Genomic DNA, 51,098 nt, shown 5'->3' on the forward strand with positions numbered 1-51,098 from the left:
AAAAAATCGGCTCAAACATGAAGAAATGAAATGACTGAGTCAGCCGAGAAGAATTTCCCCGCTTATTCGCACCTTCCTTAGTTTGGCGTTTTCACCATACAACTCTAATGAACCTGAATCATAGTGATTTTCAATTGTTTGCTTTAAAATTAAAAAAGGCTGCATGAAACTAGATTTACCTGAACTATTCGCCCCAGATAAAACAGTCAGTCCATCAAATGTTAAAGTTTGTTTAGTAGCTATTGATTTATAGCCTTCCACCGATAGTTTCATTATGACTCCTTTTGAATTAAAAACGACCTAACAGTGATTAGATGGAAGGCGGCATTAATCCGTTAGCAGTGCATTCCATATAACTCCGTAACATTTTCACTGCCGCCAAGTAAAAAAATCATTAAATCATGATGTTATCTGCTTCCTTCTCGTGTTGGGCGTATTCGTTTGACTTCCTCTTTTTGCGCCACGGTTACAACTGTATGAAAAAAACAGTACATGGGTTGCGCATAGAAAACGCCGCCAAATCACGTTGGCTTGCACAGCTCAAAATGAACATGAGGCCGTTACCATGTTGGGTGGGTCATTGTGGGCAACGTTCGCTTATCCATTCCATCCGGCATGGCTACCGCCCCTGAATTTCAGCTTCCAGTCTGCTGCGTTTCACCAACGTAATGGGATTGGCATGGCTCATGGGGAGACTCCGACGAGGCGAGTGTTGCCAATTGGCAATATTAACCATGGCGCTGTGGAGAGAAAGCTCAATATTTAGAATTTCTGTGCAAGATCAATAAATTAATCAAATATCACCCACGATTGATGATGCGCCGAGATAGCGTGAGCAACCATTCTTGAACTATCACCATAGAATATTCATGGTCATATCTGGCTTGAACCAGCATAAAACTCGTTGTTATTGTCCGCATCCCCTGCTGAAATAGCTTATTTATCTATAAATCAACAAGATAGCATTATGCGGTGGCGTCGCGGGGGCATCTGCTATCGGGAAGGAGAGTTATGAAGTCGCAGTTCAAAGTGGCGCTGGCCATGTTGGCCCTGTTCGTCGTCCAAGGCTGCACAGCCCCGGATTCATCCGCCAAACGCAATGCACCCAGCCCGGTGCTGACAGTGCATTACGAAAGCGCCCCCCTGATCCCCGTCACCATAGCCGGTGAGCAGTACCAGTTTTTGCTGGATACCGGGGCCAGTATCACCTTTATCGATCGTCGTCTGGCCAGCCGCTTCAAGGCGCTGACCTTAAGTGAATTGCCCAGGGCCTATCAGGCTGATTTTGCCACTGTGAACAGCGTTTCGAGCCAACTGGGCAGCGAGCAGCTTGGCTTTGTTGAGCCGCAGCCCTTCTCGGTGGGGTCGGTCACCATTGATGACAGCGAGCTGTGGGCAACTATTGATTTCGATCTCTTCTCCCAGTCTCTTGGCAGCCGTATCGATGGCATCCTCGGGATCGACACCATCCGCCGTTTCAACTGGGTGTTTGATCGCGACAAGCATCAGCTAACAGCTTCGCTGACGGCACCGTCGGCAACCACGTTCGAGCGTTGCATCGGCTATGAAGATAGCTACAACCGTTCCCCGGCAGTGTATCTGACCCACGGCGAGAGCAGCGTGCGCATGTATCTGGATACCGGGGCCGATCAGAGCTATGCCGACCATGCCTTTATCGACTTTATGGCAAGCCAGAAGGCGATCTCTGGCGAAGATGCCACGCCACGCAAAGGGGTGGATGCCAGCGGTATGGTGGAGGGGCGTGAACATATCCTCACCGGCCTGCACTTTGATGAACGCCAGCTCGGTGAGCTGCGCGTGTCGGAAAACAGCAATGAGCAGTATGGTCTGGGGCTGGATTTTGTTAACCGCTTCAATCGCTTTGCGATCATGCCCGGGCGGATGATGCTCTGCTACGACGCCGACAGCCTGGCGCGAAAAGTGCCGCCAGTCCTGCGCAATATCGGGGTGCGTTTTGATGGCGCGCATCTGGAGGTCTTCTACAGCGACGAACGGGATCTTGCACCTTATGGTCTGGCCAACGGCGATATTCTGGAGCAGATCAACGGGGTGGCTTATCGTCCCCTCGAGATCGACAAGGTGCGTGAACTGCTCAGCACCAGCAAGCCGGGGTCGCTCAAGTTGCGGATTGTGCGGGAAGGAAAACCGCTGGATATCGCCATCTAGTCAAGGCGGGGCGGCAAGACGAGCCGCCCCTATGAGCCTCAGCCCTTGGTTGGATTTTCCATGCAGGTGAGGGGTGGTTGGCCGTAACGCTCCAGCGTGGCGTCGTCCCCCTTGGTGAAGAAGGTGAGATTTTGCCCTTCATAACGGGCGCCGCTGGCGCTGGGGGCTTCATAGGCGAGCACTTGCTGCTGCGTGTCGCCCTCGCTCAGGTTGATCACCACGGCGGGCAGCTTGGCATCGTTGTAGAAGTAGGTGGAGAGGGTGACGCTCTTGCCGCACTGGTAGTTGATCGGGGTTGGCACCATCAGCTGGCCGCCGCTGATCTGCAACTCGGTGATCCGCAGCAGGTAGTTATCCTCCACACATTGGCGCAGATCCTGCCCCTTCCAGCAGTCGTTGCGCCCCTTGATCCAGCCGCGCTGCATGGCGCGCTCGGTCTTGAGCTGTTCGGGAGAGAGCGCGGCAATCGCCTTGGGGTAGAGGGCCGCCAGTTCGTTATCAAGGGCTGCCAGTCCGGAATCCTTGCAGATTAGGGTTTCCACCGACCCGGCGGCTTTGGTGCAGTCAAAGGAGGGGGTTGCGGCGCTGGCCAGCAGAGGGGCAAACAGCAGGGTGGCAAGCAAGGTCTTGTTCATCGGATAGATACCAGCAATAAGAGGGAATATCTGCCTACTACAGCACACTCTACTGGGCAATGCAGTATCGGCGCCGAGCACTTTTTGCGGCGCGGTGCGTGCTGGCGAGCGGTTTTTTCGTTGCACTTCTGGGAGGGGAACCCTGGCAGGTTGAGGCTTTTATGTGTGCAAAAAAGTCAGGAACGGTCGCTATTTTAAGCATTCAGGCTGGGCTGCGGCATTGCGGTTTCGCGCTGGTCCAAGTGGCGTGCTAGATTGCCGGCTTTTGTTAATTACAAGCAGGCTAAAAATATGTTCAGGTTTTTGCTCGGGGCCCTGATGGCCATCACGCTGTCCGGTTGTGCGGCCATGTTCAACGGCGCAAGCCAGCAGGTTTCCATTCGCAGTCAGGATCCGGATGCGGAGATCTACGTCAACGATATGCTGCTGGGCCATGGCAATGTGATCACCTCGTTCAAGAAGAAAGAGAATTACACCATCACGGTCAAGCGTGCGGATTGCTACTCGGTGACAGTGCCGGTTTCCAAGTCGTTCGATGCCACCACCCTGCTCGGGATCTTTATCGATTTCGGCGTGGTCTCCATTCTGGTGGTCGATGGGGTCGGCACCGGCGCCTGGCAGAAGTTTGATCAGAGTGCCTATATCGTTGACCCACTCTGCAAGAAAGCCTGACAGGCGTTGGTGGGGCATCGGGTGATGCATCCAGATACAGATCTTTGCTGATGTGAAAAACCCGACACTCCTGGCCGGAATGTCGGGTTTTTTGTGGCCGCGATAAAGGGAGAGGCGGGTTGCCCGGTTGCTCAGGCCAGCGCCAGTTGCTGACTGCGGGCGCGCCACAGCCGCTCGTGGAAGAAGAACACCACGGTATTGATGGCCGGTTCGATCATCGCCATCACGCCGCCGGTGAGTAGCTCGCCGCTCAGCAGGAAGGCCACTCCGAAGGCCACCGAGAAGTGGACCACCGCGAAGCTGCTGGTCTTGGCCTGCAGGCTGTGATTTGGTTTGAGCTTGTGCCAGCCAAGGTCATGAAAGTAGAAGGCGACCGTGTTGACGGCGGGCTCGATCAGGGCGATCAGGCTGGCGGTCAGCAGCTCACCGGTCAGCAGGTAGGCCACGGTAAAGGCGACACCGAAGTGCAGGATGGCAAAGCTGATGGTCTTTTTCATGATGGCGGCTCCCTCTGTTGATGGTGAGAGTATCCGCCGAAATGAGATTAAGTGAAAACTATTCTCATCTATTGCCAGAATAGAGAGAACCTATCAACGGGCGAGTTGCTGGTGCGCTTCAGCGGTTGCCAATCGCAACCAAGGCGATAAAGTACAGGTTCTTCACACTTGCCCATGAAAAAGGATCTTTCATGAATATCAATGCCACCCTGCTTGGCCAGTTCATTGCGTTGCTGATGATCATCGTCGGCGTCATCGCCTGGCGACTGGCGCGCCGCAAGAGCGAACATCCGGCGCTGATCACCCTTATCTGCTCCCTGCTCTGCCTGTTTCCGCCCTTTGGCCTGCTGGCCCTGTTGCTGGTTGCGCTGAAACAGGATTTGCCTGCCCGCTCTTAGGGGGCGCAGGTTCAGGCTGCTGCACACTCCGGCCGCACCAATAGCAAAAGCCCCGTGATGGGGCTTTTGCTTTTGAACTCGGTGAGCGCCGCGGGGCGGGGGATTAATCCTCGGCTTTGTTGAGCCACTCTACCTTGTACTGGGCGCCGGCACCCTGCGCCAGCTTGGCACAGAGCGGTTTGAGGAAGGCTTCGATCTGCTCGTCCAGCATCCAGGGCGGGCTGATGATCAGCATGCCTGAGCCGTTCATGCCCCAGTCGGCGGTCTGACCGGCCACTTCCAGCTCGGCCACCAGCACGTTGCCGAAGTTCTCCCGCTTGATGGCGCGCAGCATGTCGCGGGATTTGTCCGCCTCCTGCCCAAGGATCGGATACCAGAGGGCGTAGATGCCGGTCGCCCAGCGTTTCTGCGCCTTTTTCAGTGTATCGACCACGGCGAAGTAATCTTCTTTGAGCTCATAGGGCGGATCGATCAGCACCAGTCCGCGGCGCGGGGTGGGCGGCAGCAGGGCGATCAGCCCTTCGAAGCCGTCACGGTGGTGCACGGCCACGCGAGGGTCGTAACCCATATTGGCGCGCAGATCATCCACTTCGTTGTTGTGCAGCTCCATCAGTGCCAGCTTGTCCTGTTCGCGGGAGAGCCGGCGGGAGAGCTCCGGCGAGCCGGGGTAGTAGTGCAGCTCGCCGTTCTGGTTCATCTCCTCGATGACGCCCAGATAGGGGGCCATGGCAGACCACTGGGCCCGCTCGTCCCACAGGCGGCCGATGCCGTCGGCATACTCGGCCTTCTTCTGGGACCAGTCGCCGCGCAGGTCGTAGAGACCGCCACCGGCATGGGTGTCCAGCACGATGAAGGGTTTCTCCTTCTTCTTGAGGGACTCGATGATCAGGGCCTGAACGGCGTGTTTCAGCACGTCGGCATGGTTGCCGGCGTGAAAGGCGTGGCGGTAGCTCAGCATATTAGATCTCTGAGGGGGCCCTGCTGGGCACCCAGTAACGATAGATAGTTCAACAAATTGCGGCTGTTGCCGCGAAACAGGGAGAGGCTGCGCAGGGTCTGCAACAGGACACCCTGTTGCAGCCGTTCCAGCTCCAGCTCGTGGGCCAGCATCGACTGATACTCCTGCTCGTCGAGCCGCGCCTTGGCGCTCTGGCGCAGGGCGCGCCACGGGGTCAGCACCGTTTCGGTCTGCACCAGCGCCGGTTGCAGGTCGGTCAGATCGACCACGATGCCGAGTTGATCGAGCCGGTGCAGCAGCAGCGCCAGATTGACGTTGCCCCCCTGCGTCTGCACGGTGAGCCAATCCTGACTGCGCTCACCATAGACCTTGCCGCTCCAGTGCCAGAAGCCGATCGGCGTCGGCAATTCGTGGACAGCGACCCGCTCGCTGGCCATCAGCTGTTCATCACGCAAAGAAGGCTTGCTCCATGGTTTCCAGCTCTTCGGAGAGGCTCATCCACTCCAGCTCCACCTCTTCCAGCTGCTCCTTGAGGGGGCCCTGGGATTTGAGCAGCTCGGAGAGCTTGTTCTTGGCGCTCTCTTCGTAGATGGCGGGGTCGGCCAGCTGGCTCTCGATGTCGCCAAGCTTGCCTTGCAGCTTCTCCATGCTCGCTTCGAGCTTTTCGAGCTTCTGGCGCAGCGGACGGGTTTGCTGGCGGAACTCCGCCTCGCGCCGTTTCTGATCCTTGCGCGCGACCGCCGAGTTGGCAGAGACGGGGCCATCAGCCGGTTTGGCGTTGGCCTCTTTTTCCTGCTCGCCGAGCCACTTGTGGTAGTCGTCCAGATCGCCGTCGAACGGCTCGACCCGGCCACCGTGTACCAGATAGAAGTCATCTGTGGTGGTTCGCAGCAGGTGACGGTCGTGTGACACCACCACCATGGCCCCTTCGAAACCTTGCAGCGCCATGGTCAGGGCGTGGCGCATCTCCAGATCCAGGTGGTTGGTCGGTTCATCCAGCAGCAGCAGGTTGGGTTTTTGCCAGGTGATCAGCGCCAGCACCAGCCGCGCTTTTTCGCCGCCGGAGAAGGGGGCGACCTTGTCGAGCGCCTTGTCACCGTGAAAGCCGAAGCTGCCCAGATAGTTGCGCAGCTCCTGCTCCGATTTGTCCGGCGCGAGGCGGGCCAGATGATCGAGCGGGGTATCGTCGAGACGCAGGGTCTCCAGCTGATGCTGGGCGAAGTAGCCGATACTGACCCCGGCGCTCACCTCCAGCTTGCCCGACAGCGGCGGGTTGGAGCCGGACAGCATCTTGATAAAGGTGGATTTACCGGCGCCGTTGCGACCGAGCAGACCGATGCGCGAACCCGGTACCAGATTGAGTTTGATCTTCTCCAGGATCACCTTGTCGCCGTAACCGGCAGAGAGGTTCTCCATGGCGATCAGCGGGGTCGGCAGGGCCGACGGCTCGCGAAACTCGAAGCTGAATTCGGAATCGGCGTGGGCGGGCAGGATCTTCTCCATCCGCTCCATCGCCTTGAGGCGGCTCTGGGCCTGACGGGCCTTGGAGGCCTTGTAGCGGAAGCGATCCACATACGCCTGCATGTGGGACATCTCCCGCTGCTGCTTCTCGTACATGGATTGCTGCTGGGCCAGCTGCTCGGCGCGCTGCAGTTCGAAGTCGGAGTAGCCGCCGGTGTATTCGTTGAGCTTGCCGTTCTCGATATGGATGATGCGGCTGATGACCGAATCGAGGAAGTCGCGGTCGTGCGAGATCAGCACGAGTGTGCCCTGATAGCCCTTGAGCCACTTCTCCAGCCAGATCACCGCGTCGAGATCCAGGTGGTTGGTCGGTTCATCGAGCAGCAGCAGATCGGAGCGGCACAGCAGCGCCTGGGCGAGGTTCAGACGCATGCGCCAGCCACCGGAGAAGCTGCGCACCGGCGAGCTCAGTTGCTCGTCGCTGAAACCGAGGCCGTGCAACAGCTCGGCGGCGCGGGCGCGAATGCTGTAGGCGCCGATGGTATCGAGGCGACCATGCAGCTCGGCCACCAGCAGGCCATTGTCATCCTGCTCGGCTTGCACCAGCTGGGCTTCCAGCGAGCGGAACTCCTTGTCGCCGTCGATCACGTACTCGAGCGCCGAGCAGTCGAGCGCCGGGGTCTCCTGCGCGACACCTGCGATCTGCCAGCCTGCGGGCAGGCTGAAGGTGCCGCTGTCGATGGCCAGCTCGCCCCGTACCAGTGCAAAAAAGGTGGACTTGCCACAGCCGTTTTTGCCCACCAGACCCACTTTGTGGCCGGGGTGAATGGTGGCGGAGGCGTTGTCCAGCAGCTTGCGGCCGCCGCGGATCAGTTCGATTTGACTGGCAACTATCATGGGTGGGATCTGCTTGCTCAAAATGGAGGAGAAAAACTGGCGCGGATCTTACGTGAAATGACGCAGATTTGCACTGTAGCGAAGGGCTGGCCACTGGCTGACGCTGCAAAAACATGCCATAACAGTGAAACCAGTTCGGATACCGGAGGTTAGCATGCATATCAGGGATATTATGACGACCCGAGTCGCCACCGTTTCAATGGATGATCGACTCAGTGTCATCAAGGATATCTTCGAGCAGGCGCACTTCCGCCACCTGCTGGTGCTGGAGGAGGGCGAGCTGGTGGGGGTGATTTCGGATCGGGATCTGTTTCGCGCCATCAGCCCTTACCTCGACTCCGAAGCCGAGATGAACCGCGATACCGAAACGCTCACCAAGCGGGCCCACCAGATCATGAGTCGTCAGCTCATCACCATCGCGTCTCACCTCACGGTGCGCGACGGCGTCAAACTGATGCTGGAGAAGGGGGTATCCTGCCTGCCAGTACTGGAGAATGGCGCCCTGGTCGGCATCATCAGCTGGAAAGATTTTCTCAAGGTGGCGCTGGAGAGTGACGCGCTGGATTGATCCTGCCGTTCATCGCCACCAGCTGACAGAGAACCAACATGCAGAGAGGGGAGCCAAGGCTCCCCTCTCTCTATTTGAGCGCAACGGATTGAACACAACTGATAGCGCGCCGCAGAGGGCTCCGGTCTGTGTGCAGCCCGGATCACGACGACTCGGGTCGCCCCTCGATAAGGCAAGAGGGGCCACTGGCGGAGAGGTGCGGCTGCAGGTGGCTGCGGATCTCGTGCAGGGTGCGGTGATACTGCTGGGCATGTTGATCGAGAAACGCGGGGCTGTGCTTGAGGCGCCGCTCCAGGGTGTCGACCAGCAGCGCCACTCGGGGGGCGGCCATGCCCGCTGGCCAGCAGTGTTGCAGCAGCTCCAGCAGTTGCCAGGCATCGCCGGGCAGGGCGGGGAACTCCTCCAGCAGCTGCAAGCCAGCTTGCAGGGCGGTCTGATACTGGCTGGCCTGCATCGCCTTGTGGCGCAGCTGGCGCAGTTCGCTCAGGCGCTGCTCTCTCTCCGTCAGGCGCTGGCCCAGCTCGGTGACCAGATGGTGGAACAGCTGATGGGTGAGCGGGTGGGGCGCCACTCTGGCGCGGTAGTGGGTCAGCTGGGTCAGGTAGCGCCGGGCGTGGTGCGGCAACCCGCAGAACTGGCTGACCGCAAAGCCGAGCAGCAGGGCGAGGTGGTTGTCGTTCCCCTCGTCCGGCTGGTGGTGGGCAATCAGGATCAGCGCCTCGTCGAAGCGGTAATCCAGCCCCAGCATCAACGCCTGCAGCAGCTCATATTCGTGGGGGGCCAGCGTGGCAGTGCGTTTGAGGTGCTCCCACTCCTGTTGCAGTGAGCGGATCCGGTTGCTGGAGGGGGCGTGCCACAACACCGCAAGACTGGCATTGAGCATAAAGCTGTCGATGGCGAGCCGGGTACGCTGTTCGCTGAAGTGGCGCAGAGTCAGGCTGTTGGCCTGCTCCAGCACCTTCTCCTCATCTTGCAGCACCAGCCCGAGCAGCATCGCCAGCTGATGCCAGCGTGGCTGATGGGGGCGAAGCTGTTGCAGCTCCCCCATGGTTTCCCACGCCGCCAGCCAATGCTGCTGGTGCAGTTGGCTGGCGAGTCGTAGCTCCAGCCGGGTGGCAGAGGGCAGCCTGGCCTGATGGCGCTGCAGGTCGGTCTGGGCGCTCTGCAACTTGCCGAGCCCCAGCATGGCGTAGAAGAACCCGGCCCTTGGCCAGCTCGCTTGATACTCGTTGGCACAGAGGGCGTAGTGCTGGGCGGTGGTGACCCGCTCGGCCGATTGCAGCAGCAGGTAGCCCTTGAGCCGATCCAGCCAGGGGGTCAGCTCGCGATGCTCCCGCTGAAACAGCAGGTCTTCGCACAGGGCGGTGGCCAATTGCCACTCCCGCAACAGAATGGGGGCGGCCAGGGTGCGGGTCAGGCTGCTTAATTTCACCAGCGGGCCGAGCACGGTGGCGAGCTGCCGGGTCATGAAGGGGAGTGGCAGATAGAGGGAGAAGTAGAGATCCGAGGGGAGAAACTCCTGCTCGCTCTGATCGGCATCGAGCAGCAGCAAAACGCAACCGGGTTGCAGCAGGCCGAGATAGTGTGCCTCGTGCAGCAGCCGGGCCCCTTCAAGACCCTGTTGTTTGTCCTGCTGACAGATGATGGCGTCGAAGGTTTGCTGTTGCAGCAGCGCCAGCAGGCCACTGCGCTCCTGGCCCGGATGGCTGTGATAGTGGATCCGGTCGGCGGGCACACCCTGTTCGGTCAGTTCCCGGGTGATGGCGCTACGGAGCAGGGCATCCTCTTCGAGCAGCAGTATCGTCATGCACGCACTTCCTTTGAGCAGACCATTGAATGGATCATGGTAGAGCCAAGGCGCACATAGGCCCAGTTTTGGGCGAGTGAAAAGTTGACAGTAGTCAGCAGGGTAATAGATGGCGCATGATGGACAGTTATTGTACAGGCGCGCCGCTGGCCGGGAAGCTGCATTCGGTCTGCCGGATCAGGCGAGATCCATCCCCTCTCGGACCCTGCCAGTTCAGATCGAGCTGTCCGAGGCGGCCCAGATGGCGCAGTTCAAATTCGTAGCGCTGGCAGAGGTTGTCCTGAGGCAGGGTCGCCATGCTCGCTGGTAGTCGGTATTGATAGTGAAGGATCGGCCCATCCTCCAGCTTGCTGCTGACCGGCACCAGCCCCTCGGTTGTGGGCTGCGGGGCACCCAGATAGCGGCGCAAACTGAGCGGGGCATCGATCGCCTTTTGATAGTGCAGGCCGTTCATCGCCGCCAGCTCCTCTTCCAGCCGTTGCAACTCCCCTTCCAGCCCATTGAGCGCCGCCCCCAACTGCTGGTGGGTCGTCGACGAGGCGCAGCCACCCAGCAACAGGGTGGCAAGCAGCAGGGCGGCTCTCATGGGGGGCATGGCTTCTCCTTGGCAATGACGATAAAGCGTGACGGTCAACTCGGCTGGCCCTGACTATAGCAGGGGGTTGCTGGGGGGCGTCCCCTGCAGCAGCTGCGCCAGTCGGGCGAGCCCTTCGCCGACCCGGGCGTCGGTGGCGGGTTGGCTCAGGCTCAGGCGAACCCCTTGCGGGGCGGCAAACTGGCCGGCGGCGAAGTGTTCCCCGCTCGCAACGCCGACGTCAAGGGCATCAGCGGCAGCGGCAAACTGCTGGCTGCGCCAGGGCTCAGGCAGCGGCAGCCAGGCGTGCATGCTGCCCGGCTGCCAGCGGGCGGTCGGCAGCAGGTGGCGCAGCAGTTCGCCGCGGCGTTTGAGGATCTCCCGCTGCTGCGCGATGAGCGGCATGATCTGGCGTTGAGTGACCATTTTGCAGGCCAGCTCGATCAATAGCGGGCTCACCATCCAGCTCGACAGCCGCATGGTCTGGGCGAAGGCGCTGCGCAGGGCTGGGGGCGTCAGCACGAAGCCGACCCGCAGGCCACCGCAGGCGATCTTGGCCAGACTGCCCAGATAGATGACCCGCTCCGGTGCCAGATTGACCAGCGGCTCCGGGTGGGGTTCCGGCAGCAGGCCGTTGACGTCATCCTCGATGATCAGCAGATCGTGGCGACGGGCGATGGCAATGATGGCCTCCCGCCGCGCCAGACTCATGATGGCGGTAGTGGGGTTTTGCAGGGTCGGGGTGAGGTAGAGCAGCTTGGCCCGGCGGGTGCGGCAGGCGGCGTCCAGCGCCTCGGGCCGCAGCCCCTCCTCATCCATCGCCAGCCCCACCACCTGATTCTTCAGCTGGCGGGCGTTGCCCAGCATGCCGGGATAGCTCAGCCCCTCGCACAGGATGGTCTCCCCCACGCAACCGGTCGCCAGCAGCGCCAGCATGATGCCGTGCTGGGCGCCATGGCTGAACAGCAGGCGATCCTCACTGCAGGCCACCCCTTGCTCCGTCAGCCAGTCGACGAACTGCTGGCGCTGATCCGGTCGTCCCGCCTCCTTGTCGTAGCCGAGCAGGGCGTTGAGATCCCCGTCCGCCACTTCCCCCAGCATGGGGCGGATGATCGCCGCCCGATCCAGCTGTACCGGCAGGTTCTGCCACAACTCGATGCGGTGCCCCTCCTCCTGGCGGATCACCCACTCACTGGCGGGATCCGTGTTCGCCCCGTTGACCCCGCGCGCCTTGACCCAGGTGCCGTGGCCCACCCGGGCGGCCAGCAGGCCGCGCCGCTCCGCCTCGCCGTAGGCACGGGTGATGGTGCCGACGGTGACGCCCAGGCGATCCGCCAGGGCGCGGTGGGTGGGCAATCGGGTCTGCGGGGGCAGCTCGCCGCTCGCGATCCCCTGTTCGATCGCCTTGACCAGCTTGAGATAGAGGGGGCCATCGAAGGCCGCCAGGTCGGGGGTCCAGATTGTCATGGTGACAATAAATCCATTGATCCAAATTTGTTCCCAATATAGCGTGAATTTCAGCCTGTTCACAATCAAATTGCACACATTGTATCGATACAATGTGGCGAGTAAGGAGTCACAATATGACGATGGAGTGGTATGTCACCCTGTTCGGGTTTGCCGTGCTCACTTGCGGTACGCCGGGGCCCAATAACCTGATGCTGACGGCCTCCGGCGCCAACTTCGGGGTGCGCCGCACCTTGCCACATCTGCTCGGGGTGGGGGTGGGGCAGCCGGTGTTGCAGCTGGTTCTGGCGCTGGGGCTCTATCCCCTGTTCGAGCGCTGGCCCTTGCTGCGGCTCGGTTTGCAGATCTTCGGCAGCCTCTATCTGCTGTGGCTGGCCTGGCGTATCGCGGTGGCCGGTGCCCCGGGGGATCCGGCCCGACGCGCCCGTCCGCTGACCATGCTGGAGGGGCTGGGCTTTCAGTTCCTCAATCCCAAGGCGTGGATGATGGGGATCTCCGCCATCAGTCTGTTCAGCCTGTCCGGTGCCAGTTACTGGCCGAGTCAGCTGGCGGTGATGACAGTGTTTGTGCTGGTGGCGCTGCCGGTCTGCTTTGTCTGGGTGCTGTTCGGCCATCAGCTGAGCAACTGGATCAGCTCGGATCGGGGCTGGCGGCGGCTCAACGGCTCTCTCGGCCTGCTGACGGCACTCTGTGTGGTGATGCTCTGGTATTGAGCCGCGTTGCGCTGATGGGCGAGGGGCCGAGAAAGAGGTATTTCTGACTTGTCGCCACGGGGTTGGCTCTGCATATTAGAAGGCTTTCCCCATAACGGGCACGTTGTATCGACAAGAGGTTGAGATGGATCTGAACTGGTTACTGCCCCTGGCGGGGTTTGCCCTGGTTACCTGCGGCACGCCGGGGCCCAACAATATGCTGCTCACCAGCGCCGGGGCGGCGCAGGGTTTTCGCCGCACGATTCCCCTGCTGGTGGGGGTAGTGGGGGGGATCAATCTGATGATTCTCGCCACCGCGCTGGGACTTGGCGTGGTGTTCGAGAAGGTGCCGTTGCTGCACGACGGCCTCAAGTTGATCGGCTCGGCGTATCTGCTCTGGCTGGCGTGGAAGGTGGCGACCGCCAGTGGCCCGGCCGAGGGCAACCGGCCGCTTATTCCCGCCCATCAGGGGGCCATGCTGCAACTGCTCAACCCCAAGGCGTGGATGATGGCGCTCTCCGCCATCAGCGGTTTCACTCTGGCGGGGGAGGCTTACTGGCCCTCCGCGCTCTGGGTGCTGGTGATCTTCTTTATTACCGGCCTCTACACCGGGGCGTTCTGGGTGCTTTTTGGTGCCCAGGTGCGGCAAATCATTCGCACCGCCCGGGGCTGGCGGCGTTTCAATCTCGGCATGGGGCTGGCGACGGCCGCCTGTGTCGGGATGATCTGGATTTAGCCCGGGGTTGCCCCGGGCCTTTACCGGCTGTCTTGTTGGCCCTGCGGGGCCTTTTTTATCTCGCCTGCGTGACCTTGCCTGCAAGGTGGCGCGGTACGGCTCTCCCTTGGGATGAAAGGAGTTCCTATGAAATGCATCGGTCTGCTGGGTGGTATGAGCTGGGAGTCCACCGTCAGTTACTATCAGGCGCTCAACCGCGGGGTGCGGGCCAAGCTCGGCGGTTTGCACTCTGCGCGGGTGCTGCTCAACAGCGTCGACTTTGCCGCTATCGAGCGGCTGCAGCATGCCAGTGACTGGCCCGCTACCGCCCGCCTGCTGGCGGCGGAAGCGCGCAAGCTGCAGGATGGCGGCGCCGATTTCTTGCTGATCGGCACCAACACTATGCACAAGGTCGCCCCCGAGATTGAGGCGGCCATCGATATCCCGCTGCTCCATATCGCCGATGCCACCGCGGCCAAATTGCAAGCTGACGGGGTAACCCGGGTCGGCCTGCTCGGCACCCGCTTCACCATGGAGCAGGATTTCTACAAGGGGCGCCTGCAGGAGAAGTTCGGGCTGGAGGTACTGGTGCCCGGCGAGGCGCAGCGGGAGCGGGTGCACCGCATCATCTATGACGAGTTGTGCCTTGGCGACATTCGCGATGCATCGCGGGCCGAGTATCTGGCCATTATCGCGGGGCTGGCGGCCGCTGGTGCCGAGGCGGTGATCCTCGGCTGTACCGAGATAGCCCTGCTGGTGGGCGATGCCCGCGCGGCGGTGCCGCTCTACGACACCACCGCCATCCATGCGGAGGCGGCAGTCGCGCTGGCATTGGCATCCGATTAATAAACTGGTCAGATCTCACTATTCTTGCTTGCCACATACCCCTTGCCATAAAAGCGTGTAAAATTGCGCCCTGAATTTTCCCCAGCCAACGCGGGTTGGCTGCGGTTCCCTAGCATGCAAGGCTGACATTGTGACTGAAGTAGATAGATTCGCGGATATTCGCCCCTACCGCGATGAAGAAGTGCCGGCAGCCATCGAACGGCTGATCCAGGATGATGAATTTATCGGCGCCATCGCCAAGTATCGTTTCGGTTCCCTGATGAACTGGTTTGGCTGGGCCATTCGCCCGCTGATCCGCCTGTTCCTGCGTCGCAAGTGGTCAAAGGTGACCACAGTGCATCAGGTCCAGATGGGGGTCACCCGCTATATGTCCCGCATGATCGCCACCTCCACCAAGGGGGTGACCTTCTCCGGGATTGAGCATCTGAAGAAAGAGCAGGGCTATCTGTTTGTCTCCAACCACAGGGACATCGCCATGGACCCGGCGTTCGTCAACTGGGGGCTGCACAGCCATGGCTTCGATACCGTGCGCATCGCCATCGGCGACAACCTGCTGCGCAAACCCTGTGCCACCGAGCTGATGAAACTCAACAAGAGCTTTATCGTCAAACGCTCCGCCAAGGGGCCACGGGAGATGATGAAGGTGCTGGGCGAACTGTCGGCCTATATCGGCAACTCGGTTCACGAAGGGCACTCCATCTGGATCGCCCAGAAGGAAGGGCGCGCCAAGAATGGCGATGACAAGACCGATCCCGCCATCCTCAAGATGTTCTATGTCGACGGCAAGAAGCAGAAGATCGACTTCGTTGACTACATGCGCAGCCTCAATATCGTGCCGGTCAGCATCAGCTATGAGCTGGACCCGACCGACAAGGCGAAGGCGCGCGAGCTCTACGAGAAGTCGGTCAACGGCTGCTACGAGAAGGGCGAGTTCGAGGATATCGAGAGTATCGTCGCCGGTATCGTCGGCCAGAAGGGGCGGGTACACGTCTCCTTCGGCGCCCCCATCACCGAAGGGTTCAGCGATCCGGACGAACTGGCCGCGCTGATCGACAAGGCGATCTGGAGTAGCTACCACCTCTTCCCCAGCAACTATCTGGCGGCAGATGTCTCCGGCAAGGCCAATACCATCGAGCAGGCGGCCTTCCTGACCCGTCAGTCAGAGGTGCCGGAAGAGCACAAGGCGATCTGGCGGGCCATGTACGCCAAACCGGTGGAAAATGCCCAAAAGGCTTGAATGAAACCGGTTGTTAAACGGTTTTTGCGTCTGGTCAAAGTCGAGGGGGAAAGGGTGGTGAATAATATGGTTTCAGCTGGTACGATCACTATGAAAATGGGATTATGTCTCTTGGCAAGGTGCTGACGAGTGTGTAACAGTGCCCATATAGCTGAACATGAGCAAAAGCTCTAAACCGGTTTGCACGGATTGCAGACGGCATTATTGAAGGACCTGTCACAGGTCCTTTTTCATTGGCTGGCAAAGATGCCGCTCAGATATACCTAACAGGAAACAGACGCCATGATCACCGGTAGCCTGAACACCCTGCAGCGAACGCCGCTGCCCGCCCCGCTGGCCCGCATCATGGCCGAGGTGGTGAAGAGCGTGGCGCACTGGGGGGACGCTCCGCTCGGCAAGACCGAGATCGATGGCCTCAATCTGTTCTGTCTGGTGAGCGAGGATCTGACCGAGCCAGCCGCGGATCGCCGTGGCGAATTCCATCAGCAGTATCTCGATATCCAGTTGCTGCTGCGCGGTGAAGAGTGGATAGGTGTGGGCCCCCACGACTACGTGAGCGACGGCGCCGACCATCCCCATCCCGACCTCTGGTTTGTCGCTGACGAGCAGACCAGCTACCTGGCGCTGCAACCGGGCGATTTCGCCATCTTCTGGCCGGGCGAGCTGCACCGCCCGCTCTGTACCTTCAACCAGCCCGCCAAGGTGAAGAAGCTGGTGGTCAAGGTACACCGGGATCTGCTGGCCAGCTGCTAAGCGCTATCCTTGGGTGTCAGAGACCCGATCACAGCAGGGCCGCTTGCCCCGTCATGCATTGAAACGAGTGATGCGCACCCTTGATGCGTTGAAACTTGCAAGAATTGAAACCAGTGATACGCACCCTTGATGCGTGTTTACTGTGAAGACCAAGAATTGAAACGAGTACTGCGCACCCTTTAATGCGTTGAAACTCGCAAGAATTGAAAAATTGGGCGCACCCTCCTGCGACCATAAGCCCCCGGCAGGGGAATCCCATCCTCTTTTGGATGACACGACACTGTCGGCATAAAGCCGAAGCACAGGAAGATGTAGAACATGAGCAAGTTGGTATTGATCCTTAACTGCGGTAGCTCTTCCCTGAAATTTGCCGTAATGGACGCCGAAACAGGTGAGGACATGCTGTCCGGCCTGGCCGAATGCTTCAATCTGGATGATGCACGTATCAAATGGAAACTCCACGGGGTCAAGGGCGAAGCCATGCTGGGAGCGGGTGCCGCTCACCAGGAGGCCCTCGACCATATCGTGGGTCACATCCTGCCGCAGGATCCGACTCTTGCAGAGCAACTGGTGGCCATCGGTCACCGTATCGTACACGGTGGCGAGCAGTTCTCCCGCTCCGTGCGCATTGATGACGGCGTGATCGCCGGTATCGAAGCCGCCATTCCGTTCGCTCCGCTGCACAACCCGGCGCACCTGATCGGTATTCGTGCCGCGCTGAAAGTGTTCCCGCAGCTGTCCGAGAAGAACGTGGCCGTGTTCGACACCGCGTTCCACCAGACCCTGCCGCAAGAGGCCTACCTCTATGCGCTGCCGCACAAGCTCTACCGCGAACACGGTATCCGTCGTTACGGTGCCCACGGTACTTCTCACCGCTACATCGCGGAAGAAGCCGCAAAAGAGCTGGGCAAGCCGTTGAATGAACTGAACATCATCAACTGCCACCTGGGTAACGGTGCCTCTGTCTGCGCCATCAAGAACGGCGAATCCGTTGACACCTCCATGGGTCTGACTCCGCTGGAAGGTCTGGCGATGGGTACCCGCTCCGGTGATATCGATCCGGCCGTGGTGTTCTTCATGCACGATCAGCTCGGTTACAGCGTGGAGCAGATCAACCACACCCTGACCCGTGAGTCCGGTCTGCTGGGGCTGACCGAAGCGAGCAGCGACTGCCGCTACGTCACCACCAACTACGCCACCGACGCCGGTGCCAAGCGTGCGCTGGATGTCTTCACCTACCGTGTGGCCAAGTATGTTGGTGCCTATGCCGCTGCGATGGACGGTCGTCTGGACGCCATTGTCTTCACCGGCGGTATCGGTGAGAACGCCGCCATGGTGCGCGAGATGGTGCTGGCACGTCTGGCCCTGTTCGGCTTCAAGGTGGATAAAGAGGCCAACAACGCCGCGGTACTGGGTGGCGAAGGCCGCATCACCACCGCCGACAGCCGTTGCGCCATGGTGATCCCGACCAACGAAGAGCTGGTCATCGCCCGCGATGCCCTGAGCCTGGTCTGCTAAGTCAGCCTCGCTTTGAAACAACGCCCGGCCTGTGCCGGGCGTTGTCGTTTCTGGCGCTCGCCGATTTGACATGGGGGAGGGGGGCGGTACCCTGACCACCACTGTTTTTGCAGCCAGTGGGCTGCCCGGTTCGGGAGAGAGCAATGAAAGAGGCGTTTTTTAACTGGTTGTCGGGCCTGGGGGTGGAAGTGACCAACCTGATGGCGCTGGTGATCGCGCTGGGCTTTATCGTCATCACCTCGCTGCTGCTGCACATGGCGCTGCACCGGGTGCTGCTGGTCCGGCTGGTGGGGATCCTCGGCAAGGCCAAGCAGGTTTGGCTGCCGCCCCAACTGCAACAGCGCCTCTTCAACCGGCTGGCCTTCGTGTTGCAGGGGGCCGTGCTGCTCGGTCAGGCAGAGATCTGGCTGCCCCGTCAATCGGATAGCCTCAAGCTTATCGAGATGGTGGCCCAGCTCTGGATTTTGCTGTTCCTGCTGCTGGCCTTCTTCGCCCTGCTCGACTGCCTGTTGTCGGTGAGCCGTTACACCCGGCTGGGGCGGGATTTGCCCCTGCGCGGCATCTTCCAGGGGGCCAAGCTGGTAGGCAGCATTCTGGTGGGCATCCTGATGATCGCCCTGCTGCTCGGCAAGTCACCGCTGTTCCTGTTCAGCGGTCTGGGGGCCATGACCGCAGTGCTGATGCTGGTGTTCAAGGACCCCATCCTCGGGCTGGTGGCGGGGATCCAGCTCTCCGCCAACCGGATGCTGAGCGTCGGTGACTGGCTGCAAATGGACAAGTACGGCGCCGATGGTGAGGTGACTGATATCGGCCTCACCACGGTCAAGGTGTCGAACTGGGACAAGACCATCACTACCATTCCCACCTATGCCCTGATCTCCGATTCTTTCAAAAACTGGCAGGGGATGACCGAATCAGGCGGCCGCCGCATCAAGCGCAGCGTCAATATCGACATGACCAGCGTGCGCTTTCTGACGGCCGAGGAGCAGTTGCAGCTCAAGCAGGCGCAATTGCTGGCACCCTATCTCAGCCGCAAGGAGCAGGAGCTGAGTGCCTACAACCAGCAGCTGAGTGATGCCCTGAGCTGCCCCATCAACGGTCGTCACCTCACCAACCTCGGCACCCTGCGCGCCTATCTGGATGCCTACCTGCGCGCCCACTCCGGCATTCGCAAGGACATGACCCTGATGGTGCGCCAGCTGGCGCCCACGTCAGATGGGCTGCCGCTGGAAATTTACTGCTTTACCGCGACCACCGCATGGGCCGATTACGAAGGGATCCAGGCCGATATTTTCGACCATATCTTTGCCATCATTGAGCAATTTCATCTGCGGTTGCATCAATCTCCCACAGGTTACGACATGCGTGGCTGGCAACGGGGATAAACAGGGAAACCGGGCGGGTCGGGGACGCGGAAAAATCCGCATATTAATCATCGACCCGTCGCCACTTGTCAGTTGAAATTTGCCGTGCAGAGGAGAAAAATGGCGGCCTTCTCTTCGCGCCCCTGATCCCGCTTGATCAGCTGCCAGCCCAGAGACGTCACTTCAAGTCATCATCATGGGAAAGTTATGAAGCTCCTTCGCAATAGTGTGGCAACACTCTGCTACAGCCTGCTGCTGACCGCTGCGCCGGTTTTCGCTGTTGAATATGCTCTGCCTGCGGCCAACAGCCGTCTGGTAGGGGAAAATCTGGAATACGTGGTCCCGGCCGAAGAGAACGGCCAGCCGCTGGAGGCCATTGCGGCGAAATTCCAGCTGGGGCTCACCAACATGACTGAAGCCAACCCCGATGCGGATCCCCTGCTGGTGCAGACTGGCGAGAAGCTGGTGATCCCCCAACAGCTGATCCTGCCGGATGCGCCGCGGGAAGGGGTGGTGCTCAACGTGGCCGAGATGCGCCTCTACTACTACCCCAAGGGTAAAAAAGTGGTTGAAGTGCTGCCCATCGGCATCGGCCAGCTTGGCACCGATACTCCGGAAAACTGGGTGACCAGCGTGCAGCGCAAGAAAGCGGGCCCGACCTGGACCCCGACCGCCAAGATGCACGCCGAATATGCCGCCCGTGGCGAGAGCCTGCCTGCGGTATGGCCGGCCGGTCCGGACAACCCCATGGGTCTGTTCGCCCTCTACATCGGCAAGATGTACGCCATCCACGGCACCAACGCCAACTTCGGCATCGGCCTGCGGGTGAGCCACGGCTGTGTGCGTCTGCGTAACGAAGATATCGAGTACCTGTTCAAGCAGGTACCGGTCGGTACCCGCGTCCAGTTCGTCAACCAGCCGATCAAGGCCTCTCTCGAACCGAACGGCGTCCGCTATCTGGAAGTGCACCAGCCGCTGTCGCGCAGCGAGGAGGAGTTCAACTCCAAGCTGCCGGCACCGCTGCCGATGACTCCGGCGGTGACCCGCTTCATCGCTCACGCCGACAGCGACTCCCAGCGGGTGAAGCAGGCGCTGGAGCAGCGTAACGGCATGCCGATGGCGATCAACCGCTAAGGACCGATCCCCGTCATGACAAAGGGCGAACAGCATGCTGTTCGCCCTTTTTGTTTCTGCTGCGCTGACTCAGCGTCGCAGCAGATTTGCCTGCAGCTCGCTGCCGAGCTGATCGAGCAGCTGGTAGCGCGCCTTGTAGCTGGCCCGCTTGCGGGAGGGGATCTCCTCCAGCGTCTTGCGGGGCACCTCCAGCGGCAGGCTCATCCAGAGTTCATCCTGCACGCAGCCCTGATGCTCCTGCCACAAGCCGTCGAGGTCGAACTTGACCCGATCGGCGGTGCGCTTGCTGCTCTGATAGACGTGGCTTTGGGTGCGGATCCCGAGCAGGCTCTTGCACGCCAACCCCCGGGCCAGTTCGGCGGCCATATAGACCAGCAGGGACATGGGGCGCAGCCCGCCGCACGCCTTGGTGACCAGCTTGATCTCCTCGCTCTGCCCCTTGCCGCCCTGCAGCGAGCAGATCTCGAGGGTCGGGTTCGGTGCGGGGCGCAGATTGAGGGCCATGTAATAGAGCGCCGCGTCACCCAGCTTGAGGGTCAGGCTCATCTCCCCCTCTTTGCCCATGTGGGTCTGGTAATCCAATTGCAGGGTCAGCGGTGCCGTCAGCTTGTCGCTCTGCCACTGGGCCAGCAACAGGCCGCGCCCGCTGTAGATCGCCAGTTGCTGCGCCTTCGGCAGCTGACGGGCCAGCTGCTGGTAGTGGCCGCTGATAAGCCCGGCTCGCAGGCGCTTGCGGAGCCCCTTGTGGCGATAGGGGTGGATCGGCTTTTCCAGAATATCGGGGAAGCGGCTGATCGCCTGCGCCAGCAGCGGTTGCTCCTGCTGCTGGCGATAGAGGGCGCGGGCGCCGGGATTGAGCCAGAGACGCCCCACATACTTGGCCCGTCTGATGAGATGACCCGACTCTTCCACCGGGTGAAGGTGGCGGGCGAGGGTGCGCAGGTGTGACAGATGAGATGACATGGTGCCGAGCTCTGGCTGGTGTAATGAGACTGGGCGGGGAGTGTAGGAGCGGGGCGCAGGCTTGTAAAAAATGGATAGTAACAAAATGTGAAAACAGAACGCTCAATAGCTGCCAGCGCGGCGATATGGACAACATGGTCACGGCAGGAAATCTGGCGCCATCCTCTTGATGCGGCAGATGATTTGATGCGCAAAGGTTTTTATTGTGTTTTGTGTTTGTTAAAAGTGGTTGAGCTGGCGCGAACGGCTGATTAAGCTAGGCCGGTTTTTTAGGGATGAGCCCGTCACCAGAGCGGGCAGAAAATGACACAAAACGGAGTTTTGCATGACAGCTAGCACACCCATGTTAATCACCTTCCTGGTGTATATCCTCGGAATGGTGTTGATCGGCTTCGTCGCCTATCGCGCCACCCGCAACTTTGATGACTACATTCTGGGCGGTCGCCGGATGGGGAGCTGGGTTACCGCCCTCTCCGCCGGCGCCTCAGATATGAGCGGCTGGCTGCTGATGGGCCTGCCCGGCGCCGTCTTCGTCAGCGGCATCTCCGAGAGCTGGATCGCCATCGGTCTGGTCATCGGCGCCTACCTCAACTGGCGCTGGGTAGCGGGTCGCCTGCGGGTACATACCGAGAAAAACCGCAATGCCCTGACCCTGCCGGACTATTTCACCTACCGCTTTGAAGATCACAGCAAGGTGCTGCGGATCCTCTCGGCGCTGGTGATCCTGCTGTTCTTCACCATCTACTGCGCCTCCGGCGTGGTGGCCGGTGCCCGTCTGTTCGAGAGCACCTTTGGCATGGATTACAACACCGCCCTCTGGGTCGGTGCCGCCGCCACCATCACCTACACCTTCTTCGGTGGTTTCCTCGCGGTGAGCTGGACCGACACGGTGCAGGCGACCCTGATGATCTTCGCCCTGATCCTGACCCCGATCTTCGTCATCATCGCCGTCGGTGGGGTGGACAGCGCCATGATCGAGGTAGCCGCGAAGAGCGCCACCAACCTCGACATGTTCAAGAATCTGGATGTGATCGCCATTGTCTCGCTGATGGCCTGGGGCCTGGGCTACTTCGGTCAGCCCCACATTCTGGCCCGTTTCATGGCGGCGGATTCCCACCACTCCATGGCCAATGCCCGTCGCATCAGCATGACCTGGATGGTGTTCTGCCTCGCAGGCGCGGTGGCCATCGGCTTCTTCGGACTGGCCTACTTTGCCCGCTTCCCGGAAGTGGCGGCTGGGGTGACCGGTAACCCGGAGCGGGTCTTTATCGAGCTCTCCAAGATCCTGTTCAACCCCTGGATCGCCGGTGTGCTGCTCTCCGCCATTCTGGCGGCGGTGATGAGTACCCTGAGCTGCCAGCTGCTGGTCTGTTCCAGCGCCATTACCGAGGATCTCTACAAGCCGTTCCTGCGCAAGAACGCCTCCCAGCGTGAGTTGGTGTGGGTGGGTCGCCTGATGGTGCTGCTGATCGCGGTGATTGCCATTGCCGTTGCCATGAATCCGGAGAACCGGGTGCTGGGGCTGGTGAGCTACGCCTGGGCCGGTTTCGGTGCCGCCTTCGGCCCCGTAGTGCTGCTCTCGGTGCTGTGGCCGCGAATGACCCGCAACGGCGCGCTGGCCGGCATGCTGGTCGGTGCCATCACCGTCATCGTCTGGAAGCAGTTTGGCTGGCTGGGGCTGTATGAAATCATCCCGGGCTTCCTGTTCGCACTGCTGGCCATCGTAGTGGGTAGCCTGCTGGGTGAAGCGCCATCAAAAGCGATGCTGGAGCGTTTCCGTGATGCCGAGGAGGAGTACAACACCCCGGCCGAGAGCGCGGGAGAACCAGTCGCGGTGAACTGATCCCCCTGATAGCTTTCTGATTGAGAGCCCCGCCCCCGGATAAGGAGCGCCCTGGTTGGCCATCCTTGCACCGGTTTGGCGGGGCTTTGTGCTATCTGATTCACTCTTGGGCACTTTTTTATGTTCGGCCGGGGGCTCGACGGTGCTCGCTTTCTTTTGTCTTGGCACCGAATATGGGACACTAGGCCGCCTGAAGGAGACCCAGTGCATGCGCCTATTCACCCTGATCCTGATCCTCCTGCTGGGGGGACTGCAATATGACCTCTGGCTGGGGAAGAACGGGCTATCCGATTACCAGAACCTGTCGGAGGCCATCTCGCAGCAACAGCGGGACAACCAGACTCTCAAGGATCGTAACGACCTCATCTACCGCGAGATAGATGATCTCACCTCTGGCCTCGAGGCCATCGAGGAGCTGTCGCGCAACGATCTGGGTTACATCAAGCAGGGGGAGACCTTCTACCGGATCATCCCCAAAGAGAAAGACAAAGAGACAGTGCCGGACGATGCGCCCTACGATGACTGATGCCAGCCGGGTATCCGGCCTGACGGCGATCGTCCCTGCCGCCGGTATCGGTAGCCGGATGGGGGCCGATTGCCCCAAGCAGTACCTGCAACTGGCGGGTAAAACCATTCTCGAACATACCCTGGAGCGGTTGCTCTCCCACCCGGCCATCGCCCAGGTGATCGTGGCGCTGGCGGCCCATGACCGCTGGTTCGAGGCCCTGCCCGTGGCGGCCGACCCGCGCATTGTGCGGGTAGAGGGAGGCGCCGAGCGCGCTTTTTCCGTCCTCAATGGCCTTCATGTGGCGCAAGGGGAGTGGGTGCTGGTGCACGATGCGGCTCGCCCCTGTCTGACTCACGGCGATCTCGATGCGCTGATTGCTGCGGCCATGGGCTGCGGCGGTGCCATTCTCGGCAGCCGGGTGCGCGATACCATGAAACGCTCCGATGGCGAGGGCAATATCATCGCCACCGTCGAGCGCGAGCAGCTCTGGCATGCCCTGACGCCGCAGATGTTCCCGACCCGTGCCCTGCAACGGGCGTTGGAAGAAGGGCTGCTGCTGGGCGCCACCATCACCGACGAGGCCTCCGCCATGGAGCGGGCCGGATTCGCGGTGCGGATGGTGGAAGGGCGCGCCGACAATATCAAAGTGACCCGGCCGGAAGACTTGTCGCTGGCGGGGCTGTTTTTAAGCCAGCAGGCATAAACCTCTCAGTCAGAACAAACCGTTCAGAGCAGGCTGTCTCGAACAAACAGGCCCGAACAAGGAGTTAGCATGATCCGGATTGGACATGGTGTGGACGTACACAAAATTGATGGGGTTGGTTTCAGCATGTTGGGAGGTTGCCGCTGATGATGCGCATAGGTCATGGTTTTGATGTCCATAAATTTGGTGGGGTTGGCCCCTGCATGCTGGGTGGGGTGCCGGTTCCCTACGAACAGGGGCTGGTTGCCCACTCCGACGGCGACGTGGTGCTGCACGCGGTGAGCGATGCCCTGCTGGGGGCCATCGGTGCCGGTGACATCGGTCGCCACTTCCCCGATACCGCTGCCGAGTTCAAGGGGATCGACAGTCGCATCCTGCTGCGGGATGTGTTTGCCCGCGTGCAGCGCGCAGGGTATGCCATCGGCAACCTGGATGTGACCATCATCGCCCAGGCCCCCAAAATGGCCCCCCATATCGACGCCATGTGCGCCGTGCTGGCCGCCGACCTGCAATGTGATTTGAACCGGGTGAACGTCAAGGCGACCACCACCGAACAGCTTGGGTTTACGGGGCGCAAGGAAGGGATCGCCACCGAAGCCGTCGTCCTACTGGTGAAACAATAATGCTGGAACAACTTGCCTATCTGCACGGGGCGCCCACCGCCCGCGGTATCCTCAAGGCCGAGGCCGCCGACTTCGTGGTCAATGAAGATCTCGGCTTCGAACCCTGCGGGGAAGGGGAGCACATCTTCGTCCGGGTGCGCAAAACCGGCGAGAACACTGCCTGGGTGGCCGGTCTGCTGGCCGATGCGGCCGGGGTCAACCGCAATGCGGTGACCTGGGCGGGCCTGAAGGATCGCCACGCGGTGACCGAGCAGTGGTTTGGCATTCATCTGCCGGGCAAGGCCGAGCCGGATTTGTCGGTTATCGAGAGCGACAGCATCCAGATCCTGCAAGCCAAGCGTCACAACCGCAAATTGCGGGTCGGCTACCTCAAGGGTAACCACTTCACCCTGCGCCTCACCGGTCTGGAACAGGCCGACGGACTGGAAGCGCGCCTGCAGGCCATCGCCGGGCAGGGCGTGCCCAATTACTATGGTGAGCAGCGCTTTGGCCGCGATGGCAACAACCTGGAAGCGGCCAAGGCGATGTTTGCCGGCAAGCGGATCAAGGATCGCAACAAGCGCTCCCTCTATCTCTCTGCCGCCCGCAGCATGCTGTTCAACGCCATCGTCAGCGCCCGTATCGAGCAGGGGCTGGCCCATCAGCTGCTGGCCGGTGATTGCGTGATGCTCAAGGGCAGCCACTCCATCTTCAGTGAAGAGGTGCTGACCCCCGAGCTGGAAGCGCGCCTTGCCTCCGGCGACGTGCAACTGACCGCCCCCCAGTGGGGCCGTGGCCGTCTGGCCAGTCAGGGTGCCGCTGCCGAGTTTGAACAGGGCGTGTTGGCCCCTTACAGCGATTGGTGTGACGGGCTGGAGAAGGCGGGGCTGGATCAGGATCGCCGCCCGCTGCTGCTCAAGCCGGAGCAGATGAGCTGGCAACTGGACGGCGAGGCGCTGACCCTCTCCTTCTTCCTGCCAGCGGGCGCGTTTGCCACCAGCGTGGTGCGCGAGTTAATGCAGGCCGAAGAGGCCGATCATGGTTTCAGGAATCAGACCGATGCGAATTCTGGTCAGTAATGATGATGGTGTGCATGCCGAGGGCATTCGAGCTCTCAGCGAGGCGCTGCGCGCCTGCGGCGAGGTCATTGTGGTGGCGCCGGATCGCAATCGCAGCGGCGCGAGTCACTCCCTGACGCTGGAAGTACCGCTGCGGGTCACCCGTATCAGCGAAACCGGTTACTATGCGGTGAAGGGCACGCCGACCGACTGCGTGCATCTGGCGGTCAACGAGCTGGTACGCCCTGAACCCGATATGGTCGTGGCCGGTATTAACCACGGCGCCAACCTGGGGGATGATGTCATCTACTCGGGCACGGTCGCCGCGGCCACCGAGGGGCGCCATCTTGGCTACCCCTCCATCGCCATCTCGCTGGTGGGCAAGACCCACTTCGCCACGGCGGCCCACTATGCGGCCCTGCTGGTGAAGGGACTGATGAAACACCCCCTGCCTGCCGATCAGATCCTCAACGTCAACGTGCCGGATTTGCCCCTCGAGCAGATCAAGGGGATCAAGACCACCCGCCTTGGCAATCGCCACCGGGCGGAGTCGGTGATCTGCACCGAGGATCCCCGTGGCCAGCCCATCTACTGGATTGGCCCTCCCGGCAGCCAGCAGGATGCCGGTGACGGTACCGACTTTGCTGCCATCGAGCAGGGCTATGTCTCGATTACCCCCCTGACCATCGATATGACTGCCTATGACAGTCTCGCCGGTCTGGGGGCCTGGTTAGATCTGCAGGGATGAGGGTGGTGTGATAGTACAGCGCCTGTTAAATCAGCTCATTGCGCAGGATATTCGCGATTTTCGCGTGCTGGCGACCATCGCGAAAGTGCCGCGCCAGCTGTTCGTGGACGAGGCCATGGCGCACAAGGCGTGGGACAACACCGCCCTGCCCATTGGCCACGGCCAGACCATTTCGCAGCCCTACATGGTGGCGCGAATGACCGAGTTGCTGATGCAAAATGATCCGGCCCACGTGCTGGAGATTGGCACTGGCTCCGGTTACCAGACGGCGATCCTCGCCCATCTGGTGGAGCATGTTTATACCGTTGAGCGGATCAAGTCGCTGCAGTTCCAGGCCCGGCGCCGACTGCGCCAGCTCGATCTGCACAATGTCTCGGCCAAGCACGGCAACGGCTGGCTGGGGTGGCCCAACAAGGGGCCTTATGACGCCATTCTGGTGACTGCCGCGGCGAGCGAAATCCCCACGGCACTGACCGATCAGCTGGCCGAAGGGGGTCGACTGGTGTTGCCGGTGGGTGACAGCCAGCAGACCCTGCAGCTGATCGAACGATCCGGCTCCCAGTTGACCAGCCGTATTCTGGAACCGGTACGTTTTGTTCCCCTGATTGACGGAGATGTTGAGTGAAGTTGTTTTCCCGTTTGTACGTACTGGTGATGCAGTGGGCCCGCCACAAGCATGCCCCCTGGTATCTCTCCATCACCGCCTTTATCGAGTCGGTGTTCTGGCCGATCCCGGTGGACGTGATGCTGGCGCCAATGGCGCTCGCCAAGCCGCACAAGGCGTGGCACTACGCCGGGTTGGCAACCCTCTTCTCGGTGCTGGGTGCCCTGTTCGGTTACGCCCTTGGCTATGCCCTGTGGGATCCGGTGGTGCTGCCGCTGGTGGAGTCTGTGGGCTATCAGGACAAGATCGGGATCGCCCGCCACTGGTTTGAGCAGTGGGGGATCTGGGTCATTTTCATTGCCAGCTTCACCCCCATCCCCTACAAGGTGTTTACCGTGACGGCAGGGTTGTTGCAAATGGCTCTGCTGCCCTTCATCATCACCTCCCTCATCGGTCGTGGCATGCGCTTTTTCCTGGTGGCGGGCCTGATGCGCTGGGGGGGCGAGAAGATGGAACGCAAACTGATGCACTACGTGGATGTGCTCGGTTGGCTCTGTATTGGTCTGGCCGTTGTGGCCTATTTCTGGTTTAGTCGTTAAGGATCCATTATGCGTTCGCGTATTTGGCAAGGAAGCAGTGTCGTGGTGTTGTCATGGCTGCTGCTTGCCTGCTCCTCCAGTAAAAATGCAGCTCCGGTGGATGGGGTAGGTGATGATCAGTTCGTCTCGACCATTCCGGCTCGCCAGAGCGGCACTCAGCTCAGCGCCCCCATTCAGGGCGGCAGCTATGTGGTGAAGCGGGGCGATACCCTCTACTCCATCGCCTTCAACTCCGGCAACGACGTGCCGTCGCTGGCCAGTCTCAACAACATCAGTCCGCCCTACAATATCTACCCGGGGCAGCGGCTGCGTCTCGACGCATCGGGCTCTGCGGTGACCAGCAGCAGAAGTGCCGGTACCTATGAAGTACGCCGCGGCGATACCCTGAGCAGCATCGGCCGCCAGTTTGGCATGACGCCGCAGGTGCTGGCCCAGAGCAACAATCTGAGCGCCCCCTATGCGCTGCAGCCGGGTCAGGTACTCAACGTCCAGACCGCTGGCGGTGGTTCGACCCAGATGGTGGCTACGACTCGTCCGGCAACTGTAACGCCGGTGGCAGTGAGCCGTCCGAGCAGCGGACCGCGTCCGTTGGCTGAGCCGAGCGGCTCTGGTCAGACCACGCCATTCATCGCTCAGAAATCCGTTGCTCCGGCGGCACCGAAGGAATACGCTCAGACCAAAGAACAAAAAACAAACAACTCCCAGTCGAGACTTGCTTGGCACTGGCCCGCAAAAGGCCGGATCGTCGAGGGGTTCTCTGTTGCAGAACAGGGTAACAAGGGTATCGACATAGCCGGCCAGAAGGGGCAACCCGTCTACGCCGCCAGCGGTGGTAAAGTGGTATACGCTGGCAGTGCTTTAAGGGGGTACGGCAAGCTGATCATCCTCAAGCATGATGATGACTATCTCTCCGCTTACGCACACAACGATGAGTTGCGGGTGAAGGAAGGGGACAGCGTCAAGGGGGGCTCGGTCATTGCCAACATGGGTAGCACGGACGCGCCGGATGTGCGATTGCATTTCGAGATCCGGTACCGAGGCAAATCGATCAATCCGATGAGCTATTTGCCAAAGCGTTAACCCCAGAGAGACCGTCTTACTCTGGTAACGTCAGGGAGACACACCATGAGCCAAGAACAACTGGTAATGCAGGATGCAGAGTTAGAGTTTGACGTTGAACCCGAATCGAACGAAGAAGAAGTAGAAGAGTTGCATGAGGTAGTCGCCGAGGCGGAAGAGACTATCTCCGATGAGTTGCTGGCACCGGAACTGAACAAGGTGATGGATGCCACGCAACTCTATCTGGGGGAGATTGGTTTTTCCCCGCTGCTCACTGCCGAAGAGGAAGTCTACTACGCCCGTCGTGCCTTGCGGGGTGACAAAGCAGCCCGCAAGCGCATGATCGAGTCCAACCTTCGACTGGTGGTGAAAATCGCCCGTCGCTACAACAACCGCGGCCTGGTGCTGCTGGATCTCATCGAAGAGGGCAACCTCGGTCTTATCCGTGCGGTCGAGAAGTTCGACCCCGAGCGCGGCTTCCGTTTCTCCACCTACGCCACCTGGTGGATCCGCCAGACTATTGAGCGGGCCATCATGAACCAGACCCGCACCATCCGTCTGCCCATTCATGTGGTCAAGGAGTTAAACGTTTACCTGCGCACCGCGCGTGAACTCTCGCACCGTCTCGATCATGAACCGACCGCCGAGGATATCGCCTTTGCGCTGGATTGTTCGGTGGACAGTGTGAACCGCATGCTCAAGCTCAACGAGAAGATCACCTCGGTAGATACCCCCATCGGTGGCGATCGCGACAAGGCGCTGCTGGATGTGCTCTCCGATGAGCGCGGCATGGGGCCCGAGCTGGAATCTCAGGATGACGACATGCGCGCCAGCATTGTGCACTGGTTGGAAGAGCTCAATCCCAAGCAGCGGGAAGTGCTGGCACGCCGTTTCGGCCTGCTGGGTTACGAGCCTGCCACGCTGGAAGATGTGGGGGCCGAGATTGGTCTGACCCGCGAGCGGGTACGTCAGATCCAGGTCGAAGGGCTGCGCCGCCTGCGGGAGATCCTGCTGAGCCAGGGACTCTCCATCGAAGCGCTGTTTCGCACCTGATCACGGTGGCTGCCGGCTGACAACAAACGGCTGAACAAGTGAATAACACGAGGGGAGCAATCGCTCCCCTCGTTTTTTATTGCCTGTCGTCTGGCGATGGCGGTGCGGTTATACCAGCTCGGCCAGCATGGTGTCGGCGTAGGGCACCAGCGCTTCGCCCTTCTTCACCTTGTCGAGATAGTCCGGGTTGGCGATGAGCGGACGACCGATGGCCACCAGATCGAAGCGGTTGGCCTCGATGGCCACGGCGGCGCGCTCGGCGTCGTAGTTGCCCACCCCGACCAGATTGCCCTTGTAGTTGGCGCGCAGATAGTCGGAGGCGCGGCCACCCAGATAATCGAAGGTGAGGTTGTCATCGAAGATGCCGAGGTGGATATAGGCCAGCGGGCGATCGTTGAGCTCGGCCAGCAAATAGTCGAACACGGCGCGATCTTCCGGGCTGCCCTCCAGATGAACATAGGCACCGGGGGAGAGGCGAATGCCAACCCGATCACCGCCGATACGGGCGCTGATGGCATCGACCACTTCCAGCGCGAAACGGCTCATCTTTTCCGGGCTGCCGCCGTAGTTGTCGGTGCGCAGGTTGGTGGAGTGGTGCAGGAACTGGTCGATCAGATAGCCGTTGGCACCGTGGATCTCCACCCCGTCAAAGCCTGCCTCGATGGCGTTGGCAGCGGCCTGGGCGTAATCCTGTACCAGCTGGGCGATGTCGGCCTCGGTCAGGGCACGCGGTACCTGATAGGTCAGCTCGCGCATGCGGGGTACTGTGCCCTCGTGCGCCACGGCAGAGGGGGCCAGCACTTCAGCCTGATGGAAGAAGGGGTGGGAGAGGCGACCGACGTGCCACAGCTGGGCGAAGATCTTGCCGCCCTTGGCGTGCACGGCGCTGGTCACTTTCTTCCAGCCATCGATCTGCGCCTGGGTAAAGAGGCCCGGGGTATTGGGGTAGCCCTGCCCGTCGGGGCGAATGATGACGGCCTCGGAAACAATCAGACCGATGTCGGCGCGGCGGCCGTAATAGGCAGCCATCTGCTCGGTCGGCACCAGACCGGGGCCTGCCATGCAGCGGGTGAGCGGGGCCATCATGAAGCGGTTGGCCAGGGTCAGAGTGTCATTGAGTCGATACGGCTGAAACAGGGTATTCATGATAGTTTGTCCTGAACGGGTTATTCTTGAATGTGCATTCAAGACGTTTTTTGCGTCGGGCGCAAGCTTTTTTTGAATGCTCGTTCAAGAATGTTGGCCCGAGCGGGCGGCTGGGGTAAACTTGCCGCCCTTTCCAGCCACTCTTTATCGGCGGGCCTGTTTGCCCCTTGCCGGTGAACCATTTCTCACGGGAGGAACCATGCGCATAGCCGAGTTTGATCGGGACGAGGTGCTGCGAAATGCCATGGAAGCGTTTCGCGCCAAGGGGTACGCCAAGACCACCATGCAGGAGCTGGTGGCCGCCACCGGCCTGCATCCGGGCAGCATCTACGGCGCCTTCGGCAACAAGCGCGGCCTGCTGCTGGCGGCGGTGGATCACTATGTCGAGGGCAAACGCACCCTGCGCCGCGCCTTGCTCGACAACTCGAGCCCGCTGGCGGGCCTTGCTGCCTATCTCGACGGGATTGTGGGAGAGGCGCTTTGCGGCTCCTGTCTGGTGACTCGCACCATGATGGAGTTGAGCGAGCAGGATGAGGAGCTGACCCAGCGGGTCAAGGCCATCTACGGCGAACTGGAGCAGGATCTGGCCGAGTTGCTGACACAGGCACAGGCAAAAGGCGAGCTGGCCCCGGATAGCAATATCCGCACCCTCACCGCCTTGCTGCTGATCAACCTGCAAGGGCTGGTCACCTTCGCCCAGTGCCGCCCCGATCGCCCCCTGCTCGACGATGTGGTCGCCCAGCTGATGCGGGCCCTGCGGGCGTAAGGCGATACTGCAGAAACAACAGTGGCTCCCGAGGGAGCCACTGTTGTTTCTGGTCTCAGCCCTTGCATCAACCTTTGTTGCCAGACGCCGCGGCCTTACCTCGGCCCCACCAGCTCCTTCATCAAATCTTTCAGCCACACCAGCGCGGGTTGCTGGGCATGCACGGGGTGCCAGACGCAGTTGAGGTGATAATCCGGTACGTCTGCGGGCAGCGGCAGGCTTTTCAGCGGCCAGTGGGTGGCGAGCAGCTCGGCCACCATGCTGGGCAGCACCAAGAGGTGATCGCTCTGGCTGACGATGGCGGCGGCGGACATATAGCTCTGGCTGTTGACCGAGATGGTGCGGCTAAAGCCCTGACTCTTCAGATAGCGGTCGAGGCTCGCCTCCGAGGTGCCCAGCGGCGAGTGGAACACATGGGGCATGGCGATGAGCTGCGGCAGGGTGATGCGCTCCTGCCACTGGGAGGGGTCATCCTCGGCGCCGGCGGGGGCCGATTTGGCAATGGGCAGATCGGCGCGCACCAACCCGGCCAGCGGCTCGGTGAGCCAGGTCTCCTTGCCGAGATACCCCGGCACCTGCATGTACTCGTCAAAGCCCAGCACCAGATCGATCTCGCCGCTTGCCAGCTCGGCTTCGGGCAGGGTGTCGCGCAGGATGCGGATCTCGATGGTAACCCCCGGCGCCAGCCGTCTGAGGCGCTGAATAAGCGGCGGGATCAGCACGCACTCCACGTAATCTGTGGTGCAGAGCACGAAGCGCCGCTTCGACTGGCTCGGCTCGAACTCTTCTTCCTCGGTGAGCTGCTGTTCCAGCAGCCGCAGCGCCTGCTGCACCCCCAGATGCAGTCGCTGGGCGCGCGGGGTCGGCAGCATCCCCTGCGGGGTGCGCACCAAAAGCGGGTCGCCGAGAAAGGTGCGTAGCCGGTTAAGGGAGTGGCTCATGGCGGGCTGGCTGATAAAGAGCGCTTCGGCGGCGCGGGTAACGCTGCCCTGCGTCATCAGGGCGTCAAACGCGAGCAGCAGATTGAGGTCGAGCTGATGCAGTTTCATGGGGGGATTATTCGCCGTGTTTATGGGACAATCCATCCTATTCATTTGATGGATGGGGGCGCAACGTCTTAATCTGCGACCCACTCTTATTTTTCCGGGTTCCCGCGCCGCATCGGGCGTAAACGGGGGCCTCAATCCATGCAAGGAGCCTTGCGATGAGCATCAAGACCATTAACTCCACGCCGGCCGCCGACGGCTTCACCATGCCCGCCGAGTGGGCGCACCAGCAGGCCGTCTGGATGATCTGGCCGTTTCGCCCGGACAACTGGCGCGTAGCCGGTCGCTTCGCGCAAGAGACCTTCGCCAAGGTGGCCGATGCCATCGGTGGTGCTACCCCGGTCTTTATGGGGGTTCCGGCCCAGTTTATGGAGCAGGCTCGCGCCATCATGCCCGCCCACGTCACCCTGGTCGAAATGAACAGCGATGACTGCTGGGCCCGCGATACCGGCCCCACCATTGTGACCAACGCCGCAGGCGAGTGCCGTGGCGTGGATTGGGGCTTCAACGCCTGGGGCGGTCACAAGGGCGGTCTCTACTACCCGTGGAATCAGGATGAAGAGGTCGCTGCCCAGATGCTGGCCCAACACGGCATGGCTCGTTACGACGCGCCGCTGATTCTGGAAGGGGGCTCCATCCACGTCGATGGCGAAGGCACCTGCCTGACCACCGCCGAGTGCCTGCTCAACGAAAACCGCAACCCGCACCTGACCAAAGAGCAGATCGAAGCTCACCTGCGCGACTATCTGGGCGTCACCAGCTTTATCTGGCTGGACGAAGGCGTCTACATGGACGAAACCGATGGCCACATCGACAACATGTGCTGCTTCGTCCGTCCGGGTGAAGTGGCCCTGCACTGGACTGACGACCAGAACGATCCCCAGTACGCCCGCTCCGTAGCCGCCCTCAAGGTGCTGGAAGCGGAGGTCGATGCCAAGGGTCGCAAGCTGAAAGTGTGGAAGCTGCCCCAGCCGGGCCCGCTGTTCTGCACTGAAGAGGAGTCTGCCGGTGTCGAGAGCGGCAGCGGTGTACCACGCGAGGCAGAAGGCCGTCTGGCCGGTTCCTATGTGAACTTCCTGATCACCAACGATCGCATTGTCTACCCGCTGCTGGATGCCGCCACCGATGGCGAAGCCCAGCGCATTCTGGAAGAGATCTTCCCGGAGCACACCGTGGTCGGCGTACCGGCCCGCGAGATCCTGCTGGGCGGTGGCAATATTCACTGCATTACTCAGCAAATCCCCTCAGGGAAATAAGAACCTGTTCCAAGCCAGCTGAGGTTGGTATTCAAAACCCCACGCCGTGGGGTTTTCTCTCTTGATGGTGTGATGAGCGCCGTCGCTGATGCGGCGATCATCATGACAAACAGTCACCCTTTTACAGGAGATCCTAAATGATCGAAGTGACCGAGGTTTCCATTGCCGAGCTGCGTGCCGCGCTCGAATCAGGCCGTACCACAGCGGTCGAACTGGTCAAGGCCTATCTGGCCCGGATCGAGGCCTACAACGGCCCCGAGACTGCCACCAAACTCAACGCCGTGGTGGTCGCCAATCCCGATGCGCTGAAAGAAGCCGAGGCTTCCGATGCCCGCCGTGCCCGTGGCGAGACCCTGAGCCCGCTCGACGGCATCCCCTACACCGCCAAAGACAGCTATCTGGTCAAGGGGCTGAATGCCGCCTCCGGCAGCCCGGCCTTCAAGGATCTGGTGGCCCAGCGCGATGCCTTTACCGTTGAGCGCCTGCGCGCCGCCGGTGCCATCTGCCTTGGCAAGACCAATATGCCGCCGATGGCCAATGGCGGCATGCAGCGCGGCGTCTATGGCCGTGCCGAGAGCCCCTACAACGCCGACTACCTGACCGCGCCGTTTGCCTCCGGCTCCTCCAACGGGGCCGGTACTGCCACCGCCGCCAGCTTCGCCGCCTTTGGTCTGGCCGAAGAGACCTGGTCGAGCGGTCGTGGCCCTGCCTCCAACAACGGCCTGTGCGCCTACACCCCGTCCCGTGGCGTCATCTCGGTGCGCGGCAACTGGCCGCTGACTCCGACCATGGATGTGGTGGTGCCCTATGCCCGCACCATGAATGATCTGCTGGAAGTGCTCGACGTAGTGGTGGCAGACGATGCCGACACCCGTGGCGATCTGTGGCGTATGCAGCCCTGGGTGCAACTGCCCAAGGCCTCCGAAGTGCGTCCGGCTTCCTATCTGGAGCTGGCTGCCAAGGCCGACGCCCTCAAGGGCAAGCGCCTCGGCGTGCCGCGCATGTTTATCAACAAGGATGAACTGGCCGGCACCAGCGAAAACCCCGGCATTGGTGGCCCGACCGGTCAGCGCATCCATACCCGTCCAACCGTGATTGCCCTCTGGGAAGAAGCGCGCAAGGCGCTGGAAGCCGCTGGCGCCGAAGTCATCGAAGTGGACTTCCCGCTGGTCTCCAACTGCGAAGGGGACCGACCCGGCGCGCCGACCGTGTTCAATCGCGGCATCGTGAGCCCGGAGTTTCTCAACGACGAGCTGTGGGAGCTCTCCGGCTGGGCGTTCGACGATTTCCTGCGCGCCAACGGCGATCCCAAGTTGAACAAGCTTGAGGATGTCGATGGGCCGAAGATCTTCCCCCACGACCCGGGCACCCTGCCGAACCGCGAGGGCGATCTGGCGGCGGGCATGGGCGAGTATGTCAATATGGCCAAGCGCGGCCTGAAATCCTGGGACGAGATCGCCACAGTGCCGGACGGCCTGCGTGGGCTGGAGAAGACCCGCAAGCTGGACCTGGAGGACTGGATGGACGGGCTCAAGCTCGACGCCGTGCTGTTCCCCACCGTCGCCGATGTCGCCCCGGCTGATGCGGATGTGAATCCGGCCTCCGCCGATATCGCCTGGAGCAACGGCATCTGGGTTGCCAACGGCAACCTCGTCATTCGCCATCTCGGCGTGCCGACCGTCACCGTCCCCATGGGGGTGATGGCCGATATCGGTATGCCGGTGGGGCTGACCTTTGCCGGTCGTGCCTATGACGACAACAACCTGCTGCGCTTTGCGTCGGCCTTCGAGTCCACCGGCAGCAAGCGTATGGTGCCGCCACGCACGCCGCCGTTGGTTTGATTGCTGTTGTGAGTTAAATATCTCTGGTTCATTCTGAGATAATGAAAAAACCACCCGTTATGCGGGTGGTTTTTATTGCCTATGTTGTCTGGTTCGTATCTTGTGCTTATTTATTACTCATGCTTGTATCGTCAGCTAATTAAAGATTATCACCATCAATGGTGGATCCTTGGGTATACAGTAGGTGCCTCATGAGAAACGATATTGGAAGTGGTAACACTTTTGCTACATGACTTGGATAAGCTTCTATAAGAGATAATTCATAGTTAATAGTTTTGAAACCAGTGGTTAAATGTCTATTTAATATGAATTGGTTTGTGCTTTAGGAAAAAAACATAAGCATCGAGAGCATCCATTTCCGAAGATGGTAATTGAGTCATTCCTTCAGGGTATCCCTGTTGTGAGGTCATATAAGTAGTTAGCGACCAGTCTGCTGATCTATAGATAACCAATGCAGGATCATTAATTTTATTGTAACGAGTATCGAAAGGCATTGTAAATTGACCGTTCTGACTTAGTCGGAATGAATCTTCACGGTTAGACATCTCTACTGGTGTATAAACCCCAGCGTCATTTTTTTTATAAAGCACTAGCTCATAATCAGAACCGTTCATGCCCTTATTAAATATAATTTCACCTTGCACTGTAATGTTTGAATCATTTTCATCTACTTTTATCTTCGATAAGCCTGATATAGCCTTTTTTGCAGGGGGAGGTAAAAGATAACTAGTGTTGAAAATGTTCCCGGTGTAATATTTTGCATGTGGGAATATAACGATGGCAGCCCACAGAATTAATAAAAGCTGAATGGTTTTTGTTATTATATCTGATGTGTTTCTATTGCGCGCACTATTGATTAACTCTTTTATTGAAAAGTAAATGGTGCTAGCTGCCAGCCATAAATAAATGAAGTAAAATGTTATTGCGATAATGAAATCGCTTACAATAAACTCCATCTCTGCAAATTTACTGAGAAATGGTCCAGCAACAAAAGTAGCTACAGATACTCCAAGAATTGTTGATACATTCGATATTATTGACAGTTTTGTAGTTGCGTTGCCGTTTACAAAATCGTTGAAAATTTCTTTCATATTTAAATCACATTTAATTTGTTAATAAAGTTTATAAATCTCACTTAAGTCTGTCTAGTGTAACCTTGCCTGAGCTTTGAATGAAACCTTTGTGTGAGTGGTCGATGTGAATCATATAAGATAGAGGCTTAGATTAAGACCATATATCCGAATAGCGAAGCGTATTCGGACGTTCGCGAATAGGATGTCGCTGCTGATTTCTCCGGACTTTCCTCTGACTTCACCTTCTCTTCACACAACCTCATTTTCCCCTCACAAATCCCCCGTATCTTCTGCCCGCTGCTTAAAAGGCCCGGCTTGCCACAGGGGTGGCGAGGGGGCGGTTGGTTCGAGGGAGCAAGGTGATGAAAGGTTGGATGAAGTGCGGATTGGCCGGAGCCGTGGTGTTGATGGCGAGTTTCTGGGGTGGCAGCGTGCGGGCGGCTGGGATCGAACTCATGCAGGTGAGCGGCCCTGTCTACGTGGTTGAAGATAACTACTACGTAAAGGAAAACTCCATGGTCTATTTCGGGGCCAAGGGGGTGACTGTGGTGGGGGCGACCTGGACGCCGGATACCGCCCGCGAGCTGCACAAGCTGATCAAACGGGTCAGCCACCAGCCGGTGCTGGAGGTAATCAACACCAACTACCACACCGATCGGGCAGGTGGTAACGCCTACTGGAAGTCCATCGGGGCCAAGGTGGTGGCAACCCGCCAGACCCGGGAGCTGATGAAGAGCGACTGGGCCGAGATTGTCGCCTTTACCCGCAAGGGGCTGCCGGAGTACCCGGATCTGCCGCTGGTGCTGCCCAACGTGGTGCACGATGGTGACTTCACGCTGCAAGAGGGCAAGGTGCGCGCCTTCTACGCGGGCCCGGCTCATACGCCGGACGGCATCTTTGTCTACTTCCCAGACGAGCAGGTGCTCTATGGCAACTGCATCCTCAAGGAGAAGCTGGGCAACCTGAGCTTTGCCAATGTGAAGGCGTATCCGCAGACCATCGAGCGGCTGAAAGCGATGAAGCTGCCGATCAAGACGGTGATTGGCGGCCACGACTCGCCGCTGCACGGCCCCGAGCTGATTGAACACTACGAGGCGCTGATCAAGGCGGCGCCGCAGTCATAGCGGCTGCGCGACAGCCTGCAAGCCTTGCCATTGCTGCGATCAGCGGCCATAACGGCCCACCACAAAAGGCCCGCTTTCAGGAAATAAGCGGGGGTTTTGCTGTTGCGGCTTTTCTGCGGCCACTTATTGCGGGCGTTGGCACGGCGAGATTAAGGCTGTTCAAGGCGGGTGGGCTTTCATAAGATGGCCCTCTCTCTTTTCCCTGAAAGTTATCCATTTTCGTTATGCAATACGCCTCTCTCGCACGCCTCAAGCAGGCCTTTATCACCGGGATGTGGGCCTCGCTGGTCAGCATCGTTATCGGCTTCGCCTTCAAGGTGTGGCTGGCGCAGTGGGTCGCCAAGGGGGAGCTGGCGCTATTTAACAGCGTGGTGGATTTGATCTCCCTCTCCTTTATCCTGATGACCGGTTTTCGCTCCTCCATGGTGGTGAGCTACTCCCAGACCAAAAACGATCGGGACATCATCAATATCTTCCGCTACTTCCTGATTGGCATCGTGCTGCTCACCTGGGGGGCTGTGATCCCCTATATCAAGCACGGGCTCCATATCCGGGTGGAGTATCTGCAACTGGTGGGGGTCATCTTCGGACTGGGGCTCAAGGTCTACTTCACCAATCTGGTGGCAATGTACCGGATGTATGAGCTCTCCAACCGGGTTACCTGGCTGGAGCCACTGGCCAATGGCCTGCTGTTTATGGCCTGCTATTTCGGGCTGGGGATGGATGCGCTCGCTTCGCTTTTCTACGGGCTGACCTTCTCGTCGCTCGCCATCGCCGGTTATATGTATGTCTCGCGGCGCCGGGCCATCGCCACCAAGCCGCTGGCCAAGGTGGCGCTTGGGCCCGAGATGGTGAGCTATGTGAAGAAGAGCTTTACCGCCTCGCTGGAGGCGGGGGCCAGCATCCTGATGATTTACATCACCGTGCTGCTCACCATCCGCCATTTCAGCATCGACGAGCTGGGGGATTTTCAGGTGGTGGTGCGCCCCATCTTCACCTATATGACCACCCTGTTTGTCTTCCCCATCTACCGCTTTGTGCTGCCTGAGCTGGCGGTCAATCTGCGCAACGGCGATCACCGCCAGATAAGGTTGATCCGCCGCTGGATCTTCCGTCTCTCCGCCATCGTCAGTCTGGCCTTCTTTGGCTTGATGCTGCTGGCGGGCAAGCCGCTGGTGTTGCTGTTCTTCCCCGCCGACTACGTGGGGGCGGTGCCCGTGCTGTTCCACTTCTCCATCTTCTTTATCTTTATGATGCTCAACGGATATCAGCTCGCCTATATCAAGGCTCACGGCCACTTTACCCGGAGTTTGCTGATCCGGCTGGCGGGAATAGTGGCGCTGGTTGCCGCCTACTATCTGGTGGCCGAGTTCACCGCCAACGTGGTGGCGATTATCGTGGCGCAGGGGCTCGGTTATCTGGTGATGTTTATCCTCTCGACCCTGGCGGAGCGGCAGATCTTGCGATCCCTGCCACTGGTGCTGGCGACCCGCTAGGGTGTCACTCGCCAAGAGCTGGCCCCTGTCAGATAACAAAAAACGCCCGTGCGGGCGTTTTTTGTTGGCGGCGCAGGGGCGGCTTAACGCTTGCCCTTGCTGCCTTTGTTGCCAGCGAGGGCCTGCTTTCTGGCGCGCTGCTTCTGGGCCGCCTTGCTGTTGCGGCGTGGCTCGGGCTCGAAGCGGGTCAGATCCGGCTCAAAGCCCGGGAACCACTGCTGGGGCAGGCGGGTGTCGAGCACCGCTTCCACCTTCTCCAGCAGCGGCGCATCTTCCGGGCTGAACAGGGTGATGGCGAGCCCCTTGTTGCCGGCACGGCCGGTGCGCCCGATACGGTGGACGTAATCCTCGGCCACAAACGGGAATTCGAGGTTAATCACGTAGTTGAGATCGCTGATGTCGAGGCCGCGAGCCGCCACGTCGGTGGCAACCAGTGCCTGCAGGGTGCCGGCGCGAAACTCCAGCAGCACCTTCTCCCGCGCGCTCTGCGACAGATCGCCGTGGAAGGCCAGCGCATTGATGCCCGCCTTGCCGAGTTGCTGGGCCAGCTTGTCAGCCCCTTGGCGGGTGCGGCTGAAGATAAGCGCCGGTGCCCAGCCTTTCACTTTCAGCATGTGCTCGACTAGCGCCAGCTTGCGATCGCTATCCACCGTGTAGACCCGCTGCTCCACCTCGGCTGCCGTGGTGTTGCGCGGTGCCACTTCAATCAGTTCGGGGTCACGCAGCAGTACCTTGCTCAAGGCAAACAGGTTGTCGTCGCAGGTGGCGGAGAAGAGCAGGGTCTGGCGATCCGTCGGGATCTGTTTGAGCAGCGCCTTGATCTCGTCCATAAAGCCCATGTCGAGCATTCGATCCGCCTCGTCAAACACCAGATGGCGGAGGTGCTCAAGGCTCAATGCCCCCTGACGCAGATGGTCGAGCAGCCGGCCCGGGGTGGCGATCAGGATATCAACGCCCTGTTTCAGCGCTTCCACCTGCGCCGCGATACTCACCCCGCCGTAGACCAGGGTACTGGTGAGACCGCTGCCTTGCCCGTAGCGCGCCACGCTCTCGGCGACCTGCACCGCCAGCTCGCGGGTCGGCACCAGCACCAGCGCACGGATCGGGCGGGATGCATCGCTCGCCGGCTGTTGCATCAGTTGCTCCAGCAGCGGCAGCACAAAGGCGGCAGTCTTGCCGGTGCCGGTCTGGGCCCCCGCCATCAGATCCCGACCCGCCAGAATGGCAGGGATGGCGCGAGCCTGAATGGGGGTGGGGGCGGCATAGCCGAGCTCGCTCAGGGTCTGCCGCAGACGGGGGGAGAGGGCCAGTTCGGCAAAGGAGGCAATAGACATAGAAGGCACCAGTAGGGGGTTATCGCGGCCAGCGGCCACAACGACACAATCATCGTGGCCGCGATGGTAACAGAAGCAGGGGGATCGGCAGAAGGCGGCTATGCCTCTGCGTCATCCGGCAACGGACGGATCAGCCGGATCGTCTTGCCCTCGTAGCAGGCGATGTTGTGCTTGCCGTGCTGTTTGACGTGGTAGAGCAGTTCGTCGGCCAGATGCACCGCCTCGGTGACGGTGAGATAGTCGCGAATGCGGATCACCCCGGCGGAGAAGGTGATGGGAGCGGGCAGTTCGGGGATCTGCAAGGGGGCGTTTAACAGCCGTTCGGCTGAATGGATCATCATCTCGTCATCCTCCATCCCCTGAAACAGCACGATAAACTCCTCGCCGCCCCAGCGGATGGCGGTATCGATCTTGCGAATGCTGCCCTTGAGGTGGCGGGCAAAGGCGATGAGCGCGGCATCGCCGATGCTATGACCATGCAGATCGTTGATCGACTTGAAGTTGTCGATATCGAGGATCATCAGGTAGTCGTGCTCGTGCAGCAGGCTCTGGGTGAGAATGTCCCGCCGTGGCAAGCGGGTCAGGTGATCGGTATGGGCCAGGGTGCGCAGCCGCTGATAGATCTGCTTCCATGCCACCATCACCAGCAAAATGATGATGAGATAGATCTTGAACGCGGGGCCGTGAAAGGCCAGCTGGATGAAATCGAGCCAGGAGTAGGACCACCTCAGATAGAGATCTTCCCCTGCCTTGGTGCGCATAAAGGGTTTGCTCAGGCAGATCTGCCAGGGGAGGCAGGGCTCGGCAGCCTCAAACGAGATGTCGGTACGAGTCGGGTTGACGGCATCGAAGGGGTGCAGCACATCCCGAAACGCCTCATCGACAGCAATGTCGATGCTAAGCAGCCCGTACTTGTAGCCGCTGCGCCCCGACTGATGAATGAAGGGGAAGCTCATCACTATGGTTTTGCGCATGCTGAAGCTGTCGATACCGATATCGGAAACAAAGGCCTCATCGGCGCTGCAGAAGGGGCGGCCGGGTGCAAAGCTGGCGCAACCGAAGTAGTGATACCAGGCGGGCAGGGTCATCAGATCCACCTTGATCGGCGCCAGTCTGGCGGGCAGCAGCTTGTTGTCGGCCACCATGCCGATCAGCCGGTAGTCGTTCCAGATGGTGTAGATGTTGATCACCTCCGGATAGGAGAGGGCATAGCGGAAGGTATTGAGGATATTGGCGGCCGGGTATTGCAGCGGCACATCGGCAAAGCGGTGCTTGCTTCTCAGGTCGTAGCCATAGAGGTAGTTGGTGTTCGACTCGTTGCGAACGAGGTGGGCGGGAGTTTCCAGCGACCGCTGGTAGGCGAGATAGCTGGTGATGTTTTCCACCTCGAGGATCTTGGCCCGCTGGTAGAACACGTCGAACACGTTCTTCTGCTTGGCGGTGATGAGGTGCATGTCGTGGCGCAGGCTCTGATAGGTGTAATAGAACACGCAGCCCAATCCGGTCAGTATTAGCAGGGTTACCCCCAGCAGCGTCAGTTTGGGGTGTTCGATTCTAACCTTATGCCAAGCCATGGCGAGGAGCGCCTCCAGAGTGAAAGGGATGTGATATTGCTGGCTGGTTGCCAGATTAGCTGGAGTATACGTCAAAGCAAGTCCGGAAGAGTCCGCCGCTGCCGTTCATCGCCGACTGCGGGGTCGCCAGCGGCAATGGGCGGATAGTTGCTCCCGAGGGGGATACGCTGGTGAGCGGCGGCGCAGTCAGCTATTCGACGATCAGCACGCTTTCGCTCGCCAGATGGTGCAGCCACTCCCTGACGATCAGCAATACGGCGGCAACGTGCTGGTCGCGGGGCAGCAAGCTGGCGGCGAGGGGATCTCCTTCCGCCATGGCGGCCAGCTGGCCAAAGGCCTGCTCCACCAGATCCCGCTCGAGCTGGTTGTCCCCCAGCACTTCGGCCAGTGACGGCTGGCTGCGCAGGGTCAGCTGCAAGCCGGGCGGGATCTGCGGGGCGATGCGCATCAGTTCATCTTCCACCACCATGATAGCCCGCTCCAGTTCGAGCGGGGTGGGCGGCGCATGGCGAAACGGTCCGGGCTGGATGGCGTGGGTGCCAAAGGCCAGCGGGTAGTGTGACGGGGCCCCATCTGGCTGGCTCAGCCAGACCTGACTGCTCTGTTCACCAATCTCCAGCAGCAGGGTCATCATCTCGGGTACGGGTTGTGTCATGGTGCCGGGCTCCTGTATTGTAAACGTTTTCCCATTCTGCCTTTGATACCCCCGCTGTCGCCGTTTGGCGAGCACAATTTCTGCGAGTCGCCCCTCACTTTGGTGCAAACTCCTTGCAAAAAAATTTATCAATGGCAGTCTGGATGTCTAAATGGCTGTTGCCGTTTCGTTATCCTCAGATGATTCAGGAGTTCAGATATGGATATTCGCACCGCTCCCCGCGCCATCGCGCTCGCTCTCATGCTGGCCAGCGGCATTGCCGCCGCCAACGAAGCGCTGGTGATCCAGACCGATTTCGGCCTCAAAGATGGCGCCGTATCGGCCATGAAAGGGGTCGCCTTCGGGGTGGATCGCACCCTGCCGCTCTATGATCTGACCCACGAGATCCCGGCCTACAACATCTGGGAAGCCTCCTACCGCCTCTATCAGACCCTGCAGTATTGGCCCAAGGGAACGGTGTTTGTCAGCGTGGTGGATCCCGGTGTGGGCACCGATCGCCACTCGGTGGTGCTCAAGACCAAGAGCGGCCACTACATCGTCACCCCGGATAACGGCACCCTGACCCTGGTGGCCGAGCACTTCGGCATCGAGGCGGTGCGCCAGATTGACGAGAAGCGCAATCGCCTCAAGGGCTCCGAGAAGTCCTACACCTTCCACGGCCGCGATGTGTACGCCTACACCGGCGCACGGCTCGCTTCCGGCGCTATCAGTTATGAGCAGGTCGGCCCGCTGCTGCCCGCCGAGGTGGTGAAGATCCCCTATCAGCCTGCGGTCGCCGAGAAAGATGGCACCCTCAAGGGCACCATCCCGATCCTCGATGTGCAGTACGGCAACGTCTGGACCAATATCGACGATGCGCTGCTGACCCAGGCAGGGATCAACAAGGGGGATAGCGCCTGTATCAAGATCAGCGAAGGGGATGCGGTCAAATATGACGGCAAGGCACCTTACGTCAGCAGCTTCGGCGATGTGCCGGAAGGGCAGCCGCTGGTCTACCTCAACAGCCTGCTGCAGGTGTCGGTGGCGCTGAACATGGACAGCTTCGCCGCCAAGCATCAGGTGCAATCCGGCGCCAACTGGCATATTAGCCTGAAGAAGTGCTCCTGAAGATTGTCGGGCTTTCGACCAGCGGGTTTGAAGCAAGCGAGGGCAGCCAAAGAGGCTGCCCTCTCTCATTGGCTGATAGAAGTTGCGGATAAGGAGTTGTTGTCAAAATGCATATTAATTGAATGCAATTGATAATGATTGGTATTTGGATAGATAATCGCGCACTTGTCTGACCACCTAACCATAACGAATGAAAACCAGCCTTTTACTGCTCAGCCTGCTGGCCCTGACCGCATGCAATGACAATCACAGCAATACGTCGGTGGCCCCCTCACCCGAGGTGACCCCGCCGGTCGTCAAGCCGACCGAACCTCCCGTCACGCCACCCATAGTGCCACCAACAGTGCAGCCAGAAACCCATACCCGGGTGCCCCTGACCATAGAGGTCAATGTGGCCGATCGGCTGGGGGCGGGTGCACAGCTCGAGGTGAGACAGGTCGCCACCGGGATCCGCGTGCAGCAGGTCATCGTACCGGGCCAGCTCACCCGCATCACCTTGCCAGCAGGTCTGCAACTGGATCAGCCGCTGGAGCTGCTTGGTAGCGACGAGGGCTATCTGCTGCGTGCGGTATCGGTGCGGGTGGCGGATCTCTCGGCCGGGATCACTCTGGCGCGCCGCAACAGCGTGCCGCGGCTGGGATTGAACGAGGAGGAGACTGCGCTCTTCCTGCTGGCGGATCAGAGCGGGGATGGTTCCCTCAGTCAGGCCGAGTGGGGCAGGGCAGAGGAGATCCGTGTGCAGCAACAGGCGGCCATTGAGGATTACGCTGCCTTCCTGCTGGCCCAGCGCCAGCCGGGCGCCGTGCTCGACTATGCCGACAGCTGGCAGATGCTGCTGGCCCTGCGCGATGACAAGCAGGCGCGCAGCTGGTATCAGCGAAGCAACAGCGCCCAGATCCAGTCCGCCCGCACCCAGCTTTATCCCGCCAATCCCAGCCAGCCGGACGAGCCGGAGACGGCGGATCTGCTGCGCCTCGATGAGCAGGGGCAGCTGGTGGTGCGCGGCCCCTGGCAGTGCCTGCACGATGTGCGTACGGTCAGCGGGGTCAAGGGCAGCCAGTACTGGCTTTATGGCAGTGACTCCAGTGTGTTGACGGTTGCCAACCGGACACAACTGGCCGCGGTGCCGAGCGGTTGCGGCCGTAGCGACTGGCGCCTGCCGACCCTGACCGAGTTCGAACGGCTGCTGAGTGGTGACAAGTCGGCATGGCGCTACCCCAATACCTTTGCGGTAGCCCTGCCCACCCAGCTCTGGCTGCAGGATGGTGCGGGTCAGCCCCGTCTCTATCAGCTGGCGACCCGAACCTGGCTGGATGAGGGGGAGGGCAGTCTGCTCTGGTATGCGCTGGCTCCGTACCCGGTGCGCCCCTCTGTGGTGCGCGACAGCAGCAAGCCTGACATGGCGACTCTGCGCGCCCAGTACAGCGGCGCGTCAGCCCAATGGCCTGCCGCCCGGGTGGATGACGGGGTGGAATGGCAGGAGCTGGGGCCGCTGCCGGCGGTACCTTTCCCGGCCGACAACCCCTATAGCCGGGCCAAGGTGGTGTTGGGTCAGCAGCTCTTTTTCGACAAGCAGCTCTCCAAGGGGCGGGACATCAGCTGTGCCAGTTGCCACGATCCGCAAAAGGGGTGGAGCGATGGCCTGAGCGTATCGGTCGGTCATCTGGGTCAGAAGGGCAATCGCAACGCCCCCTCCATCCTCAACAGCGCCTTCAGCTCGACTCAGTTCTGGGACGGGCGGGTCGCCACGCTGGAGGAGCAGTCGCTTCACCCGATCCAGAACCCCATCGAAATGGCGCTGAGCCATGACGAGCTGCTGGCCCGCTTGCAGGCCAGCCCCGACTATCAGGCAGCCTTTGCCACCGCCTTTGGCGATCAGGGGATCACGCTGGAGCGGATCGCCAAGGCGATCGCCACCTTCGAGCGCACCATCATCAGCCGCGACAGCGATTTTGAGCGCTTCGTTCAAGGGGATAGTCAGGCGCTCAGTGACAAGGCGCTGTGGGGGATGCACCTCTACCGCACCGATGGCCGCTGCATGAACTGCCACTCGGGCCCGTTGCTGAGTCAACACGGGTTCGAGAGTGTGGGGCTTACCTATTACGGTCGCGGCAAGCTGGAAGATCGCGGCCGCTTCCTACAGACCCGCAACAAGGCAGACATCGGCCGCTTCAAGACCCCCAGTCTGCGGGACGTCGCCTTTACCGGCCCCTATATGCACAACGGTATCTTCCCGATCCTGGCCCAGCGTATCGGCGGCTCGGTGCAGGGGGTGGTGGCCATGTACAACTTTGGCGTGACCAAGTGGAGCAGCGGGGTCGGCTTCCCGACCGGTGCGGATCAATACGATCCCTTCTTCCCCAAGGCCTCCGATCACCTGCATGCTCTTGGCCTCAGCAATGACGAGCTCGATGCCATCGGCGAGTTTTTGCGCAGTGCCTCGGCCGAGCCGCGTCGCACTCCTGCCACTGTTGCTGAGCTGAGGGTGAGTGAGGCGGATGACCCGACTCCGGTGGGTGCGGTGATCACCGGGTTGGCGGTGCTGCCTGCCCAGCCTCAGTTGGAAGTGGGGCGCTCACGCCCTCTGCAACTGCAGTGGCAACTGAGCGATGGCTCTCTCGGCCTGCTCGATGTGCCTGTTGAGTGGCGCAGCGAACAGCCAGAGTTCGCCACAGTGAGCCCGGAGGGCGAGGTACGCGGTGTGGCGGTCGGTACGGCACGACTGGTGGCGACCACGGCTCGTCACACGTTGAACGTGACGTTGCAGGTGGTGGATGCCCAGCCCGATTTTGCCCGGGGCTGCCGTCAACCCGAGCTTGTGGCGGGCAAGCTGGCTTTTGTCTGCCAGCTGACCAGGGACGAGGCGGATCGTCTGTCCATCTCCTATGACGGTGTGAGCAGTGACAGTGATGGTGACTACAATCCCTTCCCGCTGGAGTATGTGACCATGGGTCAGGCGCGGGCGCGGGATTACTGCCAGCAGCTGGTGGCGCGCGGCCACGATGACTGGCGTCTGCCAACCCGGGCCGAGCTGGAGGTGCTGTTTGCCGCTTACAACAAGGATGGCGCGACGGATCAGTTGCTCCAGCAGCAGGGGTGGCCGCTCTACAACCGCTACTGGAGCAGCGATGCGATTGCCAATGACGATGGTGAGTTGCCGCTGCTCGACCTGAGCACTGGCGACCCGCTGTGGGATCTGGCGGACGAGGCCCATGCCGCTACCTGCGTCAGGGCCATCTAGCCTTCATAGATAGTCATATGAAAAACGGGCGCCTCGGCGCCCGTTTTGTTCTCTGGGAATACAGAGGGATCAGAACTCGTTGGAGAGTGCCTTGTACCCTTTGACCAGATCGATATTGGTGTGAGCCACATCCTCGGAGAATTCGGCAGCATCCACCGAGACTCGCGGGATGTGGGTCAGATCGCTCTGCTGGTTGATGCGGGTGGTGGAGGGGACGTAGAACTCTGGCGGCAGATCGCAGCCATCGATCACCGAGTTGTGACGCACCACGGCGCCATCGCCGATATGGCAGTTGAACAGCACGCTGTTGAAACCGATAAAGACCCGGTTCCCCACTTCGCACGGCCCGTGGACGATGGAGCGGTGGGCGATGGAGGTGTACTCGCCGATGGTGACGGCGGCGCCGGATTTGGAGTGGATCACCACGCCATCCTGGATGTTGGAGTTGGCGCCGATGACGATGGGCTCCATCTCGCCGTTAGCATCCACCTCGTCGGCGCGGATCACCGCATAGGGGCCGACAAAGACATTCTCTTTGATGATCACCTTGCCGCAGATGATGGCGGTCTTGTCGATATAGGCGGATTCGTCGATGACAGGCAGATGGCCGGAGGGATTCTTGCGGATCATGTTACATCCTGTGGTTGCCAAGAGGATTATCTGGTGGTGGGCGAGGAGCCTACCGGTCGGTCAGCTTACCCCTGCTCGCCCTCTGGTGAAACCCCTGACTGGTCTGACCCTTGTCGCGCACCGTCTCGGCATGGCTGTTTCCCGCCGCCAGAATATGGGAGCATGTCTGTCATCCCGAGTCGCGTTAGATGGACATATATAGATGAAGAAGATGATTGCCCTGTTGGCGGGTGGTTTGTTGCTCTCCTCGGCCGTGCAGGCCAAAGGGGAGGCGGGGGAGTTTGACTATTACGCCATGGCGCTCTCCTGGTCGCCCGAGCATTGTGCCGTCAAACCGGCGGATCGGGACCAGTGTTCCCGCAAGCTGGGCTTTGTGCTGCACGGTCTCTGGCCCCAGTACGATCGCGGTTACCCCAGCAACTGCACCCGCGAACGGCTCGATCCCGATATGGAGAGCGAGTTTGCCGACCTCTACCCCAGCCGTTTTCTCTATCGCCATGAGTGGGAGAAGCACGGCACTTGCTCCGGGCTGAGCCAGCAGGCCTTCCATCAGCTGGCGAGCGATTTGCGCCTGAAGGTGAAGATCCCGGCGGTCTATCAATCGCCGGAAGAGCCGCTGCGCAAAACCAGCTTCCAGCTCAAGGCCGATCTGGCGAGCGTCAACGAGTGGCTGGCACCCGACAACATCACGGTGGCCTGCGCCGATGGTGGCCGCTTCCTGCGGGAGATCTACATCTGCGTCAATAAAGAGGGGGCGGATGCGGTCACCTGTTCCGCCGAGATGCAAAAGCGCGAGCGCCGCTCCTGCGGTCAGCCGGATTTCCTGCTGCGCAGCGTGCGTTAAGCCTCCACTCTCTTCATCAGGCCCCTTGCGGGCCTGATGTGTAACCAGGGTTATCGGAAAGGAGTCTGACAGATGGATGGCAACAACCGGTTTGGCCCGACAGAGCGGGCCCTGCTGCTCGGCGTGAAAGGAGTGGGGCCGACCGTTATCGTGCGGCTCGAACAACTTGGCTACCATACCCTGGCCGGATTAGCCGAGGCCGATACTACCCATATCGTCCAGCTGGTGGCCAGCATGCTGGGCTCGACTTGCTGGCAGAATAGCCCGCAGGCGCGCAGTGCCATCGACGGCGCCATTGCGCTGGCCCGCGCACATCTGGCGACGGACGCGACAAACGGGGTGAATGGATGAGCCTCTTTACCGAACTGGGAATGCGTTATCCCATCATTCAGGCGCCGATGGCCGGTGTGCAGGGCAGCGATCTGGCGCTGGCCGTGACCCGTGCGGGTGGCTTGGGCTCCTTGCCTGCCGCCATGCTCACGCCAGCGGAGCTGCGCAGCGAACTGGGGCGTCTTGCCCAAAGTGGCCTTGGGCCATTTAACATCAACTTCTTTTGCCATCAGCAACGGGAGCCGGATCCCGTTGCATTGGCCCGCTGGCAGCAGCGCCTTGCCCCCTACTATGCCGAGTTCGGCGTGCAGCCCCCAGCCGTTACGACGGCGCCAAGCCGAGCCCCTTTCAATGAGGAGCATGCTGCCATGGTGGCCGAGTTCAGACCGGCGGTGGTCAGCTTTCACTTCGGCTTGCCCGCGCCCTCGCTGCTTGCTCAGGTGAAAGCGGCGGGGGCCAGGGTTTTTGCCAGCGCCACCACGGTGGCTGAAGCCGTATGGCTTGCTCACCACGGCGCCGACGCCATCATCGCCCAGGGATTGGAGGCGGGTGGTCATCGCGGCCATTTCCTCTCTGATGATCTCGCCTTGCAGCAGAGCACCTTGACCCTGCTGACGCAGATCCTCGCGGTGACCGATCTGCCGGTGATTGCCGCAGGCGGTATTGTCGATGGCAAAGGGATCACCAACGCGTTGGCGCTGGGTGCCAGCGCCGTGCAGATGGGCACCGCCTTTCTCTGCTGCGATGAAGCGACCACCTCGGCGCTGCATCGCGCCGTCCTCCATTCACCCCAAGGCCAGCAGACGGCACTGACCAATCTGTTCAGCGGCCGCCCGGCTCGGGGTATCGTCAACCGTCTGATGAGGGAGCTGGGCCCGCTCTGGGATCTTGCCCCTCACTTCCCCTATGCAAGTGGCGCACTGGCACAGCTGCGCGCCGCCGCCGAAAAAACGGGTGACAGCGGCTTCTCTCCGCTCTGGGCTGGCCAGAATGTGTCGGGCTGTCGAGATCTTCCTGCAACCGAGCTGATGGCGTGCTGGGTCAAAGAGGCTGGATTGGGATAAGCGCTGCTATATATACCTCTTTATATAGGAAAGGCCGTTGGTGCTGCACGTCAGGCGCGACGGTGCGGCGATGATGGATGAGTGCCTGTCCTCTTGTGAGGCACTTATCCGGAGACAAAACCCCGCATTTCACCCACTCCTGTGGATAAGTCTGTATAAAGACTGTGTGTTGATATGAATAACTAATAAATTGCACTTTTTTGCAATTTTATTGCGGTAAAGCCTTGCCAATGTGAGCTGGATCTCTATAATGCGCCACATCGACAGGGCAAGCGGCAACGCAAACAACCTAGTCGATAACCTCGAAAAGCCTTTGCAAATAAGGCTTGACTCGAGAAGGCGGTTGAGTAGAATTCCACTCCCGTAGCAACACGCTGTTGCGTCGCTCTTTAACAATTTGAATCAAGCAATCTGTGTGGGCACTCACAGCATCGAACATCAAACAATTTTG

The 51,098-nt window shown here is 60.4% G+C and carries 50 protein-coding genes; 33 read left to right on the forward strand and 17 right to left on the reverse strand.

The window, feature by feature from the left end; genetic code table 11:
- Window positions 1-39: 39 nt before the first annotated feature.
- On the reverse strand, window positions 40-273 hold the full coding sequence (locus tag PG888_RS15480) for an AAA family ATPase (RefSeq protein WP_270815830.1): 234 nt from the start codon (window positions 271-273) through the stop codon (window positions 40-42).
- 738 nt (window positions 274-1,011) lie between these two features.
- Between PG888_RS15480 and PG888_RS15485 the strand changes: the two genes are divergently transcribed.
- Window positions 1,012-2,187 (forward strand): retropepsin-like aspartic protease, encoded by a 1,176-nt coding sequence (locus PG888_RS15485; RefSeq protein WP_270693760.1) that lies wholly within the window; start codon window positions 1,012-1,014, stop codon window positions 2,185-2,187.
- Between the two features lie 38 nt (window positions 2,188-2,225).
- Here PG888_RS15485 and PG888_RS15490 read toward each other — a convergent pair whose 3' ends face one another.
- The gene (locus PG888_RS15490; protein ID WP_270693759.1) at window positions 2,226-2,822 is read right to left on the reverse strand and encodes an MliC family protein; all 597 of its coding nucleotides are present in this window, start codon (window positions 2,820-2,822) and stop codon (window positions 2,226-2,228) included.
- 291 nt (window positions 2,823-3,113) lie between these two features.
- On the opposite strand from PG888_RS15490, the gene PG888_RS15495 reads away from it, so the two are divergent.
- Window positions 3,114-3,494: a hypothetical protein gene (locus PG888_RS15495; protein WP_042059136.1), complete on the forward strand. Its 381-nt coding sequence runs from the start codon at window positions 3,114-3,116 to the stop codon at window positions 3,492-3,494.
- Window positions 3,495-3,625: 131 nt separating this feature from the next.
- Here the strand turns inward: PG888_RS15495 and PG888_RS15500 are convergent, their stop codons facing one another.
- Entirely contained in the window at window positions 3,626-3,991 is a 366-nt protein-coding gene (locus PG888_RS15500) for a DUF2061 domain-containing protein (protein ID WP_042084552.1), read from the reverse strand.
- A gap of 191 nt (window positions 3,992-4,182) precedes the next feature.
- Here PG888_RS15500 and PG888_RS15505 point away from each other — a divergent pair, with 191 nt between their 5' ends.
- A complete protein-coding gene (locus PG888_RS15505; RefSeq protein ID WP_190973172.1) occupies window positions 4,183-4,389 on the forward strand; it encodes a hypothetical protein in 207 nt (68 codons plus the stop codon).
- A gap of 103 nt (window positions 4,390-4,492) precedes the next feature.
- Here PG888_RS15505 and PG888_RS15510 read toward each other — a convergent pair whose 3' ends face one another.
- From PG888_RS15510 to PG888_RS15520, 3 genes are read right to left on the reverse strand one after another with little or no spacing between them, the layout of a single operon-like run.
- A complete protein-coding gene (locus PG888_RS15510; protein ID WP_058052496.1) occupies window positions 4,493-5,347 on the reverse strand; it encodes a 23S rRNA (adenine(2030)-N(6))-methyltransferase RlmJ in 855 nt (284 codons plus the stop codon).
- Window positions 5,341-5,802 (reverse strand): DUF2390 domain-containing protein, encoded by a 462-nt coding sequence (locus PG888_RS15515; RefSeq protein ID WP_162518181.1) that lies wholly within the window; start codon window positions 5,800-5,802, stop codon window positions 5,341-5,343. The genes PG888_RS15510 and PG888_RS15515 overlap by 7 nt, the downstream gene beginning before the upstream one ends.
- On the reverse strand, window positions 5,795-7,705 hold the full coding sequence (locus PG888_RS15520; RefSeq protein WP_139409248.1) for an ABC transporter ATP-binding protein: 1,911 nt from the start codon (window positions 7,703-7,705) through the stop codon (window positions 5,795-5,797). Before PG888_RS15520 ends, PG888_RS15515 begins: the two co-directional genes overlap by 8 nt.
- A 154-nt stretch (window positions 7,706-7,859) precedes the next feature.
- Between PG888_RS15520 and PG888_RS15525 the strand changes: the two genes are divergently transcribed.
- Window positions 7,860-8,273 carry a CBS domain-containing protein gene (locus tag PG888_RS15525; protein WP_042059128.1) on the forward strand — a complete coding sequence of 138 codons (414 nt, stop codon included), beginning with the start codon at window positions 7,860-7,862 and terminating at the stop codon, window positions 8,271-8,273.
- A 142-nt stretch (window positions 8,274-8,415) separates the two neighbouring features.
- Here the strand turns inward: PG888_RS15525 and PG888_RS15530 are convergent, their stop codons facing one another.
- The 3 genes from PG888_RS15530 to PG888_RS15540 all read right to left on the reverse strand — a co-directional run bounded on the left by PG888_RS15530 (window position 8,416) and on the right by PG888_RS15540 (window position 12,121).
- Window positions 8,416-10,080, reverse strand: coding sequence for a hypothetical protein (locus PG888_RS15530; protein ID WP_270693755.1), 1,665 nt, complete (start codon window positions 10,078-10,080; stop codon window positions 8,416-8,418).
- A 127-nt stretch (window positions 10,081-10,207) separates the two neighbouring features.
- Window positions 10,208-10,675, reverse strand: coding sequence for a hypothetical protein (locus PG888_RS15535; protein WP_270693753.1), 468 nt, complete (start codon window positions 10,673-10,675; stop codon window positions 10,208-10,210).
- Window positions 10,676-10,729: 54 nt separating this feature from the next.
- The gene (locus PG888_RS15540; RefSeq protein WP_270693752.1) at window positions 10,730-12,121 is read right to left on the reverse strand and encodes an aminotransferase-like domain-containing protein; all 1,392 of its coding nucleotides are present in this window, start codon (window positions 12,119-12,121) and stop codon (window positions 10,730-10,732) included.
- A gap of 116 nt (window positions 12,122-12,237) precedes the next feature.
- Between PG888_RS15540 and PG888_RS15545 the strand changes: the two genes are divergently transcribed.
- From PG888_RS15545 to PG888_RS15580, 8 genes are all read left to right on the forward strand, one after another.
- Window positions 12,238-12,834, forward strand: a complete 597-nt coding sequence (locus PG888_RS15545) for a LysE family translocator (protein WP_058052491.1) — start codon at window positions 12,238-12,240, stop codon at window positions 12,832-12,834.
- Window positions 12,835-12,958: 124 nt separating this feature from the next.
- Complete coding sequence (locus PG888_RS15550) at window positions 12,959-13,549, forward strand: LysE family translocator (RefSeq protein ID WP_005335534.1); 591 nt, start codon at window positions 12,959-12,961, stop codon at window positions 13,547-13,549.
- Between the two features lie 126 nt (window positions 13,550-13,675).
- Window positions 13,676-14,374, forward strand: coding sequence for an aspartate/glutamate racemase family protein (locus tag PG888_RS15555; protein WP_270693750.1), 699 nt, complete (start codon window positions 13,676-13,678; stop codon window positions 14,372-14,374).
- A gap of 130 nt (window positions 14,375-14,504) precedes the next feature.
- A complete protein-coding gene (locus tag PG888_RS15560; protein WP_182938185.1) occupies window positions 14,505-15,611 on the forward strand; it encodes a 1-acyl-sn-glycerol-3-phosphate acyltransferase in 1,107 nt (368 codons plus the stop codon).
- A gap of 282 nt (window positions 15,612-15,893) precedes the next feature.
- Window positions 15,894-16,364, forward strand: a complete 471-nt coding sequence (locus PG888_RS15565) for a YhcH/YjgK/YiaL family protein (protein WP_182938184.1) — start codon at window positions 15,894-15,896, stop codon at window positions 16,362-16,364.
- Window positions 16,365-16,682: 318 nt separating this feature from the next.
- Window positions 16,683-17,882, forward strand: coding sequence for an acetate kinase (locus PG888_RS15570; RefSeq protein WP_042059110.1), 1,200 nt, complete (start codon window positions 16,683-16,685; stop codon window positions 17,880-17,882).
- A gap of 143 nt (window positions 17,883-18,025) precedes the next feature.
- Window positions 18,026-19,267 (forward strand): mechanosensitive ion channel family protein, encoded by a 1,242-nt coding sequence (locus PG888_RS15575; RefSeq protein ID WP_197927680.1) that lies wholly within the window; start codon window positions 18,026-18,028, stop codon window positions 19,265-19,267.
- Window positions 19,268-19,453: 186 nt separating this feature from the next.
- Complete coding sequence (locus PG888_RS15580; RefSeq protein WP_197927679.1) at window positions 19,454-20,380, forward strand: L,D-transpeptidase family protein; 927 nt, start codon at window positions 19,454-19,456, stop codon at window positions 20,378-20,380.
- Between the two features lie 69 nt (window positions 20,381-20,449).
- Here PG888_RS15580 and PG888_RS15585 read toward each other — a convergent pair whose 3' ends face one another.
- A complete protein-coding gene (locus PG888_RS15585; RefSeq protein ID WP_234606138.1) occupies window positions 20,450-21,343 on the reverse strand; it encodes a VirK/YbjX family protein in 894 nt (297 codons plus the stop codon).
- Window positions 21,344-21,430: 87 nt separating this feature from the next.
- On the opposite strand from PG888_RS15585, the gene PG888_RS15590 reads away from it, so the two are divergent.
- The 11 genes from PG888_RS15590 (at window position 21,431) to rpoS (ending at window position 30,120) form a co-directional block, all read left to right on the forward strand.
- On the forward strand, window positions 21,431-21,598 hold the full coding sequence (locus tag PG888_RS15590) for a hypothetical protein (protein ID WP_162626868.1): 168 nt from the start codon (window positions 21,431-21,433) through the stop codon (window positions 21,596-21,598).
- Between the two features lie 70 nt (window positions 21,599-21,668).
- Complete coding sequence (gene putP / locus PG888_RS15595; RefSeq protein WP_139409173.1) at window positions 21,669-23,186, forward strand: sodium/proline symporter PutP; 1,518 nt, start codon at window positions 21,669-21,671, stop codon at window positions 23,184-23,186.
- Window positions 23,187-23,394: 208 nt separating this feature from the next.
- The gene (gene ftsB / locus PG888_RS15600; protein ID WP_058053304.1) at window positions 23,395-23,712 is read left to right on the forward strand and encodes a cell division protein FtsB; all 318 of its coding nucleotides are present in this window, start codon (window positions 23,395-23,397) and stop codon (window positions 23,710-23,712) included.
- Window positions 23,705-24,397: a 2-C-methyl-D-erythritol 4-phosphate cytidylyltransferase gene (gene ispD, locus PG888_RS15605; protein WP_234606141.1), complete on the forward strand. Its 693-nt coding sequence runs from the start codon at window positions 23,705-23,707 to the stop codon at window positions 24,395-24,397. Before ftsB ends, ispD begins: the two co-directional genes overlap by 8 nt.
- Window positions 24,398-24,543: 146 nt before the next feature.
- The gene (ispF, locus tag PG888_RS15610) at window positions 24,544-25,020 is read left to right on the forward strand and encodes a 2-C-methyl-D-erythritol 2,4-cyclodiphosphate synthase (protein WP_058053313.1); all 477 of its coding nucleotides are present in this window, start codon (window positions 24,544-24,546) and stop codon (window positions 25,018-25,020) included.
- Window positions 25,020-26,078, forward strand: coding sequence for a tRNA pseudouridine(13) synthase TruD (truD, locus tag PG888_RS15615; RefSeq protein ID WP_234606142.1), 1,059 nt, complete (start codon window positions 25,020-25,022; stop codon window positions 26,076-26,078). The genes ispF and truD overlap by 1 nt, the downstream gene beginning before the upstream one ends.
- Window positions 26,059-26,805: a 5'/3'-nucleotidase SurE gene (gene surE, locus PG888_RS15620; protein ID WP_042656468.1), complete on the forward strand. Its 747-nt coding sequence runs from the start codon at window positions 26,059-26,061 to the stop codon at window positions 26,803-26,805. Before truD ends, surE begins: the two co-directional genes overlap by 20 nt.
- Before the next feature lie 7 nt (window positions 26,806-26,812).
- Window positions 26,813-27,430 (forward strand): protein-L-isoaspartate(D-aspartate) O-methyltransferase, encoded by a 618-nt coding sequence (locus tag PG888_RS15625; RefSeq protein ID WP_033138377.1) that lies wholly within the window; start codon window positions 26,813-26,815, stop codon window positions 27,428-27,430.
- Window positions 27,427-28,008: a YqaA family protein gene (locus PG888_RS15630; protein WP_042656469.1), complete on the forward strand. Its 582-nt coding sequence runs from the start codon at window positions 27,427-27,429 to the stop codon at window positions 28,006-28,008. Before PG888_RS15625 ends, PG888_RS15630 begins: the two co-directional genes overlap by 4 nt.
- A gap of 9 nt (window positions 28,009-28,017) precedes the next feature.
- Window positions 28,018-29,088, forward strand: a complete 1,071-nt coding sequence (locus PG888_RS15635) for a peptidoglycan DD-metalloendopeptidase family protein (RefSeq protein WP_197927674.1) — start codon at window positions 28,018-28,020, stop codon at window positions 29,086-29,088.
- Between the two features lie 45 nt (window positions 29,089-29,133).
- Window positions 29,134-30,120 carry an RNA polymerase sigma factor RpoS gene (gene rpoS / locus PG888_RS15640; RefSeq protein WP_270693749.1) on the forward strand — a complete coding sequence of 329 codons (987 nt, stop codon included), beginning with the start codon at window positions 29,134-29,136 and terminating at the stop codon, window positions 30,118-30,120.
- Window positions 30,121-30,228: 108 nt separating this feature from the next.
- Here the strand turns inward: rpoS and PG888_RS15645 are convergent, their stop codons facing one another.
- On the reverse strand, window positions 30,229-31,266 hold the full coding sequence (locus PG888_RS15645; RefSeq protein ID WP_270693748.1) for an alkene reductase: 1,038 nt from the start codon (window positions 31,264-31,266) through the stop codon (window positions 30,229-30,231).
- A 199-nt stretch (window positions 31,267-31,465) separates the two neighbouring features.
- On the opposite strand from PG888_RS15645, the gene PG888_RS15650 reads away from it, so the two are divergent.
- Window positions 31,466-32,032 carry a TetR/AcrR family transcriptional regulator gene (locus PG888_RS15650; protein ID WP_270693747.1) on the forward strand — a complete coding sequence of 189 codons (567 nt, stop codon included), beginning with the start codon at window positions 31,466-31,468 and terminating at the stop codon, window positions 32,030-32,032.
- 95 nt (window positions 32,033-32,127) lie between these two features.
- On the opposite strand, the gene PG888_RS15655 is transcribed toward PG888_RS15650, so the two are convergent.
- Window positions 32,128-33,081, reverse strand: coding sequence for a LysR family transcriptional regulator (locus PG888_RS15655; protein WP_021229503.1), 954 nt, complete (start codon window positions 33,079-33,081; stop codon window positions 32,128-32,130).
- A 155-nt stretch (window positions 33,082-33,236) separates the two neighbouring features.
- On the opposite strand from PG888_RS15655, the gene aguA reads away from it, so the two are divergent.
- Window positions 33,237-34,334, forward strand: coding sequence for an agmatine deiminase (gene aguA, locus PG888_RS15660; protein ID WP_270693745.1), 1,098 nt, complete (start codon window positions 33,237-33,239; stop codon window positions 34,332-34,334).
- 137 nt (window positions 34,335-34,471) lie between these two features.
- The gene (locus tag PG888_RS15665) at window positions 34,472-36,175 is read left to right on the forward strand and encodes an amidase (protein WP_270693744.1); all 1,704 of its coding nucleotides are present in this window, start codon (window positions 34,472-34,474) and stop codon (window positions 36,173-36,175) included.
- Between the two features lie 296 nt (window positions 36,176-36,471).
- On the opposite strand, the gene PG888_RS15670 is transcribed toward PG888_RS15665, so the two are convergent.
- Complete coding sequence (locus PG888_RS15670) at window positions 36,472-37,266, reverse strand: hypothetical protein (RefSeq protein ID WP_270693743.1); 795 nt, start codon at window positions 37,264-37,266, stop codon at window positions 36,472-36,474.
- A gap of 341 nt (window positions 37,267-37,607) precedes the next feature.
- Here PG888_RS15670 and cphA point away from each other — a divergent pair, with 341 nt between their 5' ends.
- Together cphA and PG888_RS15680 are read left to right on the forward strand one after the other, a co-directional pair.
- A complete protein-coding gene (gene cphA, locus PG888_RS15675) occupies window positions 37,608-38,372 on the forward strand; it encodes a CphA family subclass B2 metallo-beta-lactamase (RefSeq protein WP_442866247.1) in 765 nt (254 codons plus the stop codon).
- A gap of 224 nt (window positions 38,373-38,596) precedes the next feature.
- On the forward strand, window positions 38,597-39,868 hold the full coding sequence (locus PG888_RS15680) for a hypothetical protein (protein WP_270693741.1): 1,272 nt from the start codon (window positions 38,597-38,599) through the stop codon (window positions 39,866-39,868).
- Window positions 39,869-39,951: 83 nt separating this feature from the next.
- On the opposite strand, the gene PG888_RS15685 is transcribed toward PG888_RS15680, so the two are convergent.
- The 3 genes from PG888_RS15685 to PG888_RS15695 form a co-directional block, all read right to left on the reverse strand.
- On the reverse strand, window positions 39,952-41,202 hold the full coding sequence (locus PG888_RS15685; RefSeq protein WP_270693740.1) for a DEAD/DEAH box helicase: 1,251 nt from the start codon (window positions 41,200-41,202) through the stop codon (window positions 39,952-39,954).
- Window positions 41,203-41,300: 98 nt separating this feature from the next.
- Window positions 41,301-42,776 carry a GGDEF domain-containing protein gene (locus tag PG888_RS15690; RefSeq protein ID WP_234606179.1) on the reverse strand — a complete coding sequence of 492 codons (1,476 nt, stop codon included), beginning with the start codon at window positions 42,774-42,776 and terminating at the stop codon, window positions 41,301-41,303.
- 190 nt (window positions 42,777-42,966) lie between these two features.
- Window positions 42,967-43,431 (reverse strand): hypothetical protein, encoded by a 465-nt coding sequence (locus PG888_RS15695; RefSeq protein ID WP_234606180.1) that lies wholly within the window; start codon window positions 43,429-43,431, stop codon window positions 42,967-42,969.
- Window positions 43,432-43,629: 198 nt separating this feature from the next.
- On the opposite strand from PG888_RS15695, the gene PG888_RS15700 reads away from it, so the two are divergent.
- The gene (locus PG888_RS15700; protein ID WP_075112515.1) at window positions 43,630-44,538 is read left to right on the forward strand and encodes an SAM hydrolase/SAM-dependent halogenase family protein; all 909 of its coding nucleotides are present in this window, start codon (window positions 43,630-43,632) and stop codon (window positions 44,536-44,538) included.
- A 190-nt stretch (window positions 44,539-44,728) separates the two neighbouring features.
- Window positions 44,729-47,779, forward strand: a complete 3,051-nt coding sequence (locus PG888_RS15705; protein ID WP_234606182.1) for a cytochrome c peroxidase — start codon at window positions 44,729-44,731, stop codon at window positions 47,777-47,779.
- 69 nt (window positions 47,780-47,848) lie between these two features.
- Here PG888_RS15705 and PG888_RS15710 read toward each other — a convergent pair whose 3' ends face one another.
- Window positions 47,849-48,409, reverse strand: a complete 561-nt coding sequence (locus PG888_RS15710; RefSeq protein ID WP_005343397.1) for a gamma carbonic anhydrase family protein — start codon at window positions 48,407-48,409, stop codon at window positions 47,849-47,851.
- A gap of 202 nt (window positions 48,410-48,611) precedes the next feature.
- On the opposite strand from PG888_RS15710, the gene PG888_RS15715 reads away from it, so the two are divergent.
- The 3 genes from PG888_RS15715 to PG888_RS15725 all read left to right on the forward strand — a co-directional run bounded on the left by PG888_RS15715 (window position 48,612) and on the right by PG888_RS15725 (window position 50,647).
- Window positions 48,612-49,253 (forward strand): ribonuclease T2 family protein, encoded by a 642-nt coding sequence (locus tag PG888_RS15715; RefSeq protein WP_182938162.1) that lies wholly within the window; start codon window positions 48,612-48,614, stop codon window positions 49,251-49,253.
- Window positions 49,254-49,325: 72 nt separating this feature from the next.
- A complete protein-coding gene (locus PG888_RS15720) occupies window positions 49,326-49,604 on the forward strand; it encodes a helix-hairpin-helix domain-containing protein (protein ID WP_182938161.1) in 279 nt (92 codons plus the stop codon).
- Window positions 49,601-50,647: an NAD(P)H-dependent flavin oxidoreductase gene (locus PG888_RS15725; RefSeq protein WP_182938160.1), complete on the forward strand. Its 1,047-nt coding sequence runs from the start codon at window positions 49,601-49,603 to the stop codon at window positions 50,645-50,647. The genes PG888_RS15720 and PG888_RS15725 overlap by 4 nt, the downstream gene beginning before the upstream one ends.
- Window positions 50,648-51,098: the final 451 nt, after the last annotated feature.

The organism is Aeromonas sp. QDB23 (assembly GCF_027707745.1).
Classification (GTDB): domain Bacteria; phylum Pseudomonadota; class Gammaproteobacteria; order Enterobacterales; family Aeromonadaceae; genus Aeromonas; species Aeromonas allosaccharophila.

Coding starts and splice junctions, on each gene's coding strand:
- PG888_RS15565 (WP_182938184.1), top strand. CDS start 15,894: ATGATCACCGGTAGCCTGAACACCCTGCAGCGAACGCCGCTGCCCGCC.
- PG888_RS15665 (WP_270693744.1), top strand. CDS start 34,472: ATGATCGAAGTGACCGAGGTTTCCATTGCCGAGCTGCGTGCCGCGCTC.
- PG888_RS15685 (WP_270693740.1), bottom strand. CDS start 41,202: ATGTCTATTGCCTCCTTTGCCGAACTGGCCCTCTCCCCCCGTCTGCGG.
- PG888_RS15530 (WP_270693755.1), bottom strand. CDS start 10,080: ATGACGATACTGCTGCTCGAAGAGGATGCCCTGCTCCGTAGCGCCATC.
- ftsB (WP_058053304.1), top strand. CDS start 23,395: ATGCGCCTATTCACCCTGATCCTGATCCTCCTGCTGGGGGGACTGCAA.
- PG888_RS15490 (WP_270693759.1), bottom strand. CDS start 2,822: ATGAACAAGACCTTGCTTGCCACCCTGCTGTTTGCCCCTCTGCTGGCC.
- PG888_RS15690 (WP_234606179.1), bottom strand. CDS start 42,776: ATGGCTTGGCATAAGGTTAGAATCGAACACCCCAAACTGACGCTGCTG.
- PG888_RS15545 (WP_058052491.1), top strand. CDS start 12,238: ATGACGATGGAGTGGTATGTCACCCTGTTCGGGTTTGCCGTGCTCACT.
- PG888_RS15540 (WP_270693752.1), bottom strand. CDS start 12,121: ATGACAATCTGGACCCCCGACCTGGCGGCCTTCGATGGCCCCCTCTAT.
- PG888_RS15705 (WP_234606182.1), top strand. CDS start 44,729: ATGAAAACCAGCCTTTTACTGCTCAGCCTGCTGGCCCTGACCGCATGC.
- PG888_RS15550 (WP_005335534.1), top strand. CDS start 12,959: ATGGATCTGAACTGGTTACTGCCCCTGGCGGGGTTTGCCCTGGTTACC.
- aguA (WP_270693745.1), top strand. CDS start 33,237: ATGAGCATCAAGACCATTAACTCCACGCCGGCCGCCGACGGCTTCACC.
- PG888_RS15645 (WP_270693748.1), bottom strand. CDS start 31,266: ATGAATACCCTGTTTCAGCCGTATCGACTCAATGACACTCTGACCCTG.
- PG888_RS15635 (WP_197927674.1), top strand. CDS start 28,018: ATGCGTTCGCGTATTTGGCAAGGAAGCAGTGTCGTGGTGTTGTCATGG.
- PG888_RS15700 (WP_075112515.1), top strand. CDS start 43,630: ATGGATATTCGCACCGCTCCCCGCGCCATCGCGCTCGCTCTCATGCTG.
- PG888_RS15725 (WP_182938160.1), top strand. CDS start 49,601: ATGAGCCTCTTTACCGAACTGGGAATGCGTTATCCCATCATTCAGGCG.
- rpoS (WP_270693749.1), top strand. CDS start 29,134: ATGAGCCAAGAACAACTGGTAATGCAGGATGCAGAGTTAGAGTTTGAC.
- PG888_RS15495 (WP_042059136.1), top strand. CDS start 3,114: ATGTTCAGGTTTTTGCTCGGGGCCCTGATGGCCATCACGCTGTCCGGT.
- PG888_RS15695 (WP_234606180.1), bottom strand. CDS start 43,431: ATGACACAACCCGTACCCGAGATGATGACCCTGCTGCTGGAGATTGGT.
- PG888_RS15480 (WP_270815830.1), bottom strand. CDS start 273: ATGAAACTATCGGTGGAAGGCTATAAATCAATAGCTACTAAACAAACT.
- PG888_RS15680 (WP_270693741.1), top strand. CDS start 38,597: ATGCAATACGCCTCTCTCGCACGCCTCAAGCAGGCCTTTATCACCGGG.
- PG888_RS15505 (WP_190973172.1), top strand. CDS start 4,183: ATGAATATCAATGCCACCCTGCTTGGCCAGTTCATTGCGTTGCTGATG.
- PG888_RS15580 (WP_197927679.1), top strand. CDS start 19,454: ATGAAGCTCCTTCGCAATAGTGTGGCAACACTCTGCTACAGCCTGCTG.
- PG888_RS15500 (WP_042084552.1), bottom strand. CDS start 3,991: ATGAAAAAGACCATCAGCTTTGCCATCCTGCACTTCGGTGTCGCCTTT.
- PG888_RS15570 (WP_042059110.1), top strand. CDS start 16,683: ATGAGCAAGTTGGTATTGATCCTTAACTGCGGTAGCTCTTCCCTGAAA.
- PG888_RS15650 (WP_270693747.1), top strand. CDS start 31,466: ATGCGCATAGCCGAGTTTGATCGGGACGAGGTGCTGCGAAATGCCATG.
- surE (WP_042656468.1), top strand. CDS start 26,059: ATGCGAATTCTGGTCAGTAATGATGATGGTGTGCATGCCGAGGGCATT.
- PG888_RS15585 (WP_234606138.1), bottom strand. CDS start 21,343: ATGTCATCTCATCTGTCACACCTGCGCACCCTCGCCCGCCACCTTCAC.
- ispD (WP_234606141.1), top strand. CDS start 23,705: ATGACTGATGCCAGCCGGGTATCCGGCCTGACGGCGATCGTCCCTGCC.
- PG888_RS15555 (WP_270693750.1), top strand. CDS start 13,676: ATGAAATGCATCGGTCTGCTGGGTGGTATGAGCTGGGAGTCCACCGTC.
- PG888_RS15510 (WP_058052496.1), bottom strand. CDS start 5,347: ATGCTGAGCTACCGCCACGCCTTTCACGCCGGCAACCATGCCGACGTG.
- PG888_RS15535 (WP_270693753.1), bottom strand. CDS start 10,675: ATGCCCCCCATGAGAGCCGCCCTGCTGCTTGCCACCCTGTTGCTGGGT.
- PG888_RS15710 (WP_005343397.1), bottom strand. CDS start 48,409: ATGATCCGCAAGAATCCCTCCGGCCATCTGCCTGTCATCGACGAATCC.
- PG888_RS15575 (WP_197927680.1), top strand. CDS start 18,026: ATGAAAGAGGCGTTTTTTAACTGGTTGTCGGGCCTGGGGGTGGAAGTG.
- PG888_RS15485 (WP_270693760.1), top strand. CDS start 1,012: ATGAAGTCGCAGTTCAAAGTGGCGCTGGCCATGTTGGCCCTGTTCGTC.
- PG888_RS15720 (WP_182938161.1), top strand. CDS start 49,326: ATGGATGGCAACAACCGGTTTGGCCCGACAGAGCGGGCCCTGCTGCTC.
- PG888_RS15715 (WP_182938162.1), top strand. CDS start 48,612: ATGAAGAAGATGATTGCCCTGTTGGCGGGTGGTTTGTTGCTCTCCTCG.
- PG888_RS15525 (WP_042059128.1), top strand. CDS start 7,860: ATGCATATCAGGGATATTATGACGACCCGAGTCGCCACCGTTTCAATG.
- PG888_RS15670 (WP_270693743.1), bottom strand. CDS start 37,266: ATGAAAGAAATTTTCAACGATTTTGTAAACGGCAACGCAACTACAAAA.
- PG888_RS15655 (WP_021229503.1), bottom strand. CDS start 33,081: ATGAAACTGCATCAGCTCGACCTCAATCTGCTGCTCGCGTTTGACGCC.
- PG888_RS15520 (WP_139409248.1), bottom strand. CDS start 7,705: ATGATAGTTGCCAGTCAAATCGAACTGATCCGCGGCGGCCGCAAGCTG.
- ispF (WP_058053313.1), top strand. CDS start 24,544: ATGATGCGCATAGGTCATGGTTTTGATGTCCATAAATTTGGTGGGGTT.
- truD (WP_234606142.1), top strand. CDS start 25,020: ATGCTGGAACAACTTGCCTATCTGCACGGGGCGCCCACCGCCCGCGGT.
- putP (WP_139409173.1), top strand. CDS start 21,669: ATGACAGCTAGCACACCCATGTTAATCACCTTCCTGGTGTATATCCTC.